This window comes from Pseudoalteromonas sp. ECSMB14103 (genome assembly GCF_000813065.1).
GTDB classification, from domain to species: Bacteria; Pseudomonadota; Gammaproteobacteria; order Enterobacterales; family Alteromonadaceae; genus Pseudoalteromonas; species Pseudoalteromonas marina.
This window is the reverse complement of the sequence record NZ_JWGY01000012.1, coordinates 1-57,671: the sequence shown is the minus strand read 5'-3', so window position 1 is coordinate 57,671 and position 57,671 is coordinate 1. Positions and strand designations below refer to the sequence as shown.

The 57,671-nt window shown below is 40.7% G+C and carries 60 protein-coding genes and 1 riboswitch (1 of these 61 running past the window's edge); of the genes, 26 read left to right on the top strand and 34 right to left on the bottom strand.

Annotated elements, in window-relative coordinates:
* From RF53_RS16485 to RF53_RS16475, 3 genes are all read right to left on the bottom strand, one after another.
* Positions 1–68: the start of an OmpA family protein gene (locus tag RF53_RS16485; RefSeq protein ID WP_006791316.1), read on the bottom strand. It extends 988 nt beyond the left edge of the window; 68 of the gene's 1,056 nt are visible here — the first part of the coding sequence; the start codon lies at positions 66–68; the stop codon falls past the left edge of the window.
* Positions 69–457: 389 nt separating this feature from the next.
* Positions 458–1,867: a protein adenylyltransferase SelO gene (locus tag RF53_RS16480; protein ID WP_039038311.1), complete on the bottom strand. Its 1,410-nt coding sequence runs from the start codon at positions 1,865–1,867 to the stop codon at positions 458–460.
* Between the two features lie 2 nt (positions 1,868–1,869).
* Positions 1,870–2,574 carry a DNA-3-methyladenine glycosylase I gene (locus tag RF53_RS16475; RefSeq protein ID WP_006791318.1) on the bottom strand — a complete coding sequence of 235 codons (705 nt, stop codon included), beginning with the start codon at positions 2,572–2,574 and terminating at the stop codon, positions 1,870–1,872.
* A gap of 191 nt (positions 2,575–2,765) precedes the next feature.
* A riboswitch (Lysine riboswitch) is annotated at positions 2,766–2,962 on the top strand.
* 128 nt (positions 2,963–3,090) lie between these two features.
* Here RF53_RS16475 and dapA point away from each other — a divergent pair.
* The 5 genes from dapA (at position 3,091) to RF53_RS16450 (ending at position 8,301) form a co-directional block, all read left to right on the top strand.
* Positions 3,091–3,975, top strand: coding sequence for a 4-hydroxy-tetrahydrodipicolinate synthase (gene dapA / locus RF53_RS16470; protein WP_039038310.1), 885 nt, complete (start codon positions 3,091–3,093; stop codon positions 3,973–3,975).
* A gap of 15 nt (positions 3,976–3,990) precedes the next feature.
* On the top strand, positions 3,991–4,731 hold the full coding sequence (locus tag RF53_RS16465) for a 2,3,4,5-tetrahydropyridine-2,6-dicarboxylate N-succinyltransferase (RefSeq protein ID WP_006791320.1): 741 nt from the start codon (positions 3,991–3,993) through the stop codon (positions 4,729–4,731).
* Positions 4,731–5,936 (top strand): PLP-dependent decarboxylase, encoded by a 1,206-nt coding sequence (locus RF53_RS16460; RefSeq protein ID WP_039038309.1) that lies wholly within the window; start codon positions 4,731–4,733, stop codon positions 5,934–5,936. The genes RF53_RS16465 and RF53_RS16460 overlap by 1 nt, the downstream gene beginning before the upstream one ends.
* Positions 5,937–5,941: 5 nt before the next feature.
* Positions 5,942–7,063, top strand: coding sequence for a succinylglutamate desuccinylase/aspartoacylase family protein (locus RF53_RS16455; RefSeq protein ID WP_039038308.1), 1,122 nt, complete (start codon positions 5,942–5,944; stop codon positions 7,061–7,063).
* Positions 7,064–7,266: 203 nt separating this feature from the next.
* A complete protein-coding gene (locus RF53_RS16450; protein WP_006791323.1) occupies positions 7,267–8,301 on the top strand; it encodes a phospholipase A in 1,035 nt (344 codons plus the stop codon).
* Positions 8,302–8,368: 67 nt separating this feature from the next.
* Here the strand turns inward: RF53_RS16450 and RF53_RS16445 are convergent, their stop codons facing one another.
* On the bottom strand, positions 8,369–9,262 hold the full coding sequence (locus tag RF53_RS16445) for a bifunctional GNAT family N-acetyltransferase/hotdog fold thioesterase (protein WP_039038307.1): 894 nt from the start codon (positions 9,260–9,262) through the stop codon (positions 8,369–8,371).
* 172 nt (positions 9,263–9,434) lie between these two features.
* Here RF53_RS16445 and RF53_RS16440 point away from each other — a divergent pair, with 172 nt between their 5' ends.
* Positions 9,435–10,160, top strand: coding sequence for a spermidine synthase (locus RF53_RS16440; protein ID WP_039038306.1), 726 nt, complete (start codon positions 9,435–9,437; stop codon positions 10,158–10,160).
* Here the strand turns inward: RF53_RS16440 and dtd are convergent.
* Together dtd and RF53_RS16430 are read right to left on the bottom strand one after the other, a co-directional pair.
* Complete coding sequence (dtd, locus tag RF53_RS16435) at positions 10,144–10,581, bottom strand: D-aminoacyl-tRNA deacylase (RefSeq protein WP_039038305.1); 438 nt, start codon at positions 10,579–10,581, stop codon at positions 10,144–10,146. The genes RF53_RS16440 and dtd overlap by 17 nt on opposite strands.
* Positions 10,582–11,484, bottom strand: coding sequence for a virulence factor BrkB family protein (locus RF53_RS16430; protein WP_039038304.1), 903 nt, complete (start codon positions 11,482–11,484; stop codon positions 10,582–10,584).
* A gap of 85 nt (positions 11,485–11,569) precedes the next feature.
* Here RF53_RS16430 and RF53_RS16425 point away from each other — a divergent pair, with 85 nt between their 5' ends.
* From RF53_RS16425 to RF53_RS16410, 4 genes are all read left to right on the top strand, one after another.
* Positions 11,570–12,223: a DUF2959 domain-containing protein gene (locus RF53_RS16425; protein WP_039038303.1), complete on the top strand. Its 654-nt coding sequence runs from the start codon at positions 11,570–11,572 to the stop codon at positions 12,221–12,223.
* Positions 12,224–12,366: 143 nt separating this feature from the next.
* Positions 12,367–13,455, top strand: a complete 1,089-nt coding sequence (locus RF53_RS16420) for an MBL fold metallo-hydrolase (RefSeq protein WP_039038302.1) — start codon at positions 12,367–12,369, stop codon at positions 13,453–13,455.
* Between the two features lie 88 nt (positions 13,456–13,543).
* Positions 13,544–13,969 (top strand): BLUF domain-containing protein, encoded by a 426-nt coding sequence (locus RF53_RS16415; RefSeq protein ID WP_039038301.1) that lies wholly within the window; start codon positions 13,544–13,546, stop codon positions 13,967–13,969.
* Positions 13,970–14,041: 72 nt separating this feature from the next.
* Positions 14,042–14,770 carry a CBM9 family sugar-binding protein gene (locus RF53_RS16410; protein ID WP_039038300.1) on the top strand — a complete coding sequence of 243 codons (729 nt, stop codon included), beginning with the start codon at positions 14,042–14,044 and terminating at the stop codon, positions 14,768–14,770.
* 164 nt (positions 14,771–14,934) lie between these two features.
* Here RF53_RS16410 and RF53_RS16405 read toward each other — a convergent pair whose 3' ends face one another.
* The gene (locus RF53_RS16405; RefSeq protein ID WP_039038299.1) at positions 14,935–15,252 is read right to left on the bottom strand and encodes a hypothetical protein; all 318 of its coding nucleotides are present in this window, start codon (positions 15,250–15,252) and stop codon (positions 14,935–14,937) included.
* A 216-nt stretch (positions 15,253–15,468) separates the two neighbouring features.
* A complete protein-coding gene (gene typA, locus RF53_RS16400) occupies positions 15,469–17,289 on the bottom strand; it encodes a translational GTPase TypA (RefSeq protein WP_006791334.1) in 1,821 nt (606 codons plus the stop codon).
* 506 nt (positions 17,290–17,795) lie between these two features.
* On the opposite strand from typA, the gene glnA reads away from it, so the two are divergent.
* The 5 genes from glnA to RF53_RS16375 all read left to right on the top strand — a co-directional run bounded on the left by glnA (position 17,796) and on the right by RF53_RS16375 (position 22,877).
* Positions 17,796–19,202 (top strand): glutamate--ammonia ligase, encoded by a 1,407-nt coding sequence (gene glnA / locus RF53_RS16395; protein WP_006791335.1) that lies wholly within the window; start codon positions 17,796–17,798, stop codon positions 19,200–19,202.
* Positions 19,203–19,316: 114 nt separating this feature from the next.
* The gene (locus RF53_RS16390) at positions 19,317–19,838 is read left to right on the top strand and encodes a DUF4124 domain-containing protein (protein WP_277053767.1); all 522 of its coding nucleotides are present in this window, start codon (positions 19,317–19,319) and stop codon (positions 19,836–19,838) included.
* 83 nt (positions 19,839–19,921) lie between these two features.
* Positions 19,922–20,992 (top strand): nitrogen regulation protein NR(II), encoded by a 1,071-nt coding sequence (gene glnL, locus RF53_RS16385; protein WP_006791337.1) that lies wholly within the window; start codon positions 19,922–19,924, stop codon positions 20,990–20,992.
* Positions 20,993–21,006: 14 nt separating this feature from the next.
* Positions 21,007–22,392, top strand: a complete 1,386-nt coding sequence (gene ntrC, locus RF53_RS16380) for a nitrogen regulation protein NR(I) (RefSeq protein WP_008126997.1) — start codon at positions 21,007–21,009, stop codon at positions 22,390–22,392.
* Positions 22,393–22,418: 26 nt separating this feature from the next.
* The gene (locus RF53_RS16375; RefSeq protein ID WP_039038298.1) at positions 22,419–22,877 is read left to right on the top strand and encodes a cyclic nucleotide-binding domain-containing protein; all 459 of its coding nucleotides are present in this window, start codon (positions 22,419–22,421) and stop codon (positions 22,875–22,877) included.
* Between the two features lies 1 nt (position 22,878).
* Here RF53_RS16375 and RF53_RS16370 read toward each other — a convergent pair whose 3' ends face one another.
* Together RF53_RS16370 and RF53_RS16365 are read right to left on the bottom strand one after the other, a co-directional pair.
* Positions 22,879–23,544, bottom strand: a complete 666-nt coding sequence (locus RF53_RS16370; protein WP_006791340.1) for a hypothetical protein — start codon at positions 23,542–23,544, stop codon at positions 22,879–22,881.
* Between the two features lie 55 nt (positions 23,545–23,599).
* Positions 23,600–23,887, bottom strand: a complete 288-nt coding sequence (locus RF53_RS16365) for a hypothetical protein (RefSeq protein WP_006791341.1) — start codon at positions 23,885–23,887, stop codon at positions 23,600–23,602.
* Positions 23,888–24,115: 228 nt separating this feature from the next.
* Here RF53_RS16365 and RF53_RS16360 point away from each other — a divergent pair, with 228 nt between their 5' ends.
* The 4 genes from RF53_RS16360 (at position 24,116) to RF53_RS16345 (ending at position 28,346) form a co-directional block, all read left to right on the top strand.
* On the top strand, positions 24,116–24,499 hold the full coding sequence (locus RF53_RS16360; protein ID WP_039038297.1) for an RNA-binding S4 domain-containing protein: 384 nt from the start codon (positions 24,116–24,118) through the stop codon (positions 24,497–24,499).
* Between the two features lie 94 nt (positions 24,500–24,593).
* Positions 24,594–25,022 (top strand): hypothetical protein, encoded by a 429-nt coding sequence (locus tag RF53_RS16355; RefSeq protein ID WP_039038296.1) that lies wholly within the window; start codon positions 24,594–24,596, stop codon positions 25,020–25,022.
* A 199-nt stretch (positions 25,023–25,221) separates the two neighbouring features.
* Positions 25,222–27,966, top strand: coding sequence for an aconitate hydratase AcnA (acnA, locus tag RF53_RS16350; protein WP_039038295.1), 2,745 nt, complete (start codon positions 25,222–25,224; stop codon positions 27,964–27,966).
* Between the two features lie 134 nt (positions 27,967–28,100).
* A complete protein-coding gene (locus RF53_RS16345; protein ID WP_039038294.1) occupies positions 28,101–28,346 on the top strand; it encodes a hypothetical protein in 246 nt (81 codons plus the stop codon).
* Between the two features lie 3 nt (positions 28,347–28,349).
* Here RF53_RS16345 and RF53_RS16340 read toward each other — a convergent pair whose 3' ends face one another.
* From RF53_RS16340 to RF53_RS16320, 4 genes are all read right to left on the bottom strand, one after another.
* Positions 28,350–28,892: a DUF4124 domain-containing protein gene (locus tag RF53_RS16340; protein ID WP_039038293.1), complete on the bottom strand. Its 543-nt coding sequence runs from the start codon at positions 28,890–28,892 to the stop codon at positions 28,350–28,352.
* 138 nt (positions 28,893–29,030) lie between these two features.
* Positions 29,031–29,771 carry a phosphoadenylyl-sulfate reductase gene (locus RF53_RS16330; RefSeq protein WP_006791348.1) on the bottom strand — a complete coding sequence of 247 codons (741 nt, stop codon included), beginning with the start codon at positions 29,769–29,771 and terminating at the stop codon, positions 29,031–29,033.
* A 42-nt stretch (positions 29,772–29,813) separates the two neighbouring features.
* Positions 29,814–31,511 carry an assimilatory sulfite reductase (NADPH) hemoprotein subunit gene (cysI, locus tag RF53_RS16325; protein WP_010557646.1) on the bottom strand — a complete coding sequence of 566 codons (1,698 nt, stop codon included), beginning with the start codon at positions 31,509–31,511 and terminating at the stop codon, positions 29,814–29,816.
* A gap of 60 nt (positions 31,512–31,571) precedes the next feature.
* Positions 31,572–33,386, bottom strand: a complete 1,815-nt coding sequence (locus RF53_RS16320) for an assimilatory sulfite reductase (NADPH) flavoprotein subunit (RefSeq protein ID WP_039038292.1) — start codon at positions 33,384–33,386, stop codon at positions 31,572–31,574.
* Positions 33,387–33,689: 303 nt separating this feature from the next.
* On the opposite strand from RF53_RS16320, the gene RF53_RS16315 reads away from it, so the two are divergent.
* Positions 33,690–35,306 carry an endonuclease gene (locus tag RF53_RS16315; protein WP_039038291.1) on the top strand — a complete coding sequence of 539 codons (1,617 nt, stop codon included), beginning with the start codon at positions 33,690–33,692 and terminating at the stop codon, positions 35,304–35,306.
* Positions 35,307–35,333: 27 nt separating this feature from the next.
* Here RF53_RS16315 and RF53_RS16310 read toward each other — a convergent pair whose 3' ends face one another.
* A complete protein-coding gene (locus RF53_RS16310) occupies positions 35,334–35,798 on the bottom strand; it encodes a hypothetical protein (RefSeq protein ID WP_006791352.1) in 465 nt (154 codons plus the stop codon).
* A gap of 185 nt (positions 35,799–35,983) precedes the next feature.
* Here RF53_RS16310 and RF53_RS16305 point away from each other — a divergent pair, with 185 nt between their 5' ends.
* Positions 35,984–36,529 carry a helix-turn-helix domain-containing protein gene (locus RF53_RS16305; RefSeq protein WP_039038290.1) on the top strand — a complete coding sequence of 182 codons (546 nt, stop codon included), beginning with the start codon at positions 35,984–35,986 and terminating at the stop codon, positions 36,527–36,529.
* Positions 36,530–36,534: 5 nt separating this feature from the next.
* Here RF53_RS16305 and RF53_RS16300 read toward each other — a convergent pair whose 3' ends face one another.
* From RF53_RS16300 to rpsJ, 12 genes are all read right to left on the bottom strand, one after another.
* The gene (locus tag RF53_RS16300) at positions 36,535–37,296 is read right to left on the bottom strand and encodes a hypothetical protein (RefSeq protein WP_235420636.1); all 762 of its coding nucleotides are present in this window, start codon (positions 37,294–37,296) and stop codon (positions 36,535–36,537) included.
* A gap of 172 nt (positions 37,297–37,468) precedes the next feature.
* Positions 37,469–37,726 carry a 30S ribosomal protein S17 gene (gene rpsQ, locus RF53_RS16295; protein ID WP_006791355.1) on the bottom strand — a complete coding sequence of 86 codons (258 nt, stop codon included), beginning with the start codon at positions 37,724–37,726 and terminating at the stop codon, positions 37,469–37,471.
* Positions 37,726–37,917 carry a 50S ribosomal protein L29 gene (gene rpmC / locus RF53_RS16290; RefSeq protein WP_004588692.1) on the bottom strand — a complete coding sequence of 64 codons (192 nt, stop codon included), beginning with the start codon at positions 37,915–37,917 and terminating at the stop codon, positions 37,726–37,728. The genes rpsQ and rpmC overlap by 1 nt, the downstream gene beginning before the upstream one ends.
* Entirely contained in the window at positions 37,917–38,330 is a 414-nt protein-coding gene (gene rplP, locus RF53_RS16285; RefSeq protein WP_002957890.1) for a 50S ribosomal protein L16, read from the bottom strand. The genes rpmC and rplP overlap by 1 nt, the downstream gene beginning before the upstream one ends.
* A 12-nt stretch (positions 38,331–38,342) precedes the next feature.
* The gene (rpsC, locus tag RF53_RS16280; RefSeq protein ID WP_006791356.1) at positions 38,343–39,044 is read right to left on the bottom strand and encodes a 30S ribosomal protein S3; all 702 of its coding nucleotides are present in this window, start codon (positions 39,042–39,044) and stop codon (positions 38,343–38,345) included.
* Positions 39,045–39,055: 11 nt separating this feature from the next.
* On the bottom strand, positions 39,056–39,388 hold the full coding sequence (gene rplV / locus RF53_RS16275; protein ID WP_006791357.1) for a 50S ribosomal protein L22: 333 nt from the start codon (positions 39,386–39,388) through the stop codon (positions 39,056–39,058).
* Positions 39,389–39,401: 13 nt separating this feature from the next.
* Positions 39,402–39,680, bottom strand: coding sequence for a 30S ribosomal protein S19 (gene rpsS, locus RF53_RS16270; RefSeq protein WP_004588689.1), 279 nt, complete (start codon positions 39,678–39,680; stop codon positions 39,402–39,404).
* Positions 39,681–39,695: 15 nt separating this feature from the next.
* Positions 39,696–40,520: a 50S ribosomal protein L2 gene (gene rplB, locus RF53_RS16265; RefSeq protein ID WP_006791358.1), complete on the bottom strand. Its 825-nt coding sequence runs from the start codon at positions 40,518–40,520 to the stop codon at positions 39,696–39,698.
* Between the two features lie 15 nt (positions 40,521–40,535).
* Positions 40,536–40,838: a 50S ribosomal protein L23 gene (gene rplW / locus RF53_RS16260; RefSeq protein WP_006791359.1), complete on the bottom strand. Its 303-nt coding sequence runs from the start codon at positions 40,836–40,838 to the stop codon at positions 40,536–40,538.
* Positions 40,835–41,440: a 50S ribosomal protein L4 gene (gene rplD / locus RF53_RS16255; RefSeq protein WP_006791360.1), complete on the bottom strand. Its 606-nt coding sequence runs from the start codon at positions 41,438–41,440 to the stop codon at positions 40,835–40,837. Before rplD ends, rplW begins: the two co-directional genes overlap by 4 nt.
* 17 nt (positions 41,441–41,457) lie before the next feature.
* Positions 41,458–42,093, bottom strand: coding sequence for a 50S ribosomal protein L3 (gene rplC, locus RF53_RS16250; RefSeq protein WP_006791361.1), 636 nt, complete (start codon positions 42,091–42,093; stop codon positions 41,458–41,460).
* Between the two features lie 27 nt (positions 42,094–42,120).
* Positions 42,121–42,432: a 30S ribosomal protein S10 gene (rpsJ, locus tag RF53_RS16245; protein ID WP_002957900.1), complete on the bottom strand. Its 312-nt coding sequence runs from the start codon at positions 42,430–42,432 to the stop codon at positions 42,121–42,123.
* Positions 42,433–42,851: 419 nt separating this feature from the next.
* On the opposite strand from rpsJ, the gene plsB reads away from it, so the two are divergent.
* Complete coding sequence (plsB, locus tag RF53_RS16240) at positions 42,852–45,290, top strand: glycerol-3-phosphate 1-O-acyltransferase PlsB (RefSeq protein ID WP_039038289.1); 2,439 nt, start codon at positions 42,852–42,854, stop codon at positions 45,288–45,290.
* A 19-nt stretch (positions 45,291–45,309) separates the two neighbouring features.
* On the opposite strand, the gene tesB is transcribed toward plsB, so the two are convergent.
* On the bottom strand, positions 45,310–46,167 hold the full coding sequence (gene tesB / locus RF53_RS16235; protein ID WP_006791363.1) for an acyl-CoA thioesterase II: 858 nt from the start codon (positions 46,165–46,167) through the stop codon (positions 45,310–45,312).
* Positions 46,168–46,244: 77 nt separating this feature from the next.
* Between tesB and RF53_RS16230 the strand changes: the two genes are divergently transcribed.
* A complete protein-coding gene (locus RF53_RS16230; RefSeq protein ID WP_008129557.1) occupies positions 46,245–46,706 on the top strand; it encodes an EVE domain-containing protein in 462 nt (153 codons plus the stop codon).
* A 16-nt stretch (positions 46,707–46,722) separates the two neighbouring features.
* Here RF53_RS16230 and RF53_RS16225 read toward each other — a convergent pair whose 3' ends face one another.
* Positions 46,723–46,926 (bottom strand): PLDc N-terminal domain-containing protein, encoded by a 204-nt coding sequence (locus RF53_RS16225; RefSeq protein WP_006791365.1) that lies wholly within the window; start codon positions 46,924–46,926, stop codon positions 46,723–46,725.
* Complete coding sequence (locus tag RF53_RS16220; RefSeq protein ID WP_039038288.1) at positions 46,926–47,993, bottom strand: potassium channel family protein; 1,068 nt, start codon at positions 47,991–47,993, stop codon at positions 46,926–46,928. The genes RF53_RS16225 and RF53_RS16220 overlap by 1 nt, the downstream gene beginning before the upstream one ends.
* A gap of 178 nt (positions 47,994–48,171) precedes the next feature.
* On the opposite strand from RF53_RS16220, the gene RF53_RS16215 reads away from it, so the two are divergent.
* Positions 48,172–49,482, top strand: a complete 1,311-nt coding sequence (locus RF53_RS16215; protein WP_039038287.1) for a short-chain fatty acid transporter — start codon at positions 48,172–48,174, stop codon at positions 49,480–49,482.
* Positions 49,483–49,525: 43 nt separating this feature from the next.
* Here the strand turns inward: RF53_RS16215 and RF53_RS16210 are convergent, their stop codons facing one another.
* Together RF53_RS16210 and RF53_RS16205 are read right to left on the bottom strand one after the other, a co-directional pair.
* A complete protein-coding gene (locus RF53_RS16210; protein WP_039038286.1) occupies positions 49,526–50,542 on the bottom strand; it encodes a metalloprotease in 1,017 nt (338 codons plus the stop codon).
* 121 nt (positions 50,543–50,663) lie between these two features.
* Complete coding sequence (locus RF53_RS16205; protein WP_008129553.1) at positions 50,664–51,740, bottom strand: hemolysin family protein; 1,077 nt, start codon at positions 51,738–51,740, stop codon at positions 50,664–50,666.
* 84 nt (positions 51,741–51,824) lie between these two features.
* Here RF53_RS16205 and RF53_RS16200 point away from each other — a divergent pair, with 84 nt between their 5' ends.
* Together RF53_RS16200 and RF53_RS16195 are read left to right on the top strand one after the other, a co-directional pair.
* The gene (locus RF53_RS16200; RefSeq protein ID WP_039038285.1) at positions 51,825–54,320 is read left to right on the top strand and encodes an alpha/beta hydrolase family protein; all 2,496 of its coding nucleotides are present in this window, start codon (positions 51,825–51,827) and stop codon (positions 54,318–54,320) included.
* Between the two features lie 183 nt (positions 54,321–54,503).
* A complete protein-coding gene (locus RF53_RS16195) occupies positions 54,504–55,208 on the top strand; it encodes a response regulator transcription factor (protein WP_006791373.1) in 705 nt (234 codons plus the stop codon).
* 33 nt (positions 55,209–55,241) lie between these two features.
* Here the strand turns inward: RF53_RS16195 and RF53_RS16190 are convergent, their stop codons facing one another.
* A complete protein-coding gene (locus RF53_RS16190; protein WP_006791374.1) occupies positions 55,242–56,750 on the bottom strand; it encodes a YifB family Mg chelatase-like AAA ATPase in 1,509 nt (502 codons plus the stop codon).
* Positions 56,751–56,784: 34 nt separating this feature from the next.
* A complete protein-coding gene (locus tag RF53_RS16185; protein ID WP_006791375.1) occupies positions 56,785–57,399 on the bottom strand; it encodes a trimeric intracellular cation channel family protein in 615 nt (204 codons plus the stop codon).
* Between the last annotated feature and the right edge of the window lie 272 nt (positions 57,400–57,671).

Here is a 57,671-nt window from a genome sequence, read left to right as displayed (position 1 = left end):
TCAGCAGCAAAAGTAGATACGCTAGTTGCAGCTAACGCAATTGCAATAGTTAGTGATTTTAATTTCATTGTTTTCTTCCCATTTTAACAACTAATAAATTGTGGCTAATTAAGTACTAGCTCACTAAGTTTTATACAGACTAACTCAACTTTTGTTAATCAATACTTAACGAAAAATAAAGTTTATAATTTTTTTCAATGCGATATAACGATATCCAACAAATCAGTTTAGGTGAAATTTAAAACTTTACCTAGCTAGAAACCAACTAGTTGATCATATAAATCGATAATCTGCAGAAGACACAAAGACAACTCAATCAATTGTTCTTGCTCACAATGAAACTAACTTATCTTTATGTTTAGATAGTAACACCGGAATTTGCTTTGCTCAATCAATGAACATCTCTGTGCTAAAATATCGTTATTTATAATCATTAACTTATCTATTTTTACAACACTTAAGTACCACAAAAAGTTTTATAGTCGGTATCATTTGCCGGTACCTCTTGAAATTCGGCCATATCATCGCTGAACAGGTACGGTTTATTAGCTACTTTTACAAAACGGCTCATCAGTTTACTTGAACCAAGCTCATTATATTCAGCTAATATTGTTTCAATTATATGATTTCGCGGAATTATACGTGGATTGGCTGCTCGCATGGTTTTGTAGCTATCGTTACTTGTTCGGCTTTGCCACTTATTCGCCCACTCAATTAATTCTTTTGGAATAGTTGCATTGCCATTCACAAACTCCGTCAGTGCATCAAAAGTATTGGTGTAATCAAGATGATGTGCTTGCAATAATGTTAGTAGCTCAGAAACAAGATCTTTGTCGCCCTCTTTTGCACCAGCCAGGCCTAATTTTTTGCTCCACATTACTGTAAATTGAGTATTAAATTGCTCTGAAAAATGATGTATAACTGGAGTAAGTAATGACACAGCTTTTTCTTCATCATCGCTAATTAATGGGATAAGGCTTTCAGCTAAGCGAGCACAATTCCAACTCGCCATATTTGGCTGATTACCAAAAGCGTAGCGGCCTTGCTTGTCTATAGAGCTAAATACGGTGTCAAAATCAAAGCTATCCATCATTGCACACGGGCCATAATCTATAGTTTCGCCACTTACGAGCGTGTTATCGGTGTTCATAACGCCATGAACAAACCCAACGCGCATCCAATTAATAATCAAGTTCACTTGATTGCTAATGACTGCTGTCAAAAAAGCGATATACCGCTCAGGGCCTTCACTCGTTATTTCAGGGTAATGGCGTTTAATTGCTAAATCAGCTAATTTTTTTAATCCCTCAGTATCGCCTTGGGTTGCTAAGTATTGAAACGAGCCAACACGAATATGGCTGCTTGCTAGGCGAGTAACAACGGCCCCTGGTTGAGGCGGATTACGGTAAACCGCTTCGCCGGTACCAACCACAGCCAAACAACGAGTAGTGGGAATACCTAATGCGTGCATAGCTTCACTCATTACGTATTCACGAATAGCAGGGCCCAGTGCACATCGCCCATCGCCACCTCTAGAATACGGGGTAGCGCCTGAGCCCTTTAATTGAATATCCCACAGCTGGTTTTTATCGTCATTTATAGCACCAAGCAAATGCGCTCGCCCATCACCCAAGCGCGGCGAAAAGTGACCAAACTGGTGCCCAGAATAACCAAGCGCTACCGACTTTATTTGCTGTGATTCATTGCCTGCAAAGGTACTAGCACGCAGCTGCGGCTCAACACCTATATTAAACTGCTTTGCTAACGCTTCGTTCCACAAAAGCAATTGCGGAGCTGCAACGCTTGATGGTTGATCTTCTATTGCGAAATTATCTGCTATGTCTGTGTATCTCGGCACTAGTTTCATGGTTAATTTCCTGACTGTTGACGTATACCTACGCGATTGTCACCCACACCATAGGCCACAATTAAACTTAGCTCTTGCATACTTAAACCACTTTGCTTTTGCATTTCGTTAAAAAATGCCTGCGCAGCAGTGAGTGATTTTTTAGTTTGCAGCCCACCATCAATAATTTTATGTGCCCTTAGGTAACTCTCTACATCTCGCGAAAGTAAAAAAGTGTCTTTGCCAAGTGCTCTTAAGGCATAAGGGCCTGTATTACCGCCTAATCGGGCACCGTGTTTTTTTAAATGCGCCCATAAACCAATAATATTATCTGTTGGCCACTGGGCAATAAACTTGCTAAAACTGCCATATTCCTGTGCTATTTCGTGGATCATGTAGGCATTTTCAGGAATTGTTTTCACTTTTTTATAATTACGAATAATACGCTCATCACTCGCTTTTTGCTCGAGCATATCGGGCGGCATCATTAATAGCTTATCAACGCTGAATTCCCAAAAAACCTCTCTAAAGCCCGGCCATTTGCTGTTTATTACCGACCAGTAAAAACCACTTTGAAAAACTTTTCGGGTAAATTCTTCAAGCCAATCGTCGTCACTTAACGTGCTTAATGCTTTTTTAGATAAGGGTTTTGCGAGTAATAACTTAAGCATTTTTTCAGAGCCTTTTCGCTCTACTGCTCGCTTATAAATATCGCTAAATTTTTCCATACTTATTAAATACCTCGCTGCTCATAGGGTTAGTTTACGAGAAAAGCAGCCAATACGTAACCACCCACATTTTCGATGAACTAATCTGTATCCTGCAACTTGACACCTAGACGGCTAAAATGTTTTAATCGCCGCAATTACCCTATTTAAATTGTATTTTGTTAAACCTTTTGCGGTTAAACAAAATACAAAGGGCTAGAAGAGGTGCGTTATTCAGGTAGCGTATGTTAGGAGCGCAAACTCCAGTGAGCATACGTCAGGGGAATACCGCCGAGAGGTAAACGCTTTTGCGAAGCAATTACTTCGGGCGACTAGGTTGAATCCTAGCGACTGTCACCAATAGCTGTTTTAAAACAGCTTATTAGTTTGGTGGAGAGCTTCTGGTCTTAAATAATAAGGCCGTGCGCCCTATTATTTTAAGCCCATTCGCTCTTCGAATACTGTTCGAACGACGTTAATGCGGCTCACATCATACAGCCCCTTTAATATCTCGAACACCTTATAGGTTCGTAAGAGATGATCAATAATTTCAATTTAGACGACTACGCACTGTGGACAGCGCTTGTTACGCCGTTTGATCAACAAGGTAATGTTGACTACGACACGCTCACAACACTTGTTAGCGAACAAGAAGCAGCACACAACGGTATTTTACTGCTCGGTAGCACAGGTGAAGGCTTAGCCCTTACGCTTAATGAGCAGCAAGGCATTGTTGAGCATGTGTGCCAATTAAAACCCAGTGTACCGCTTATGGTTGCTGTTGGTGGTAGTAACTTGGCCCAACAAAAAGAATGGGTTAGCTACTGTAACCAATTACCTATTCACAGCTACTTATTAGGCTCGCCTCTTTATGCAAAACCAGGGGCTGTAGGTCAAACACATTGGTACGAAAACTTATTAAACGAAAGCGCGCATCCGTGTATGTTATACAACGTACCTGGGCGCAGCGGTGTAAGCATTCCTATCGTAACCATTGAAAACTTAAAAGCGCACCCAAAACTGTGGGCTTTGAAAGAAGCCAGTGGCAACATCACCCAATTTGAAGCATACCGACAAGCCGCGCCTAATTTAGCGCTATACAGTGGCGACGATGCACTTATGCCCTACTTTGCCCAAGCAGGTGCAAAAGGCTTAGTATCGGTTGCGGCAAACGCGTGGCCTTTGCAAACACACGAATTTGTAAAACGCAGCTTAAGTGGCCAACACCCCAATTTATTTGCTCAGTGGACTCGCGCTATTGATAGCCTATTTGCTGTAGCAAACCCTATTCCCGTTAAAGTGCTAATGCACCAACAAGGCCGCTTAAGTAGCCCGTTGCTGCGCCCGCCTTTAACGCATCTTGAGTTAACGCAAACCGATTGCATTACCACTGCAAACGACACCATTTTATCTTGGCATTAAATACAGGTTTTTATAATGAGCTGGTTAGAACTACTTAATAATTTAGAATCGGGCGCAGTACGCGCAGCATCACAAAACGAAAGCGGTCAATGGGAAGCTAACGTAGAAGTAAAACAAGGCATTTTAGAAGCCTTTAAAAATGGCACTAACACCGAGTTTGCAGGCGGGTTTGTTGACAAGCACAACCTTGCACCGCAAGAGTTTAGCACTGACGACGGCGTGCGTATGGTACCAGGTGGTTCAAGCGTTCGTCGTGGTGCCTACGTAGCTAAAGGCACTATTATTATGCCACCAGCGTACGTAAATATTGGTGCATACATCGACGAAGGCACTATGGTTGATAGCCACGCGTTAGTGGGCTCGTGTGCACAAGTAGGTAAAAACGTACATTTGAGCGCAGCCGTTCAACTTGGCGGTGTACTTGAGCCAATCGGGGCAAGCCCAGTTGTGGTTGAGGACGATGCGTTTATTGGCGCAGGTTGTGTCATTGTTGAAGGCGTAGTGGTTAAAAAAGGCGCGGTACTTGCACCAGGCGTGCGCTTATCTGCAACCATTCCGGTATACGACTGCGTTAACGAGCGTCAGCTAGATAAAGGCGAGCCAATTCCAGAATACGCAATTGTAATACCTGGCTCTCGCCCGGCATCTAACGAATGGGCACGAGAGCAAGGCTTAAGCATGTCGTGTGCGTTAATTGTTAAATACCGCGACGAGCAAAGCGATGCATCATTATTGCTAGAAGAGGTTTTACGATAATGAGCTTTTTGAGCACGCCAATCAAAACCGCTGTTAATAAGCTTACTCAGCAACTTGATACCCCTTTTTTTGTTTACGACTTAGATAAACTAAACGCACACCTTACCCGTTTAGTTGCGCAAACCGATGTAAAACTTTGGTATGCAGTAAAAGCGAACCCTCTGTCTAAGGTTATTCAAAGCTTAGATAGCGCAGGCTTTAACTTTGACGTAGCAAGTAAAGGTGAACTTGAACAAGTCCTTGCACAAGGTATTAGTTCGCAGCGCGTGCTCAACACAGGACCTGCAAAGAGCCCTAAACAAATTAAACACTTTATCGAGCGCGGCGTACGTATTTTTGTTGCCGAAAGCCTCAATCAAGTGCGTTGGTTAAACCAACAAGCGCAGCTGCAAAATACGCAGCTGCAAGTTTTATTGCGTGTGCAACTACGCTGGCCTGAAGGTGAAAAAAACCCACTAGGCGGCGACAGCCTAACTCCGTTTGGGCTTGGCTGCGATGAATGGCAAGCGCTCAATACTGGCGATTACCCAGCACTTAATTTTGATGGCCTGCATATTTTTCAGTGGGGCAACATGCTTAGCACGCAAAAGCTAAGCGAGCTGTGGTCGCAAATGATTGCACCGCTTACCACCTTGGCTAATAACTTAAATATAAACCTTAAAATTCTCGATTTAGGGGGCGGTTTAGGTATTCCTTATACACAAAACGAGACAATACTTGAATGGGATGGCCTTATAGCCGCGCTTGCTAAAATTAAAAAAGAGGCGGGTGTAGACGAGCTTTGGATGGAGCTTGGTCGTTACGCTGTAGGCGAATGCGGTCATTATGCTAACCCCGTAGTAGAGTGCAAACAAAACTACGGCCAACAGCAAGTTATTTTAACCGGTGGTATTAACCACTTATTGCGTCCTGCTGTTACAAGCCAAGATTTTCCTGCGGCGTTATTGCGCGAATCAACGGCGCCAGAACAAGCAATGAGCCTATATGGCCCATTATGTACTGCCCTTGATTGCTTAGGCGAGCATACCCTACCAAGCGATTTAAACGAGCAAGACTGGCTGGTGTTTAGCCAATGTGGCGCCTATGGTTTTACCGAAAGCATGCCCTATTTTTTATGCCATGAACTAGCTGCAGAATACGTGTTACAAAATGGCGAGCTCACCTGTGTACGCCAAGCAGAAGATGCCAGTCACTACTTAAGGTAATAAACATGAGCATAACAACACCCATTAGCCAAGAAAACATTGTAGTAGGGGAAGTAGCAAATGGCTTGCCTCTCACTATTCCGGTGTATCGCTTAAAAGGCGACGGCACAGGTCCAAGCGTGTATATTCAAGCCAACATGCATGGCGCCGAGGTACAAGGTAACGCGGTTATTTTTCAGCTGCTAGAGCAGTTAAAACAGCTCAATTTAAAAGGCGACATTACCTTAGTACCATATGCTAACCCTATTGGTTGCAATCAAAAATCAGGGGAGTTTACCCTTGGCCGATTCGACCCTATTACTGGCACTAACTGGAACCGTATGTATCACTACAATAGTGATTTAGTCACCCAGTTTGCCAAAGATCATAGCCAGTACGACGATGCAGCTTTAAAAGATAACTTTAAACAAGCCTTGCTTGATGAAATAGACACCAAACTTAACGGCTCTGCATATTTACTCAATACCGGTAAACGCATTGCGCTTAACCTGCAAAAGCTTGCGCACCAAGCCGACATAGTGCTCGATTTACACACAGGCCCTATTTCAAGTAAGCATTTATATTGCCCAACCTATGCAACAGACAGTGCTCGTTATTTTAATATTGAACATGTACTGCTGATCCCAAGCGACTTTGATGGCGCTATGGATGAAGCTAGCTTTTGCCCATGGTGGCACTTAAGCAATGCACTTAGCGCGCAAGGGCGTTCGTTCAACGTGCAGGTAGAAGCCTTTACAGTTGAGCTAGGTAGCCAAGAAAAAATAGATTTAAAAGAAGCACTCAACGATGCAAAGAGCATATTATGCTACCTAAATCAAAAGAACGTATTAGTAGATGCACCGCATAAACCAGCTAATATAACTCGCTATGCGTGTAACCTAGATGACTACTTTGCCTATTACGCCCCTATTGGCGGCATGGTTGAATATATAGCACCACTTGGTAGTCATATTAAAGCAGGCGAGCCCATCGCACATATTTTACGTATGGAACGCTATCTAAGTGAACAACCATTACAAACGCTGACTCTTGATTGCGATGCTATCGCTATTTTGCACTTTGCCTCAGCAAGCGTTAATCAAGGCACTGAGTTGTATAAATTTTTTACAAACGTATTTGAGCTATAGCTCACCCTTCTCATTGCGTGAGAGTACATTAATCTCCTAAGTTAATGTACATTAGATAAAGCGGCTTTGGCCGCTTTTCTTTTGATCTGTTAGTACCGCCTTTAACGTAATGTAAACAGTTCAGTAAAAGTTCACTGTACCTAATGTAAAAAGCGTTATAATAAAATAAATCACAACCTACCCAATACTCACAAGGAATTACAATGAGCTGGCGCCACTGGATCACCCTTTCAGCTTTACTAAGTACCGCAGCATTTGCGCAAGACGAAGTACAAACAAACGAGCAAGACAGCAGTATAGAACTCGTCAAGCAATGTATTTTGAATGAAGTAATTGGGGGCGATGGCAAGCAAACACTCGATGAGCTTCGTAAAAAATGCTCTGCACTGGAAGAAAACAAACAACTGACCGCACTCGATAAACGCCAAGCACGTGAAGAGGTTGGTAAAAAAAATCGTAATGTAATCACCCCCCACAAACGTAATTACATATTGCCATTATCATACGTATCGCATCCTAACGATCGTCCTTTCGACCGTTTTGATGAGCTCACCGATGAACAAGATGGTGATACACTCGATAACTTAGAAGCAAAATATCAACTTTCAATCAAGGTTCCCTTGTTTGACGAATTTTCTGACGAAGACCAAGCCTTGTATTTTGGTTTTACGCTGCAGTCCTATTGGCAAATTTATAACTCAGAGATTTCATCGCCATTTCGTGAAACCAACTATGAGCCTGAAATTTTTTGGATAAATTACCTGGATCCAGAAAACGTACTTTGGGGCGATGAAATGGCTATTGTGTTAGGTATTTCACACCAGTCAAATGGTCGAAGCCAACCAAACTCGCGCTCGTGGAACCGTATTTACGCCGACTTCATATGGGAAAACCGAGGCTTTGTTTTTAGCTTTAAACCTTGGTATCGCATAGCTGAAGACGAAAAAGAAAACCTGCTAGATGCAAAAGGTGATGATAACCCTGATATTTACAAATACATGGGGTACTTTGAATTTAGCGGTGCATATCGTTATCACGACCATGAATTTAGCTTTATGACTCGCAATAATTTAAATTCAGACAATCGTGGTGCACTTCAGCTTGATTGGTCATTTCCTTTGTGGGGCCGCGTTCGTGGCTACGCGCAATACTTTAACGGCTACGGTGAAAGCCTAATAGATTATAACGCTGACGTTGAGCGTATTGGTGTGGGTATATTATTAACTGATTTGTTGTAAAATCAGCTTATGAAAAAGCCAAGCATTAATTATTAAGTGCTTGGCTTTTTTAATTAAAAATTACTCGTTATTTTTTTACGGCAAACACACCTTCAAACTCAGCAACTACGTTGTCACCATCATAAATGATTACCGGTACCACATAACTTGTTTTACCATCGGCTTCTAAATCGCTTAATTTGCCTTTACACGCTTGTAAATCTACACAACCGCGCGGATCTGTATTGAGTGGTTTCAGGTACTTAATACTCGCATCGGCTAAAACTATGCTACCTTCAAGTCCCGCTTCTTTGAGCGCCAAATACGTTGCACCCCAGCCAGTTAATGTGGCTAAACTATAAATAGAACCCGCAAACATGGTGTTATGTAAATTTAAATTAGCGTCTAAATCAGCGCTGGTTGTAAATTGCCAATCGGTGTAACTTTCTACTTTAATGCCCATTGCATCACTAATAGGAATTGATTCTCGCCAGATATTTTGCAATACCTGAGTCCAATTTGGATGGCGGAACCAACCCGGCTCACTCGGTTTTTGCTTAACCATTTTATAATGTTGTACATCACCATACGCCAAGTGCGCTTTTTCTTTTAATTCGTACCCATGACGCTTATAAAACTCAAGCGCCCGCTCACGTGCAAATAACACCAGTTCACCGGCATTTTGTGTCCACGCTATTTTTTCTAAATCGTGTAACAGGCGACTACCAATATGCTGATTTCGGTTACCTTCAGCCACAGCCATATAACGAACCTGAGCTTGCTCGTGGTTATTAAAATGTAATCGAGCCACACCTAATACGTCACCCTCTTTATTTTTTATAAAGCGGTGTTCAGCGTCTTGTTCTAAATCATCTTGTTCAGAACCTCTTGGTTCCCCCCAAGGAGCGCGTAAAACCTGCCAGCGTAATTGATAATAAGCTTGCCAATCTTCGCTACTTTGTGGGGTACTTACCTGAAACATACTTACTCCTGTTGCTGTAAAAGCCGCATGTAAAAATTTAAAAAAGCCTCAACCTGTTGATGGCAAATACCATACTCCATCTTAACAAAACTGCAAATACGACTTTGGTGAAGCTTTTAAAATACGTAAAAAATTAATGACAGATCCCATTGCGCTTTACTAAAGCTGGTTTATGCTAAATACCATGACCACATACATTGATACCTCAACAGGCCTAATTAACAGTCATTTTATTGAAAACAGCCAAAATGAAGGAACGCTACTTTATTGGCAAAACGTAAATGGCGATCGCATTCAAGTTCGCGAGCATGGTAATTTACGCTGGCTGTTAATAAACAACACATTGCAATCCATTATCGACGTCAATAATCCACGAACTCTGTTGTTTCCTCATTTGCAATATTTAGCAGCGCAATGGCAAACACTGCCACCACCTAATAACGTGCTTGAACTTGGATTGGGCGGTGGGGCTATTCGTAACTATTTACTTAAGCAACACCCTCAAGTAAATATAACGTCAGTTGAAAAAAATGCAGGCATATTGGCATGTTATTCGCAGTTTTTTGCATCAAGCAGTAACGAAAATTTACTATGCGATGATGCACAGGTGGTACTTACTTCAGCGCGAAATATAGATTGGGTTATATTAGATTTATTCTGCCAGATAGATGCGCCACGATTTTTATTTGAGCACGCATTTTATGAAAAAATTCACGCAGCACTTAACACTACCGGCAAACTATTTATTAACTTTTTATCGCAACACAACTCACAGTTAAAACAGCTCCAAAAGCTATTATTCGATGTATTTGGTTATACTGTATACCCTCAAAAAATTTCAGGTTACGTTAACCATATAGTGGTCATTAGTAAACAACACCCTAAACAGATAAGTTAAACGTAACCGGTCCATCGTTACATAAACTCACTTGCATGTCGGCACCAAACTCACCGGTGGCGACTCTAATTCCCAGCGCTTTGGCTTGGTCTACAAAATACACATACAACTCATTAGCCTGGCTTGGGGTCGCTGCTGATGAAAAGCTCGGCCGCATGCCTTTTTTGGTGTTAGCCGCTAATGTAAATTGCGAAACCACTAATAACTCTCCACCTATATCTTTTAGGCTTAAGTTCATTTTGTCGTTTTCATCGGTAAAAATACGGTAATTACTTACTTTATGCAGTAGCTTATCGGCTGCTTGTTCATCATCTGGTTTTTCTACACCTAAAAGCAGTAATATACCTTTTTCTATTTGGCCAATTACTTGGTTATTAACTTCTACTTTTGCGTGTTTTACGCGCTGTATTAACCCTTGCATTTAATGCGTATCCTTTAAGTTTAGCTCTTCTTCAAGTTCAATTTCTGGGGTATCTTCAATATCATTTGGGCTAATACATGCTGTAAATTCAGCGCCTAGTAACACCACCACCCAAGATAAATACACCCACACAAATAAAATAGGTATGGTCGCAACAGCACCGTAAATTACTTCGTACGATGGAAAGTGACTAATGTAAAGTGCAAAGCCTTTTTTAGTCAGTTCAAATAAAACTGCCGCAAAAAGCGCGCCTGGTAGTGCAGCCCTAATAGAGACAGGTGTATTAGGCACTAAGGTATATAACATTAAAAAGCCAATCATCGAAAAACCATAGGGTACCAGCTTTAATAAAAAGCCACTAAACCCAGGAATGCCCTGATCGGCAAACGAAACCAACGACACAATATACGAAGTAACACCAATACTTGCACCCAGTAGCACCGGACCTAGGCTTAATACCATCCAATAAACAGCAAAAGAGATCATCATAGGGCGTTTTTTCTTAATTCGCCAAATGCGATTAAGCGTGGCATCAACATTACGTATCAGCAGCAGCGCAATCGCTGCTAAAAAACCAATACCGACTGCTGTCATTTGGTTTGCATTGCCCGCAAAGGAGCTTATGTGCTCTTTAATGACATCTGACGAGGTAGGTACAAAGTTAGTGAATAAAAAGCTTTCTATGGCTATGCGGGTCGACTCAAACCCCGGAAAAGCCGAAAATATTGCCACACCTACCGCAATTAAAGGCACTAACGAAAGTAAAGTAACATAGGCAAGGTAGCCTGCATTCACTGTAATTTGATCGTCGATACAGCGATTAATATATTGCATCCACCAACCGGGTTGCTGGCGCATAAAGGACTTAACTTGCTGTTTGTAATGGGAGAGCTTATCATTCATACAATTGACTTGTGCTTATCGAGTTTTGATTATCATAACAATCAGCACCGGAATTTACAGCACTTACACGTAAATAGGGAATCAAATGAAAAAACAAACACTGTTAAGCGCATCAATACTTGCCCTAACGTTAGCATTATCTGGGTGTCAATCAGCTTACTATTCTGCAATGGAAAAAGTAGGTGTGCACAAACGTGACATTCTTATTGACCGCGTAGAAGAAACCAAAGAGTCACAAGAAGAATCTCAAGAAGAGTTTCAGTCAGCGCTTGAGCGTTTAACTACACTAATTAATTTTGATGGCGGTGAGCTCCAAGATGCTTACAATCAACTAAATGACGATTACGAATCAAGCCTTAAAGCCGCAGACGACGTTACTACCAATATCAATAAAGTAGAGGATGTTGCTGAAGCCTTGTTTGACGAGTGGAGCGATGAATTAGAACAGTACAAAAGCGCTTCGTTAAAACGCGAAAGCAGTAAAAAACTTAATGCCACTAAGCGCCAATTTAATCAGCTTCTTCGTTCTATGCGCAGTGCTGAAAGTAAAATGGAACCAGTACTATCATCACTAAAAGATAACGTTTTGTACTTAAAGCATAATTTAAATGCACAGGCAGTTGCTGCTATAAAAGGTGAATTTACTAACCTTAAACGCGACATTCAGATACTGATGAACGACATGAACAAGTCAATTGCCGATTCAAATAAATTTATTGAGCAAATGAACAAAGCCTAATAATGCTATTTTTATAACAACTCTAAAAAGCCTGTTAATTTTAACGGGCTTTTTTGTGATTATTTTTTGTTACGATTAACACATTGTTTAATAAATAGCTTTTGATAAGCTTTAATTTCTTTTAAACAATAACAACAGTCGAAATGAAATTACATACTCTGTGCTTACTTATTACCTCAAGCTTTTTAGCCGCCTGCAGCGCAAACACTGTAAATGTAATTGCTGGGCAAGACAGCATAACGCCAATTCATAAATCAGGTGAGCGTGAAGGGCGTTATCACAACCTTTATGCGGGCGATAAAACCTATCCGGTTACCTGTGAAGCTGACTGCTACCCACAACACCCGAATGTAATATGCGAAACCACTGCTGAAAATTGCACATTTAACGCTGAGCAATTAAAGCCACAGCTAAACCTTGGCTTTAATATACGCTGGTTAGGCCATGCTGGCTTTATGATCCAAACACCAAATGGACAGCATGTAGTGTTCGACCCCGTAAAAGAGCAGTTTGACTCACCCGTTGATTTAGCATTTAAGCTTGCCTCTGGGTTTTATAGACAACCTGGTGATTGGCTTACTCAAAGCGAACTTAAAAACCTAGATGCCGTTATATATTCGCACATTCATTACGATCATTTTAATAAATCAGACATAGAAGAAATAGGTAATCAACCTCGCTACTTAGCACCATTAGGCATGGCAGATAACTTTCCAAACGCAGGACTTAATATTAGCGAAATGGCGTGGTATGCAAAAACTAAAATTGATGATTTAACCATTCATGCACTACCAGCGCATCACTTTAGCAGCCGTGTATTAGTACCCTTTATTTACGAAGACAACGATAAAGACTTATGGAATGGCTGGCTACTTGAACAAAATGGCAGTACCTTATTTTTTGCAGGCGACACTGGCTACTCCAAACACTTTAGCGATATTCAGCAAAAGTATGGCGATATTGATGTGTGCTTAATGCCGATAGCCTCTTACTACAGCAAAGATAACCCCAAGTGGTATCGTTATGTTCATACAACCCCAGAAGATGCTCTTAAGGCCGCACACGAGCTTAACTGTAAAGTAATGATACCGTGGGGATACGGTAACTCATCATGGAAAATGGGCGATCGAAGTAGTCATTCGGCTTTACTACGTTTATTACACATGCATGAAACAATGAAATCACCCGTGCCGCTTTATATTTTAAATGAAGGTGAAAGTATTAAATTTTAAATTGCCCACCAGCTGAAATACATCAACATAATTCGTAATAACCCTCTAGCTGAACTATCTTTAATTAACTAAGCAATGTGGGGTTATTATGTTTCTAGTACGACTCATTTACGCAAGCAAAATTTCAGACGGCTTTGGCCCAAAAGATATAGAAAGTATTTTACAAAGTGCTCGTACCTATAATGTAAAAACACATGTTACCGGCATGCTTTGCTTTAGTAACGAATACTTTTTACAGTGCCTTGAAGGCTCCAGAACCGCAGTAAATAATACCTATCAACAAATATTAAACGACAAACGTCACCACAATGTAATTATGCTTAACTATACCCAAATTCCAGAAAGAGAATTTGAAAAGTGGTCTATGGGTTATGTTCCACAATCTAGAGTAACCCAATCACTGAATCTGAAATTTTCAGGCTCTGTTGATTTTAATCCATTTAAAATGTCTGGCGAAAGTGCTCACTTATTAATGCTAGCGTTAAAAGGCAGCATTACAGGTGCTATTAGTTAAAATACGCATATATTATTGTTTTTATTGTTAACTTAAGCCAAGCTAAGCCAACTTTAATTAATGGAACAATTAATGAAAAAAGTACTGTTAGCCACGAGCTTAGTGATCAGCAGCCAAATAATGGCTGCTGACGTTAAATATACGTCAACCCCTATTAATATTGACGGCGTATCTGAAAGCGCATGGGATAAGGCTGCTTGGCACGATATGCCACATTTAATGGATGGTACATTGCCTTCAAACGATGCCGATTTTAAAGGCCGCTATCGCTTGTTGTGGGATGAAAAATTCTTATACCTACAAGCCGATATTGTAGATGATGTTTTAATAGATACACACCCAGACCCTACCTATAAATATTGGGATGACGATGCCCTTGAAATATTTATAGATAGCGATGCATCGGGCGGGATTCACCAATTTAATCACACCGCTTTAGCGTACCATATTGGCCTTGATAACCAAGCTGCCGATTACGGCCCTGATAAAAAAGCACACTTGTATACCGACCACTTAGTTAGCAACTGGAAACGCAATACCACTGCACCCTATAACATTACTTGGGAAGTTGCGATAAAACTCTACCCGAATGATTATCAACAAGGCGCAAAAAATACACCGCTTAAATTAACAGAAAAACAAGTTATTGGCTTTATGCTCGCGTATTGCGATAACGATGGCAGTGAAACACGCGAGCACTTTATGGGGTCACACGAAGTACAGCCAGTGAACGGTGACAGAAACCGAGGATTTATAGACGCAGATGTATTTGGCAAAATCACCTTACTACCAAAAAAGTAAGTAATACCAATAAAATAATTGATAACGTAGGTTGGGTTGAGCCTAGCGAGACCCAACGAAAATACCCAACTAACAACAACAGGGACTTTGCAATATCGATTATTTAATTCTCAAGCACGTTTTTGCTTAGACAAAGAGCGCTGCGCCCTAATATAAAGCTAATTTCAGCCACCCTTTTGCTCATGTTTAATAATTTTAAGAAGCAAATCAATTCTGCGATTTGTTTTCTTAGTTTGCTCCCTAATCATGCTCTGCACCACAGCTGAAGTAAAAAATATAACACATATTATTTGTATTAACTCAGTGTCAATATCATAGAAGCTATTAGCGATTGACAACAAAGCAAATGGTAAAAAAATTGATATGAGATATTTCAAGCCCCAATCATTTTTGCCTAACGTTTCAAATTCATCTTTATATTTTTGCAGTTCAGCAATATGTTCTATATCTAGGTTTGCCTTAATTTCATTTTCGGTATTCACAATAGCTCACGCACTTAAATTGAATATAGCTTCCATAATAGCTCAATACCTTTTTTCGGTTCAACGCTTAAAGCTGTTTAACAATATCGAACCAACCGCGCTGTATTAATCTGGCAGCTTAAAGCTCTTCTCTTGCTAACTAAAAAGTCCACAAAAAAGCCGCTGTATTTTTCAATACAGCGGCTTTTGAAATCATTTTTCTAAATTAATAGATTATTACTTAGGAGCACGACCCGCACGTTTACGCTCATTTTCAGTTAAATGACGCTTACGAATACGAATGTTCTCAGGTGTAACTTCTACTAACTCATCGTCAGCAATAAACTCAAGCGCTTGCTCAAGTGAATAGTTCAGATGTGGTGTCAATGTTTGTGCTTCATCTGTACCAGATGCACGAACGTTAGTAAGTTGCTTACCTTTAAGTGCGTTAACTGTAAGGTCGTTATCACGGCTATGAATACCGATAACCATACCTTCATAAACTTCAACACCGTGACCGATGAATAAACGGCCGCGCTCTTGTAAGTTAAATAATGCGTTAGTAAGTGCTTTACCTGTTGCGTTTGCAATCATTACGCCGTTCTTACGAACACCTAGCTCGCCACCTTTGTGCGGACCGTAGTGATCGAACGTATGGTAAAGTAAGCCAGAACCAGACGTTAATGTCATGAACTCAGTTTGGAAACCGATTAAGCCACGGCTTGGGATCATAAAGTCCATACGCATACGGCCTTTACCATCTGGTGCCATGTCAGTAAGTTCACCCTTACGAAGACCAATTTGCTCCATGATAGAACCTTGGTGCTCTTCTTCACAGTCAATCGTTAGTGTTTCATACGGTTCTTCTAACACGCCATCAACAGTGCGCAGGATTACTTCTGGACGAGATACAGCAAGCTCATAACCTTCACGACGCATGTTCTCGATTAAGATACCAAGGTGTAATTCACCACGACCTGATACGCGGAAGCTATCTGGGTTATCAGTATCTGCAACACGAAGTGCAACGTTGTGTACTAATTCTTTGTCTAAACGCTCACGAATATTACGTGATGTTACAAACTTACCTTCTTTACCACAGAACGGAGAGTTATTTACAGAGAACGTCATTGTAACTGTAGGCTCATCAACACTTAATGGTGGTAATGCTTCAACATTGTTAGGACAACAAAGCGTATCTGAAATCTTAAGCTCGCCTAAACCTGTTACAGTAACGATGTTACCAGCATAAGCTTTATCAGTGTCGATACGCTCAAGGCCTAAGTAGCTTTGTACTGAACCAATTTTACCGTTACGAGTCGTGCCGTCAGCGCCAATAACTGTAACTTGTTGGTTAGTCGCAACAGAACCACGTTTGATACGACCAATACCAATTACACCTTTATACGAGTTGTAATCAAGCTGAGAGATTTGCATTTGGAAATCACCTTCAGGATCTGCATCCGGTGGTGATACTTCGTCAACGATCATCTTGAACATAGGTTCCATGTTGTCTGATGGCTCGTCTAAATCTAATGTTGCCCAGCCGTTGATAGCTGATGCGTAGATTACTTTAAAGTCTAACTGTTCATCAGTTGCACCAAGGTTATCGAATAAATCAAAGATTTGATCCATAACCCAATCTGGGCGTGCACCTGGCTTATCAATTTTATTGATAACGACGATTGGCTTTAAGCCTTGCGCGAATGCCTTTTGCGTTACGAAACGCGTTTGTGGCATTGGACCTTCTTGAGCATCAACAAGTAATAATACTGAGTCAGCCATCGAAAGTACGCGTTCAACTTCACCACCGAAATCGGCGTGTCCCGGGGTATCTACGATATTGATATGGTAATCATTCCAAGAGATAGCTGTGTTTTTAGCTAAAATGGTAATACCACGTTCTTTCTCAATGTCGTTTGAGTCCATCACGCGCTCTTCGTTACCGCCGCGTGTTTCTAATGTACCTGATTGCTCAAGTAGTTTGTCAACCAGAGTTGTTTTACCGTGGTCAACGTGCGCGATAATCGCTATATTTCTTAACTGTTCGATGCTCATATATTTACTCAGAGAAATTAAATTCTCAATGATCCTGCAAGATCTACGCACTCATCTGCGTTTTCACGAGATGTCCAAGCATAGGATTTAAAAGGGCGCATATTATCCCTCATTAATGACATGGATGAAAGTTTATCCAATACAAATTTCAAAACTTTCTCAATACTTTTACTAAGTATCTGTTTTATATATGACAATTATATGAAATAAATTGTCATTATTTTTTCAAAAATGCAGTTTACACTATTTATACGATATTTTTGGCACTCTTTTGCATTTAGGTTATGCTGATTTCGAGCGATTAAATTAACAACAAATTGTAGTGCACATAACCTGCACCAAAGTGGACTTTAACCGCACCATATTGGTGCTATTTTATGCCCCACATTGTAGCAACTAAGTTTTTTTAACCTATAAACATAGAGTTATAAAAATGGCACAAAATCAGCTTAATAAATCCCAAAGCAATTATGCAGCAATAATAAAACCCAATAGTTGGAGGACACATGTCACAATCGGTTTTAGATTTTATTAAAGAAAATGACGTTAAGTTCATTGATTTACGCTTTACTGATACAAAGGGTAAAGAGCAACATGTATCTATTCCTCATCACCAAGTTGATGAAGATTTTTTCGAAGACGGTAAAATGTTCGACGGTTCTTCAATTGCTGGTTGGAAAGGCATAAACGAATCAGACATGGTATTAATGCCTGTTGCTGAATCAGTAAAACTTGACCCTTTCACTGAAGAAACAACATTAATCGTACGTTGTGACGTTGTAGAGCCTTCTACACTTCAAGGCTACGAGCGCGACCCGCGTTCAGTTGCTAAACGTGCTGAAGATTACATGCGCTCTACAGGTATTGCTGATACCGTATTATTTGGCCCAGAGCCAGAGTTCTTCCTTTTTGACGATGTTAAATACAAATCAGACATGTCTGGTTCAATGTACAAAGTTGACGCTGTAGAAGCGGCATGGAACTCAGATAAAGATTATGAAGGCGGTAACACTGGTCACCGTCCAGGTGTTAAAGGCGGTTACTTCCCTTGTTCACCTGTTGATTCTTCACAAGATTGGCGTTCAGCTACCTGTTTAGTACTTGAAGAACTAGGTCAAGTAGTAGAAGCACATCACCACGAAGTAGCAACAGCAGGCCAAAACGAAATTGCTACGCGTTTTAACAGCATGGTTTTAAAAGCAGATGAAATCCAAGAAATGAAATATGTTATTCATAACATGGCTCATTTATACGGAAAAACAGCTACATTCATGCCTAAGCCAATTGTTGGTGATAACGGTTCTGGTATGCACTGTCACCAGTCTTTAGCTAAAGATGGTGTTAACTTGTTTGCTGGCGATAAATACGGCGGTCTTTCTGAAGAAGCGCTTTATTACATTGGCGGTATTATCAAGCATGCAAAAGCTATTAACGCATTTGCTAACGCATCAACTAACTCGTACAAACGTTTAGTACCAGGCTTTGAAGCGCCAGTAATGCTTGCATACTCTGCACGTAACCGTTCTGCTTCAATCCGTATCCCAGTGGTACCATCTGCGAAAGGTCGTCGTATCGAAGTACGCTTCCCAGATCCAACAGCTAACCCATACCTTGCTTTCTCAGCAATGCTTATGGCTGGCCTTGACGGTATCAAAAACAAGATCCACCCTGGCGATGCAATGGATAAAGATTTATACGACTTACCAGCAGAAGAAGCGGCAGAAATTCCACAAGTTGCATCTTCACTTGGTGAAGCACTAGATGCATTAAGTGCTGACCGCGAGTTCTTAACTCAAGGTGGTGTTTTCACTGACGACCTAATCGATGCTTACATTGCACTTAAAGGTCAAGAAGTTGAAAAACTTAACATGACAACTCACCCAGTTGAGTTCGAAATGTACTACAGCTGTTAATGTGACACTGTAAAAGAATGTGTGTTCTCAAGCCCGCTTAGCGGGCTTTTTTAATGGTAAATTAAATCAAACTCCACTAAAGTTAAGCAATCATAAAAATTGCAGGGTAGCAGTGTGAATAGTAAGATTTTATTGCTAATGATTACTTTAGGATTAAGTAATTATGGTTATGCGGGTGAAAAAAGAATTTACGCTTGGAAAGATCAAAACGGCGTTTTAGTGTTTTCAGATACACCGCGTAAAGGTGCTACAGAGGTAAAACTCTCTAGCCAAAGCTTAACTATGCCCGCTAAAGATATAGCGACTCTCAGCAGCCAATCCCATACTAAAAAAACAGGGTTTGGTATTGCCATTACGTCACCTGAGCACAATCAAACCATTCATGAAAATACCGGCACAATATACGTCACCAGCCGCGTAATGCCGAGCTTTAAAGCAGGCTATACCATTCAATTGCTTGTTAATGGAGAAGCAAACGGCCCTGCAATAAATAACTCAGTATTTGCAATTGCTGATGTTGAAGCCGGTGAACATATGCTTCAACTAAGACTGTTTAACGAGAAAAACCAAATTATCGCTGTGAGCGAGCCACGTATATTTAATATGCGCAGAAAAGGCAAAATCCATAGCAATTAAAGCGAAACTTAATACTTAGGCGCAGCAGCTCATTTAAGATAAAACCTGGCCTGCAAACACCTGCGCACTAAAATGGTGCAAACATGATTAATAACGAAAATTTTAGCCCCGAATTGCTTGATGCCATATGGCAAAATCAAACAACGGCAGTTATGCTTCTCGATAAAAATTTTACCGTTTTTTATGCCAATACCAGTACCAGTGAGTTACTTGGGCTTGCCACTAAACGCTTACTCGAACAGCCCTTTGATACCCTTTTTAATTACCATTCAATTGACTTAAAACGTATCGCGCAGTTTTCATTAATTGATGGCGTTGATTGCCAACAACACAGAGCTGACGTAGTCTTTAGCGATTCTCGCCATGCCAAAGTAAGTGTTAATTCAAGGCGAATTAACTTTAAAGGTACTGCGTATATTTTATTAGAATGTCGTCAAACAGACGATGAAATAAAGCACGATCAAGCTTCAAATCAAATGCATCAATACCAAGCAGCACGTAACTTAATAAGAGGCTTGGCACACGAAATTAAAAATCCTTTAGGTGGAATTCGCGGAGCGGCGCAATTATTGCAATATGAGGTTGATCAGCAAGAAAGAAATCAATGCGCTGAGCTCATCATTGAGCAAGCAGACAGATTACGTGAACTAGTAGATAGACTTTTAGGGCCTAATCAACTGCCACAAAAATCTTACGTTAATATACACCAAGCGTTAGAGTCGGTAGTGAAGTTAAGCACACTCGATAATTGTTCAAATATCGAATTAAAAAAAGATTACGATCCTAGTATCCCTAATGTGTTTATTGATCAGAGTAAAATACAACAAGTGGTTTTAAATATTGTTCGTAATGCTCAGCAGGCGCTTACTGAGGGTGGTGAGATAAAAATAAAAACGCGTATTAATCATCAACACCGTCGTCCAGGTAAGGCACCTAAAAAAGCCTTGTTGATCCAAATATCTGATAACGGACCAGGCATAGATCACAGCATACGTGAAACCTTGTTCTACCCTATGATCACCAACAAAGAAGGTGGCTCAGGGCTTGGACTCTCAATTGCACAGACGCTCATTGATCAGCACGATGGCTATATTGAATGTGATAGCTGGCCTGGACATACTGAATTTAATATCTATCTGCCCTTTGCAGATTAATGTTTGGAGTTGCCATGAAAACAGTTTGGCTTGTAGATGATGATGCATCAATTCGTTTTGTACTTGAAAAAGCACTTGAACGATCTGGTTTTAATGTAGAAAGCTTTGCCAACGCGCAAGATGTACTTAATGCATTGAAGTTTAGTCAACCTACTGTTTTAGTATCGGATGTGAAAATGCCCGGTATGGATGGCATGGCCCTACTTGAACTCATCGCAGAACAAAACCCTGGCTTGCCAGTAATAATAATGACTGCGCACTCAGACCTAGATTCGGCAGTGAACGCCTTTCAAAAAGGGGCATTTGAGTACTTAGCTAAACCATTCGATTTAAATGAAGCCGTTGCACTTGTTGAAAGCGCATTTAGAGCAAATTCCACAAAAAAAACCAAACGTAAGCAAACACCCCCTAAAAGTGCTCACATCATTGGTGAAGCACCCGCTATGCAAGAGGTCTTTAGAGCAATAGGTAAACTTTCAGCATCTAGCATGAGTGTTTTGATTAATGGTGAGTCGGGCACAGGTAAAGAGCTCGTTGCAAGTGCACTTCACAATCACAGCCCGCGCAAAGAAAACCAATTTATTGCCCTTAATATGGCTGCAATACCTAAAGAATTAGTTGAGTCTGAGCTGTTTGGCCATGAAAAAGGCGCGTTCACCGGTGCCGATACCGTGCGAAAAGGTCGATTTGAACAAGCCAATGGCGGCACTTTATTTTTAGATGAAATTGGCGATATGCCTTTAGATGTGCAAACACGCTTACTTCGTGTACTTGCCGACGGAGAGTTTTACCGTGTTGGTGGTCATCAAAGTATAAAAGTTGATGTACGCATTATTGCCGCAACACATCAAAACTTAGAAGACTTAGTTAAACAAGGTAAGTTTAGGGACGATTTATTCCATCGCTTAAATGTAGTACGCCTTCGTTTACCTGCTTTACGTGAACGCACCGAAGATATTGAGCGCTTAGCGCAACACTTTTTACATAAGAGCGCTAAAGATCTGCAAGTAGAAAGCAAAGTATTGAGCCCTAAAGCCACAGAGCAACTTCGTTTATTTAACTGGCCAGGCAATGTTCGCCAACTTGAAAACACCTGTCGTTGGTTAACGGTTATGGCACCAGGCGAGCTTGTTACAGAGCAAGATTTGCCCCCTGAAATTATTGAAGTAACACCAATACAAGAGGAAGGTGATTGGCTGGATGCTTTTCAGCAATGGCTTAATAATGAACTAAAACAAGGTAAAGAAAATATTTGGCCAGACATACAGGCACAATTAGAAACACGCTTAATTAAAACAGCACTTGCTAATTGTTCGGGCCACAAACAAGATGCCGCCATAAAAATAGGCTGGGGTCGCAATACATTGACCCGAAAATTAAAAGAGCGCAATATTAGCTAACAATGTGCATTAAATTTTGATATCGAATGAAATTAATCGAACACATTCCATTGTTCAAACAAATGGAAATAATTAACAGGCTACATTTTTTTAAGGAATTTACGCTCAACGAGCGTCAAATTTTATTAGAATCATATGGCCTATTGTATTTAGTTGGCCAGCACCAATTTTTGTTTAAACAGTTCGATAACGATAAACGATTGTATATTGTACTTAGCGGCGCACTTTTAGTATTTAAGCATAATCACTTACTTGAACTGGGCGCAATAGAGCCTGGCGAATTTATAGGTGAAGGCGCATTTATAAATAACAGAGAGCGCAGTACAAGTGCTCGCGCTAAAACCGACACCATTGTCCTTGCCATCACTCCCGAAGCACTCACTCAGTTACCCAATGTCATTCGAGAAAAAATTAAAGACCGTATTATTGAAGGTATGAGTGAACGAATAACCAAGCTCAGTGACTATATAGAAAATCACGGTTAGCTCAGTCCATATAAACAACCTGCAATGAGCAATCGAGCCAGCTAGGATTATTAACATGGGCTGTAAACGTGTAAGTATCTGATGGTTTATCGCCAAAGGGCGTATTTATAAGTGGCTGCGAGTGACGATAAGTTTGCGAATAGTTTTTGTAATAAATGACAACGTAACCATATAAAAACTCCCAACCCAACCTCACAACTGCACCACTGGGTAAAGTAAAATCAGCGTACTCTTTGGTAAAGGTAACGATTAAATCATTGTACTTATCTTCACTGCATTGAGTTGTTCGTAACTGTTTAGGCATTACAAAAGCAGCATTTTCAGCTGTATTTTTTAAATAAAAACCTATATTGCCATCACCATAAAAATGGTTTGAGCGACTTGTATAATTAACTTGTGGCTCATACCCGAGCCCTTGCATTATGGACGCAAGTTGTTCTGTCTCTTTGGAATAAATTTTATCGCTTGATAAAAGCAACGTTGCTTCACCAAAATCTGATGGGATTTCTAACGTCACATATTCATAGGGAAGAATTTGTGCTTTTAACGCCGCATCGAGCTGATTACGTTGTTCATCTTGCAAGTTTTCACTAAAAACATAAACGGTGGGTTGCTGGCATGCAACTAACATACATGCCAATACACAAATTAAAAATCCTTTTTTCATAGTCACCTCATTTGATTACACTTGTAGTCTATTAGAGGTATTGCTTTATCGCAACTTAATTTGTTTGGTTATCTAACCAAGCATCTACACTTTTACGCGTATATAGCACCTCTTTAAATAAGCGGTGACGTTCAAATTCCAAAACGCTTTTTTTGTTAGTGTTGCCACTGAGTAACTGGCTGTGTGTATCGTTAAATTTTGAAATAACCGAAAACCCGCGTTCAGGTTTTTGGTCGTGCTTTTTTATTGATTTACTAAGGTGTTCCCTAACGTCATCGGCAGTTAACATGTCTGAATGATTTAAGCCCATTAGCTCTTTTCTCATTGCTAATCTTACGCCCATTTTTTACTCCATGATTCTATGTATTCTAAATTCGACACAGCTATAGCAATTAGTAAGCCACTTACAAACATGGCTCGCCGGAGCTTAACTAATAAATACTTCAGTTTTTTTAAAGTGAGTCATTTTTTAAAAAATAACTAATACGTAAATTTGAGTGATTTGGTTTGGTGCATAATTGGCCCTATGCCTTTATACTACAGCCTATGCAAGCCTCCACCGAGAGTAACAATGAACGAAGAATACATAGAAATCGAACTAGAAGAAGAGCCGATAGAGCTCTGTAAATTATTAAAAGTACTTAATTTAGTTGAAGGTGGCGGCCAAGCTAAAAACCTAATCGCCGAAGGCTATGTGGGTGTTAACCATGAAATTTGTACAATAAAGCGGAAAAAATTATACAGTGGTGATGTACTGGAATTTGATGGCGAGCTCTTTCAACTCTCCCTGAGTGAAGATGCAACACCAGCACAAAGACCAAGTGAACAAACGCCGGTTGAACCCAAACAAAACATTTCACCGCCTGAAAGCCAACCAGCAAAAAGTAAACGTAAGCGCACTAAAAAGCCAAAGGTAGATGAAAAAACAGGGCGTCGTCCTATTTCATTTGGGTAAGCTTACAAATCGCATTATAAAAAAGCCAACTTGTATAGTTGGCTTTTTTACTCTTTAATAACCTTGTTAATAATAATAAAAAACAAGGTTACACATGTCATCTCACACACCTAAAAACTGGTTTAAACCCGTCGCTTGGGCTGCTCTTATATGGAATTTATTGGGCGTTATAGCATTCATTATGCACATAATGACAAGCCCAGATATGATCAGCAAACTACCATTAGATCAACAAGCTGCATATTCAAACACCCCAATATGGGCCACCATTGCTTTCGCCGTTGCCGTTTTTGGTGGTGCTTTAGGCTGCATTTTTTTACTTGCTAAGAAATCGCTGGCAACACCTACTTTTGCTTTATCGCTCGGCGCGATAATTATACAGCAATACTACAACTTTTTTATAATTGATAGCATTGCCTTGCTAGGAATAAGCTCGGTTGTAATGCCACTTATGGTAGTTTTTATTGCCTTAGCGCTTATTTATTTAAGTATAAAAAGGAAACAACAAGGCTGGCTAAACTAACTGAATAGGCCAGCTGAACAACGTGCTTTTTAGTTGGTATAGATGGTTTATTATAATCATAATTTAATACCTTACTTCCTATTACAGCTGCTCATAAGAGCAGCTATTTAATACTCGTTTATCATGGTATGCACTTTGCAAATGTTTAATTACAGAGGTTACTTTAAAAAAATTTAATTAGTTAAGAAGGGGCAAAATAATGAAAAATAGTTTCGATACCCAACATGAGCTCACAATTAATGGTGAGCAATATAATATTCATTCTCTGAAAGGGCTTGGCGACAAAGCAAAACGACTCCCCTTCTCCTTAAAAGTCTTGCTAGAAAATTTGCTGCGCAACGAAGACGGCGAAAACATCAAAGAACAAGACATTAATGCGCTATTAAATTGGGACCCAAAAGCAAAACCATCATCTGAAGTTGCATTTACCCCTGCACGAGTAGTAATGCAAGACTTTACTGGCGTACCTGCCATTGTCGATTTAGCTGCAATGCGAGATGCAATGGAAAAGCTCGGCGGAGATCCTGCAAAAATAAACCCACTGTCACCGGCCGAACTCGTAATAGACCATTCAGTACAAGTTGACGGCTATGGAAATGATGGTGCCTTTGATTTAAATGCGAAACTTGAATACGACCGCAACAAAGAACGATACGAATTTTTACGTTGGGGCCAAACGGCATTTGATAATTTAAAAGTGGTACCACCCGCAACCGGCATTGTTCACCAAGTTAATTTAGAATACCTGGCTCGCGTTATTTTTAACGAAGATAGCAATGGTAAAAAGTTTGCCTACCCCGATACTCTGGTTGGCACTGACTCGCACACAACCATGATTAATGGCTTAGGCGTACTTGGCTGGGGTGTAGGCGGCATTGAGGCTGAAGCTGCAATGCTTGGCCAGCCAATTAGCTTACTGATTCCACAGGTAGTTGGCATGAAACTTAATGGCCGATTACCAGAAGGCACAACAGCAACTGATTTAGTGCTCACGGTAACTGAAATTTTGCGTAACCACGGCGTGGTGGGTAAATTTGTAGAATTTTATGGCGATGGCCTTGCAGATCTCCCCCTTGCCGATAGAGCAACCATTGCTAACATGGCACCTGAATATGGTGCTACGTGTGGTATTTTTCCAATTGATGACGAAACGATTAATTATTTACGTCTTACCAACCGTGATGAAGACCAACTAAAGCTTATTGAAGATTATGCAAAACACCAAGGCTTGTGGCGTAACGATGGCGACGAAGCTCGCTATACCGACACACTAGAACTAAAGCTCGATGATGTTGTACCAAGCCTTGCAGGCCCAAAACGCCCACAAGATAGAATAGCGCTTAACAAAGCCGGCGAGGAAATCTCTCAGCACCTAAAAGGTTTTCAAGAAGAGCGTATAGCACATCGCGATAAAAGTGATGACGAGCAATCGCGTATCGAAAGCGAAGGCCCCACAACCAACCCTGATGAACCTGTAAACGAAGCACAATTTATGGGGGCGGCAAAAGTTAACTATAAAGACCAAGAGTTTGAACTTAACGACGGTGCATGCGTTATTGCAGCTATAACAAGCTGTACCAACACGTCTAATCCAAGTGTTATTTTAGCAGCAGGCCTTGTGGCTAAAAAAGCAAAACAACTAGGTATTAACGTTAAACCTTGGGTTAAAACATCACTCGCACCTGGCTCAAAAGTAGTTACCGACTACTTAGAAAAAGCGGGGTTAATGGACGACTTAGAAAGCCTAGGTTTTAATTTAGTCGGTTACGGTTGTACTACGTGTATAGGCAACTCAGGACCGCTGGCTGATGAAATCTCACAAGCTATTCAAAAACACAAGTTGGTAGTCAGCTCTATCTTATCGGGCAATCGTAATTTTGAAGGGCGTATACACCAAGATGTTAAAATGAACTTTTTAGCTTCTCCTCCTTTGGTTGTTGCCTACGCAATTGCAGGTAGAACAGACATAGATGTTTATAACGAGCCCCTTGCACAAGATGAAAACGGTAACGATATTTACCTTAAAAACATTTGGCCAAGTGTGAAAGAGGTTAGCGACTTAGTAAAAGAAACGGTTACCAAAGAGATGTTTGCAACAAGCTACGCCAATGTTTATGAAGGTGATAGCCGCTGGCAACAAATTCAAATACCTGATGGTAAGTTGTATGATTGGAACGACGCATCTACCTACATTAAAAAAGCACCATTTTTTGATGGCATGACCGTAGAGCCACCGGGTATTCCTACCATTGAAGGGGCTCGCTGTTTAGCCAAGCTAGGAGACTCGGTAACAACCGATCACATCTCTCCTGCAGGCGCAATTAAAGCGGATGCTCCTGCTGGTCTTTACCTACAAGAGCACAATGTAGAAAAAGCACAGTTTAATTCTTACGGCTCTCGTCGAGGTAACCATGAAGTAATGATGCGTGGCACCTTTGCTAACGTACGACTTAAAAACTTGTTAGCACCGGGCACAGAAGGCGGTGTAACACGCACGCAACCAAACAATAGCTTAGAAAGTATTTACGATGCGGCTATGGCGTATCAAAAAAATGATACACCGCTTATTATTTTAGCCGGAAAAGAATATGGTACTGGCTCGTCACGCGATTGGGCTGCAAAAGGTTCGTTGTTGCTAGGCGTGAAAGCTGTTTTTGCACAAAGCTATGAACGTATTCACCGCTCTAACTTAATTGGGATGGGTGTACTGCCATTACAATTTAAAGAGGGTGAAAGCTATGAGTCGCATGGTTTAACTGGCCAAGAAGAGTTTGATATTCAAGGTCTGTACGATAAAACTGACGAGGTTACACTGATAGCAACCGATGCCGGTGGCAAACAAACAAGCGTAAAAGCCGATGTACGTATTGATACACCTAAAGAGTGGGATTACTACAAACATGGCGGTATTTTACAGTATGTACTGCGTAACATGCTTAACTAAGCTGCGTAGTGAATGACTCATAGGCCTTATGGTTACAACCATGAGGCCTTTTTTATAACTGCCTTATTATTGCGCTGCATCAATATACAAAACACATCGCCTATTACACTGGCACAATAACCAGTGGAGGCATTATGTCGCATGTAACGATTATTAGAGTACTTAAAACATCTATTGTACTTGGCTTATGCCTTATAGTTACAGGCCATACACTTATCATATCTAATGGATTTAATGAGCAATTTGGTATTAACGGCATTATTGCATCTGCAGCTTGCATCGCTGTAGGTATACTCTTGTCACTACCCACCAAAATATATTTAACCATTTTACTAATGGAAGCTGAAAAACGTTATATCCGCTCTCATACTAATGAATAGCGTTTAAAGTACACTTAAATTATTAATTTCTTTGTTACGTTTTTCTAATTTTTTTTCGATGTTTTCTGCATCTTCAAACAGCTTTTTAATCGATTCAGGATTTAATATTGAAGGGGTTTGCGTATTAGCTGACATCTCATTAGCACTAGACTCTAAGTTTAAAATAGAGGTATCTTCTGCACCAATCACAGTTATATCCTCAGGGTTGAGGGTTAACTCTATGCTTTTACCATGAGGGTTAGGGCTATCTGAATAATGCCATTGGCCTGTTTCATCTTGCCACTTATAAATAGTACTTGAAGACGTAATCGTTGAGCTGTTGCTTGAAATGCTACTCGTCACTTTATCGCCAGCCTCGTGAATGCCTTTTACAGCTTGATTTAGCGTATTGGTTGATAACGCAACCATTTGCTCTTTAATTTGCTGGGTTTCTTTGCTGATAGTTGAACCTGAAAGCCAAGGTTGGCCGTCTGGCTTTTTTAAATAAAATAATGATATGACAGCAATTACCATCACTGATATTGCTAAATAGGTAAAGTATTTCATAGCGTTCCTGCTTTGTTTGTTCCTTTAATATAATATTAGTGAATAAAGCACTCACTGGCAATTTTATTATCTAAATTTAGATAATAAAAAACGCAGCCTAAGCTGCGTTTAATTGCGGTTAAATAAAGCGTTAAGGTACTAAATACCATCACCATCCATATGAAGACCGCATTCACGGTTTAAACCAAAAAAGCGGGTTTCTTCTTCAGTCATGCCCGGCTCTAGTTTGCGTGTAGTGTGTACATCGCCCATTGATACATACCCTTGCTCCCATAATGGGTGGTAAGGTAAGTCATGCTTAGTTAGGTATTGATATACATCGCGGTTTGACCATTCAATAATCGGGTACACTTTTACCGTACCACGGCTTATTTCTACAAACTGCTTATCTGCACGAGTAGAAGATTGATCGCGACGTAAACCACTAAACCAGGTACCCGCTTCAATTTCTTTTAAAGCGCGAGTCATAGGCTCAACTTTATTAAGCTGATTATATTGCTTAATACCATCCTCACCTTGCTCCCATAACTTTCCAAACTTAGCTTCTTGCCATGCTGGGCTCAGCTGCGCCTTGTACACTTTTAAATTAAGTGACAAACGCTCGCTCATTTGCTCAATAAACTGGTACGTCTCAGGGAACAAATAACCAGTGTCTGTTAATACAACAGGAATGTCTGGGCGTTGGGTTGTCATTAAATGCAACATCACCGCAGCTTGAATCCCAAAGCTTGACGATAGAAACGCGGTATCGGGTAAATTTTCAAGCGCCCACGCAACACGTTGCTCTGCGCTCATATTTGCTAATACACCATTAGCATCAGCTAACATAGCCGCTTGGCTTTGTTTATCTAGCTGTAATATATTTTTAAATTCACTCATGGAAAATTCCAAGCCTCACCAGCGCCAAGCGCTGGTATCTAATTATGCGTGAAAATCGGTTACTGATACTTTTACTTCAGCAACAATGCCTTTGCGAATTACAAAGTCACCAAAACATTCACCGTCGTTTCGCTCACTTGCCCACTGGCCAATTAGCTTATCAAACGCCTCCAGGTAAACATCTTCACCTACGTTTTCAAGGTACAGTTTAGGAATGCGTGTACCTTCAAGGTTACCGCCTAAGTAAACGTTGTATTTACCAGGCCCTTTACCTACAAGCCCTGCTTCTGCAAGCATTGCGCGGCCACAACCATTAGGACACCCTACAACGCGCATAATAATGCTATCGTCTGGTATTCCGTGTTTAGCGAGTAAAGCTTCAGTTTTTTCGATTAAGCTTGGTAAGTAACGCTCAGCTTCGGCCATTGCAAGCGGGCATGTAGGTAATGCCACACACGCCATTGAGTTTTTACGTTGCTCTGTGTCACCGTCGTCAATCAAACCATGGTTACGGGCAATTTCTTCAATCACTGCTTTTTGATCTGCAGGTACACCGGCAATAATTAAGTTTTGGTTTGCCGTCATACGCATGTCACCTTGGTGAACTTCTGCAATTTTACGACACCCTGTTTTAAGTGGCTTATCTGGGTAATCTAAAATACGGCCGCTTTGAATAAATAGCGTAAGGTGGTGCTTACCATCAATGCCTTCTACCCAACCAATACGGTCGCCTCGATGAGTAAATTCATATGGGCGGCTAGGTGCAAAGTTTACACCCGCGCGTTTTTCTACTTCTGCTTTAAATACGTCTGACCCAACACGATCTAGCGTGTATTTAGTTTTTGCATTTTTACGGTTAGAGCGGTTACCCCAATCGCGCTGCACTGATACAACGTGCTCAGCAATTTTTAAGGTGTCTTCTAGCGCGATAAAACCAAAGTCGTCAGCTTTACGCGGATACGTAGCCGTATCACCGTGGGTCATAGCAAGGCCACCACCTACAAGTACGTTAAAGCCAACAAGCTTGCCATCTTCAGCAATAGCAACAAAGTTCAAGTCATTCGCATGAACGTCTACTTCGTTGTTAGGCGGAATAGTAACCGTGGTTTTAAACTTACGCGGTAAGTAGTTAGAACCTAAAATTGGCTCTTCTGTCGTTTCTGCTTTTTCGCCATTTAACCAAATTTCAGCGTATGCTTTCGTTTTTGGAAGTAAATGCTCAGAAATTTTTGCAGCCCACTCATACGCTTCTTGATGTAACTCTGACTCAACAGGGTTAGTCGTACATAGTACGTTACGGTTTACATCGCCTGCGGTAGCAATAGAGTCAATGCCCACGCTATTAAGCATTTGGTGCATGCCTTTAATATTTGGCTTTAATACACCATGGAACTGAAACGTTTGACGTGTTGTTAAACGAATGCTGCCGTAGCTGGTTTTATCATCAGCAAACTTATCGATTGCTAACCACTGCTCTGGCTTAATAATACCGCCAGGCATACGCGCACGTAGCATTACGTTATGCAGCGGTTCTAACTTTTGCTTTGCGCGCTCAGGACGTATATCGCGATCATCTTGCTGGTACATACCGTGAAAACGTATAAGTTGGAAGTTATCGGCTGTAAAACCACCGGTAATTTCATCTTTTAAGTCTTGCTCTATAGTGCCTCGTAAAAAGTTACTTTCTCTTTTCAAACGCTCGTTATCAGAAAGCTTTACGTTTTTATCTTGTTCGCTCATTTTAAATCCTAAATTTGTTACAGTGACGGCTGTTAGCTGTTAATAAAATAAGAAACGTGATTAATACACGTCTTTCTGATAGCGGTTTGCGCTACGCAGGTCTTTTAAATATTGCTCTGCGTCTTCATCATTTTTACCCGTATTTTCTTTAATGATATCAACCAATGCTTGATGTACATCTTTTGCCATGCGGTTTGCGTCTCCACATACATAAAAGTGAGCGCCAGCTTCTAACCACTCAAAAATATCTTTTGAGTTTTTGCGAAGCTTATCTTGTACATAGATTTTTTCGGCTTGGTCACGGCTAAATGCCACATCGACTTTGCTCAATAAGCCCGATTTTAAATACCCCTGAATTTCTACTTGGTATAAAAAGTCTTGAGTAAAGTGTGGGTTACCAAAAAACAACCAGTTTTTACCTTGTGCTTCTCGCGAGTCACGCTCTTGTAAAAATGCACGGAATGGCGCAATACCAGTACCCGGACCCACCATGATAATAGGTGTTTCATCGTTAGCCGGTAAACGGAAGTTGTCATTATGTTCGCTAAATACTTTTACTTTGCAGCCTTCTTCAGCACGACGCGCTAAATAACCAGAACAACCACCTAAGTGCTCGCTGTCAAAAGTATCAAACTCAACAAGTCCAACCGTTAAATGCACTTCCTCTTCAACTTCGCTTTGGCTAGACGCTATAGAATATAAACGAGCCTGAAGCTTACGTAAGCAATCAACTAATGTTTGTGCATCTAGTTTTGCTGGATTTTGACGAATAACATCAAATATTTGGCGTGGCTCAATGTAAGCACGCATTGCAGCTTTATCTTCTAAAAGCTTTAAGAGCTCAGGTGTGCCTGTTGCTGTTGCGTATTTTTCAACAAAACCCGGATATGACTGCGTTAGCTCTAATTTTTCGATAAGCGCATCACGCACGCTCAATTCTTCATTCGCAACTTTAACGCGACTAGAACCATCAATTTGGGTAAGTTCTAGCACTTCATCAACTAACGCCTCATCATTTAAAAAATATACACCCAGTGAGTCACCCGGTGTGTAAGTGATATCAGAGCCTTCAAGCGAAATTTCTACATGGCGTACATCTTTTGTTGAATCACGCCCGGTAATTTTTTGAACGGCTAATAATTCGGCTTCAAATGGATTTTGCTTTGTGTACTGGCTGGCTGCAGGTGTTGGTGCACCAAATGGCATAACCGCGGCTTGTCCACCTGCGTTACCCTGTTGCGCTTTTAAATCTGGTTCAAATGCATCCAGTGCGCCTTGTATCCATGTTGCAGCTTCTTCTTCGTAATCAACATCTAAATCAGCGCGTTGGTAAACTGACTCAGCGCCTAACTTATTTAAACGCTCTTCAAAGTCTTTTGCTGTTTGACAGAAAAACTCATAGCTAGAATCGCCTAGACCAATGACAGCTATTTTAACACCGTCGAGTTTAGGGGCCTTTTTAGTGGCTAAAAATGCGTGCAACGTTTCGCCATCTTCAGGCGGTTCACCTTCACCGTAAGTCGATACAACAACGGTTAAAAACTTTTCTTTTTTCAGGGCCGTTGGTTTGTAATCAGACATACTCACTAATTTGGCTGATAAACCACGCGATTCAGCTTGCTCTTTCATTTGGGTTGCAACACCTTTTGCATTACCCGTTTGTGAGCCATATAAAATAGTTAATACTGCTGCATCGCCCGTTACTGATGTGCCAGCCGTAGGCATACCAAGTGATGAAGCATTTGCATTAGCTGCTAAGTAACCACTTACCCACGCCTGTTGAATTGGATTAAGCTCAGCCACTAAACCTTGCAGCTTTTGAACTTGCTCTTGCGATAGCGGGCTTGCCGCAGCATTTAGTTGACCTAACAACATGAATCGATTCCCCATAACCCTGAAAATTAAGCACAACACACACCGTGCATTGTTAAAAATGAGTTTTTCCTCAGCCGATATAAGTTTGCTGAGGTTTTCTTACTGTGCAGGATAACGGGCTATCCACTTATCAAAAAAGAATAGAATCTGCTTTGATATTCCATTTAGTTATTAATTTTAAAAAACACCTAAAAAAACAGATTAAAGAGCGATTATTGCTTTTTATTAAATTTTAAATTAACAATTTTGTAACCTAAACAAAGTAATGTATATTATTCACTCATTATAAAAATAGGAACAATCATGTCACACGGGACATATAAAAATAAACTATTCGGAACAGCCTTATTACTTGGCGCACTTCCGGTAATGGCAAATGTAGAAAATGGCAGTTTTGAGCAATGGTCAGGCAATACACCTGACGCGTGGAGCACAATAGATAGCGGTATTAGCCTATCGCGCTCAACAAATATTGTTAAAACAGGTAATAGTGCAGCAGCAGTTAATGTAACCACAGGCTCTCAGGCTAACACCGATTTATTACAACAAATAACGGTAGAAGCAGGAAAAACCTATGTGTTTTCAACTGATGTTTACCACACAGAAGGAAAAGTTAAAGCCCGTTTATTCGTAGATGGTTACCAAGGCTACTCCAATAATACGCAAACTAATCAATGGCAAACAATTAGCCATAGCTATACAGCAAGTAGCAATAAAACCATTAATGTTGGCCTACGCTTTTATGATGTCAGTGGCTTTGATGGCAATGAACTTGTCTATGTAGATAACTTTTTACCTACAAGTAACGACAGTAGCTCTGGGAGTTGCTCGGGCAATAGCCTCTCTTTTAGTTTGACGACAGATAATTATGGTAGCGAAACAAGCTGGGCTATTAATAATAACCAAGGTAATACAGTTGCAAGCGGTAGTGGCTATGCGTCTAATACACAATATAACGAAGCACTGTGTTTAGCTGATGGCGCCTATACCTTTACTATTAACGACAGCTACGGTGATGGTATCTGTTGTAGTTTTGGTAGTGGTAATTATGCACTCACTAGTGGTGGTTCAACCCTAGCAAGTGGCGCAAGCTTCAGCAACGCTGAAAGTACTTCATTTTCGCTTGGCGGTGGCTCTGGTGGTACCCCCACAACACCAACAGGTTATTATGTTACAACACAAGGCCTAACCGGTTACGCATTAAAAACTGAGCTTTATAACATCATTAATAATCATAGTTCGCAGGGGTACTCTGCAATATGGAACTTTTATGATTCATCGGCTCGCGATACATACTTTGAAAACGATAATAGTATTTTAGATATGTACAGTGAAAAGCCAAATGGCAACGATAGCTACACATACACAGCCGTTAGCGATCAATGTGGCAATTACAGTGGCGAAGGTGGTTGTTACAACCGCGAGCATTCGTTCCCTAAAAGTTGGTTTGGCGGTACTAATGAGCCTATGAACTCAGATGTTCATCATATTTATGCAACCGATGGCTATGTAAACTCTAAACGCAGCAACTTTCCGTTTGGTGAAGTGGCAAGCGCCACGTTTACATCAACTAATGGCAGTAAGTTAGGCTCTGCAAGTAGTGCCATTAATTACACGGGCACAGTGTTTGAACCCATTGATGAGTTTAAAGGTGATTTTGCCCGTGCCTATTTTTACATGGCTACACGCTATGAAAATGTGATTGGGACGTGGCAAAATAATACCACTGCAAGTAATGCGGTTCTTAACGGCACCAGTTCGCAGGTATTTGAAAGCTGGGTTGTTGCTATGTTAATCAACTGGCATAACGCAGACCCTGTTAGCCAAATGGAAATAGATCGAAACCAAGCAGCATTTGAATTTCAAGGTAACCGTAATCCGTTTATCGACTACCCTGAATTTGTAGAAATGATTTGGTAGAAAATATAGCCTCAGCCAAGGCTGAGGCTATTTAAAACTCGCCTGACCAAGTGCAATAGACTCATAGCGCTTTCCCGTTAATTTAATCACCCATACGCTGTCTGTAAATGTGCGGCTAAAATATACAGTTTGCCCATTGGGAATATTAGGCATGAAAGACGTAATAGACTGCCAATCGCTATCTACTTTTTCTTTGAGCTTCATGCTCGCATTATAAAAACTTCCTTGTTCATTTGTTTTTACCTCAAGTGCTGTTAGCTGTTCACCGTCGCCTATTTCTATTAATGCGCTTTTATTTAAGTTAGCTAATAACTGAGGTTGGTGAATCGGTTGTAAATTTTTTAATGTTTCATCTATTTTGCTATCTATTGTTATTTTACTCTCTAGCTTGTAAATAGTGGCTTTAATCGCAAATACTGGCTCTGCAATACACGCTGAGGATAAAAACCCAAAAGTAATCCCCATTACCGCTTTATAAAAGTACATTTTCATTCGTTATACTCCTTTATTATTTAGTCTGCCTAGCATAACCAATTTATCACCTATTAAAACTTAACTTATTAATATTCATAATATTCTTTTAATTCATAGTAATGAATATTGCTTATTGGGCTATTTAAACACACCATTTTTAGCGATAATAAATAGATGAGCATTAAACAAGGTAAGGAAGAAACTTGTCGCTAGGAATTGAACTAAAGCAATTAAGAGCAAATAAAAAATGGACGCAAGCATTTGCTGCACGCGAGATTGGTATTCAACAATCTTACTTATCTAAGCTTGAAAATGGACAATTTATTCCGTCCGCTGAGGTAATTGAAAAGCTCGAACTTTGCTATGGCAAAACGTGTTTAGATAAGTATTTACCATCAAAAACATTACAAAGCACACAGATTAAAAAAAGGCTGTTTGTAAGTTTAATTATGCTTATTACTGGTCTCGTAATGTGGTTATGCGCAACCTATGAAATTTTCTACCCAGAGACTTACTTTACTTATCAGGCCAAATTAGGCGACTTTGTAGCGTTCAACGTCAGTCAGCACTACCAAGGCGAGCGATATATTGAAGGTGATGTTATTTACCAAATTTTAGGTGAGAGGCAAATTAGCCGGATTGAAAACCGCTTTTTAATTGTAGGCTCCACGCTTTGTATTTTGCTATCTGTTGTCGTTGCCGCTTTTTCTAAAAAGCATTTATTAATTAAGCTTCTTAATAAAGTTTAAACACACTACTTAATGGGCTTTTTAGTATTCCACTTATCCATTATTTTATTATATAGAATACGATCGTTATCTTTGCATGGCCTTGGCGATCCCGTTGGTAAGCCTACTTTACCCATAACACCATTAAAATCAATCTTGTAGCACATACCTTTGTACATTTCCACCCGCTGACTACCATCTGCGCTTTGCCACAATACCGCTGATTTGAAATCACTAGAATGCTCAATTGGAACCGTTATGTGTTGGTGATTTTTGCTCTTCGGCAAAGTTGCTATCTGCGGGAAATCAAAGGATACAATAGGATTACTGGAAATTGAAAACGGAGTTATTGGTGCGTACGGATCAATTTTTTTAAATGGCTGCTGCTGAGCTTTTGAATTAACCTTATTTTTTATAGGCTCAATCGCGGCTTTATTTACATTATGCTTTTTTCTATCAGTACTTATGGCAATGCTTTTACTTGTCTCAGTGGCATTCTCTGGTAAATTTAATTTTAATTGCTGATCGCTCTGAAAGTCACGCCCTTTAATCGGCTTAGGTGTTAACTCACCTGCATCAAGCGCGGTATCATTTTCAGGGAATGAAGCATTCGGCTGTTTACTTTTTGTATTACTGGGTAATGTTGTAAGGTCCACCATTACATACGCTTTTATCACTTTGCCTGCGTATGGCTGTGCTATCTCAATCGTTTGCCTCGAAACCAAATAAATAACAACAATATGAAAACCAATTGATATACCCCACGCTTTATAGTTACCTTTCAACACATCAACTCCCTGTGAACAGTTTACTTTATGAGTATAACTGGGCAGGTTTAGTTCATTTACAAAGGTGCATTGTCGGTCTAAAAATTATCAATAAGTTACTTTACTACGGTACTAAATACAAAAAGCCCCAGCTAATGCCGGGGCTTTTTTACAAAACTAACTTAATTAAAAATTAAGCTTGTTTTGGACTAGAAACAACGTCTACTAAAGTCCAAGATTTATTCTTAGAAATTGGTGCACATTCACGGATAGTAACTACGTCACCCGCTTTTGCTGTGTTGTTTTCGTCATGTACGTGTAGCTTAGTTGTACGTTTAATGAATTTCCCATAGATTGGGTGCTTCACGTAACGTGCGATTGCGATAGTGAAAGATTTTTCCATCTTGTCGCTAACTACACGGCCTTGAAGAGTACGAATTTTATCGCTCATTATTGACCTGCCTTCTGGTTAATAATTGTTTTTACACGCGCGATATCGCGACGTACTGTTCTTAGCGTGTGTGTCTGAGCTAACTGACCAGTGCTTGCTTGCATGCGCAGGTTAAACTGCTCACGAAGAAGTCCTAGAAGTTCAGCATTAAGCTCTTCTACGCTTTTGTCTTTTAGTTCGCTTGCTTTCATCACATTACCGTCCGAGTTACGAAAGTTGTTTTGAATGGCAGTTTACGAGCTGCAAGGTCGAATGCTTCACGAGCAAGCTCTTCAGAAACACCTTCCATTTCGTAAAGTACTTTACCAGGCTGAATTTCAGCAACCCAATATTCAACAGAACCTTTACCTTTACCCATACGAACTTCAAGAGGTTTTTCTGTAATCGGTTTGTCAGGGAAGACACGAATCCAGATTTTACCTTGACGTTTCACGTGACGCGTCATAGCACGACGAGCTGCTTCGATTTGACGAGCAGTCATGCGGCCACGGCCAGTAGCTTTCAATCCGAAAGTACCGAAGCTTACTTTGTTACCGTTTTGCGCTAAACCGCGGTTGCGGCCTTTGTGCATTTTACGGAATTTTGTACGTTTTGGCTGTAACATTACTCGCTACCTCTACTTAGCACTTTTCTTGGCTTTCTTTGGTGCGCGTTTAGCTGGCTTCTCTTGCTCTTGTACTAGTGGTAAACCACCAATAACTTCGCCTTTGAAGATCCAAACTTTAACACCAATGATACCATAAGTGGTTAAGGCTTCAGAAGTTGCGTAGTCGATATCAGCACGAAGAGTATGTAGAGGTACACGACCTTCACGATACCATTCTGAACGTGCGATTTCTGCGCCGCCAAGACGACCGCTAACTTCAACTTTAATCCCTTTTGAACCGATGCGCATTGCATTTTGTACCGAACGCTTCATAGCGCGACGGAACATAACACGACGCTCTAGTTGAGAGGCAATGCCGTCTGCTACTAGTTGTGCATCAAGTTCTGGCTTACGTACTTCAGAGATATTAATCTGAGCAGGTACACCAGCGATTTTAGTTACTGCTTGACGTAATTTTTCTACGTCTTCGCCTTTTTTACCGATAACAACACCCGGACGAGCCGTGTGGATTGTTACGCGGATTGATTTTGCTGGACGCTCAATAACGATTTTAGACACAGAAGCTGTTTTTAATTCCTTTGTAAGGAATGCACGAACTTTGTGATCGCCAAAAAGCTGATCAGAGAAATCTTTAGAACTCGCGTACCAGGTAGAAACCCAAGGTTTAGATATACCTAGGCGAATACCAGTAGGATGAACTTTTTGTCCCATTACTTATACTCCTAGCTATCTGAAACCATAACAGTGATATGGCTTGTACGCTTAAGGATGCGGTCTGCGCGTCCTTTAGCACGAGGCATAATACGTTTCATTGTAGGACCATCGTCCACAAAGATCGTAGTTACACGAAGCTCATCAATGTCAGCACCTTCGTTATGCTCTGCGTTAGCAATAGCAGACTCAAGTACTTTCTTAACTAATACAGCCGCTTTTTTCGGGCTGTACGCCAGGATTTCTAGTGCGCGATCGACAGGTAACCCGCGGATCTGATCTGCAACTAGACGTGCTTTTTGCGCCGAACCAGAGGCGAATTTATGTTTAGCTAATGCTTGCATTTATCTTCCCCTCTTAACGTTTCTTCGCTTTCTTATCCGCAGCATGGCCACGGTAAGTGCGAGTTGGTGCAAATTCACCTAGTTTGTGACCGATCATTTCGTCAGAAACGAAAACTGGTACGTGCTGGCGACCATTATGGACAGCAATGGTCAATCCGATCATGTTAGGTATGATCATTGAACGACGGCTCCAAGTTTTAATTGGCTTTTTCTCACCGCTTTCCAAAGCTTTCTCTACCTTCTTCAGCAAGTGTAGGTCTATAAAAGGACCCTTCTTGAGAGAGCGTGGCATGGCTATTCCTCAATATTACTTAGTACGACGACGTACTATAAATTTATCCGTACGCTTGTTCTTACGCGTCTTCGCACCCTTAGTCGGCTTACCCCATGGAGACACAGGATGACGACCACCAGAAGTACGACCTTCACCACCACCGTGTGGGTGATCAACCGGGTTCATGGCAACACCACGAACTGTCGGACGAATACCACGCCAGCGGTTTGCACCTGCTTTACCAAGTGAACGAAGCATATGCTCAGCATTGCCAACTTCACCAAGTGTAGCACGACAATCAGCTTCAACTTTACGTACTTCGCCTGAACGAAGACGTAATGTTACATACTGACCATCACGTGCAAGAATTTGAACGTAAGCACCAGCAGAACGTGCGATTTGTGCACCTTTACCTGGTTTTAATTCTACGTTGTGAACAGTCGAACCTACAGGCATATTACGCATTGGTAGTGCATTACCAGCTTTGATTGGTGCATCAACACCAGACTGGATTGCATCACCAGCTTTTAAGCCTTTAGGTGCGATAATGTAACGACGCTCACCGTCTGCATATAATACAAGAGCGATGTTTGCGCTACGATTTGGATCGTATTCTAAACGTTCAACAGTAGCTGGAATGCCATCTTTAGTACGTTTAAAATCGATTAAACGGTAATGATGTTTATGACCACCACCGATATGACGAACCGTAATACGACCATTGTTATTACGACCACCTGATTTAGAGTTTTTCTCTAAAAGTGGTGCGTATGGCTTACCCTTATGTAAATCAGAGTTAACCACTTTAACTAGGTGACGACGACCCGCAGAAGTAGGCTTACACTTTTGAAGTGCCATAATTCTATCCCCTTATTACTCGGCGCCGCCGACAAAGTCTAGCTCGCTGCCTTCTTTAAGAGTAACGTAAGCTTTCTTCCAGTCGCTACGACGACCGAAACGCATGCCAGTACGTTTTGTTTTACCCTTAACGTTAAGTGTGCGAACACCCGTTACTTCTACTTCAAAAAGCTTCTCAACTGCTGCTTTAATTTCAGCTTTAGTTGCGTCATTTACTACTTTGAAAACAATCGTGTTGTTTTCTTCAGCAGCAATTGTGCTTTTTTCAGAGATGTGTGGAGCAAGGATCACTTTTAAAAGACGTTCTTCACGGATCATGCTAGCGCCTCCTCAAGTTGCTTAACAGCAGCGGCTGTAATAAGTACCTTGTCGAAAGCAATTAAGCTTACAGGATCGATACCAGCTACATCACGCGTGTCAACCTTATAAAGGTTACGTGCTGATAAGAAAAGATTTTCATCTACTTCTTCAGTCACGATAAGTACATCTTTAAGCTCAAGCTCTTTTAGCTTAGCTACTAGATCTTTAGTTTTTGGTGCTTCAAGACCAAAACTTTCAACAACGATTAAACGCTCTTGACGAACTAGTTCAGATAGGATGCTTTTGATCGCACCACGGTACATTTTACGGTTTACTTTTTGGCTGTGGTCTTGTGGTTTAGCTGCGAAGCTAACGCCACCTGAACGCCAAATTGGACTACGGATTGTACCAGCACGTGCACGGCCAGTACCTTTTTGAGCCCATGGTTTTTTACCACCACCGCTTACTTCAGAACGTGTCTTCTGAGCACGAGTACCTTGACGAGCACCTGCTGCGTAAGCAACAACTACTTGGTGTACTAATGCTTCGTTAAACTCACGTCCAAAAGTAGCTTCAGAAACTTCAAGAGCGCCAGAAGCGTCTTTGATTGCTAATTCCATCACTAAATCTCCAGGACTTATGCTTTAACAGCTGGTTTAACGATAACGTCACCGCCGATAGATCCAGGTACTGCACCTTTCACTAAAAGCAAGTTACGCTCAGCGTCAACGCGAACTAGTTCTAAGTTTTGAGTCGTTACACGCTCAGCACCCATATGACCGGCCATTTTCTTACCTTTAAACACCTTACCAGGTGATTGGTTTTGACCGATTGAACCAGGAGCACGGTGAGATAGAGAGTTACCATGTGTAGCGTCTTGCATGCTGAAATTCCAGCGCTTAACACCACCTTGGAAACCTTTACCTTTAGAAGTACCGGTTACGTCAACCTTGTTGATTTCGTTGAATAACTCAACAGTAAGCTCTGCGCCTACTTCAAAATCGCCTTCACCACCGTTAAGGCGGAATTCCCACAGACCGCGACCCGCTTCAACGCCAGCTTTAGCGAAGTGACCCGCTGAAGCTTTGTTTACACGACTTGCTTTTTTAGTGCCTGCGGTTACTTGAAGCGCGTTATAACCGTCTGTTGCGTCAGATTTGATCTGAGCAATGCGGTTAGGTGTCGCTTCAATAACTGTCACAGGGATAGATACACCATCTTCAGTGAAGATTCGTGTCATACCCACTTTACGACCGACTAGACCTAATGCCATTTTCCTAAAACCTCTCTAATCTTCCGATTAACCCAGGCTGATTTGAACATCAACACCAGCAGCAAGATCTAAACGCATAAGCGCGTCAACAGTCTTGTCAGTTGGTTCTACGATGTCTATCAGACGTTTATGGGTGCGGATTTCGTACTGATCACGCGCATCTTTGTTTACGTGCGGTGAAGTAAGTACAGTAAAACGTTCAAAGCGTGTAGGTAGTGGGATTGGACCACGTACTTGTGCGCCAGTGCGTTTCGCAGTTTCCACGATTTCTGCCGTTGATTGGTCAATCAAACGGTGGTCAAAAGCTTTTAGGCGAATACGAATGCGTTGATTTGACATTCTTAACCTCAATATAAAGAGCATTTAAAAGAGCATAAAAAAACGACCGAAACAATCTTAATTATTAAGATGTCGGCTGTTTGATTATATCTACGTTGAGTTCCAAATCGGAACTCCTGTTTATTAGCTTGAAATCCAAGCTTAATTTATCCTTCCAAGTTCCCGGGGGAATTTTGAAAGCCTGCGTATTATAGAGGTATTGGTGATAAATGCAACAACTAATTCAAAACAAAGTATCAATGATTAATTCGTCTAAATAAGTGCCAGCTTATATTATGTGACTATACTGGAACTAAACTTTTCAATGCGGGTCAATAGCTGCATTAACTAATCTCATTTCGTAAAGAAGCGATTTTTTAGATAATATGGTATCCTATCACGCTAATTTTGCTTTTTAACACCCTCAATATGGTGAGTCGATGCGTATTTTTAATTATTGTTTAAACGTTTTATCTGCTGGATTTAGTCGCTTATTTGTTAAAAGCAAAGTCCTTCCAGAAAACCCTATTAAACAGTACGATTTAAATCCTGATTACCCTACATTTTATATAGTGCGTTTAAATTCTCGTTTTGATCTTGCGGCGCTGGCTCATGCTTGTAAAAAATACGGCTTACCTAGTCCTACTGAAGAGCAAATATTAGGTGATGAACATTTAGAGCGATTTATTGGTATTAAAAATCCACCACCTTTATTTGGCGATACAGCAAAACCAACCAATGCACTGGCACAAGGCAAACACATAATTGATCACCTTATAAATAGTGGCCAAAAAAATGTACAAGTGATACCTGCAACTATTTTATGGGGACGCGATCCAGGTAAAGAAAAACCAGGATTACGTACTTTAATAACGCATTCGGTTACACCAAGCTGGTTTAGAAAGTTTTTTGTTGTGTTGTTTTCTGGTCGCGATAACTTTATTCGCTTTAGCCAACCACTCGACTTATCACTTATTGTAAATGAAAAAGCTGATGTAAATGAGCTACCACAAAAATTACTACGTGTTGCCCGGGTTCACTTTAAGCGTCAAAAACTTGCGGCAACAGGTCCTAAAATGCCATCGCGCGAGCAGCTCTTTAATTCACTATTGGCCTCTCCTACCATTAAAAAAGCCATTCAAGATGAAGCAAAAGCTAAAAATATTAGCCAAACCGAGGCGCGTCAAAATGCGCTTAAGCTACTTGATGAAATAGCCGCAAACTATTCTGAAGCAATGATACGCGTTGCTGATCGCTTTTTAACATGGCTTTGGAATAAGCTATACAACGGCATACACATAAAACACACAGAGCAATTGCATGAACTAACTAATAAAGGCCATGAAATTATTTACATGCCTTGTCATCGTAGCCATATGGACTACTTGCTTCTTACTTACTCTATTTACCATTTAGGTTTGGTGCCACCGCATATAGCCGCAGGTGTTAACCTTAACTTTTTTCCTGCCGGTGGCATATTTCGCCGCTCGGGTGCGTTTTTTATTCGCCGCTCGTTTGCAGGCAATAAACTGTACTCAGCTATTTTTAAAGAATATTTGAGTCAGTTATTTATTAAAGGTTACTCAGTTAAGTTTTACACAGAAGGCGGGCGTAGCCGTACAGGGCGTTTGTTACCGCCCAAAACAGGTATGCTTGCAATGACCTTTCAAGCCATGCTACGCGGTATCGATCGACCAGTATCAATAGTCCCTGTGTATATTGGCTACGAACATGTCATGGAAATAAATACGTACCTTAAAGAGCTTGCTGGAAAAGATAAGAAAGGCGAGTCGGTATTTGGTATTTTTAAAGCGATAAAAAACCTTAAAAACTATGGACGTGGTTACCTAAATTTTGGCGATCCTATTTCGGTTAACCAATATTTAAATGATAACCAACCCGACTGGCGCGACGCGGTTCACCCAACTGACGTACAAAAACCTCAGTGGTTAGGCCCACAAGTTGCAGCCTTAGCAGACCAAGTTATGGTTAAAATTAATAATGCAGCTGCTTTAAATGCTGTTAACTTACTAGCAATGGTATTGCTAGTAAACGACAAGCACGCTTTAAGTAAACCAAAGCTATTAGCTCAGCTCGATTTTTACTTACGCCTGCAGCGTGATGCAAGTTATAGCGATAAAGTAACCGCGCCTGACGAAACACCGGAGCAACTCCTTACACATGCCTTAAAACTTAACAAATTTGATGTGATAAGTGATGAGTTTGGCGAAATTATTGCCATTAGCGATAAAGAAAAAACACTCTTTAATTATTACCGTAACAATATTTTGCATCTATTTGCGGTACCTAGCTTGTTGGCATTGCACTTATTTAAGCAGCACACAACAACAATTAAGCAATGTGAACAATTAGTACATTCGTTTTATCCGCTATTTGCCAAAGAGTGGTATTTACAGCCCCTTGATGAAAACTACATTACGCGTATCTTGGCCAATTTTGCTGATCAAAACTTAATTGAATTTGATGGCGACAATATACACATTACTAATACCAACGACTGCTTAGCAAAATTAGAAATGCTAGGGCGAGCATTGAGCTTCACTCTGCAACGCTACGCTATTGTGATTGGTTTTATACAAACGAGTAATGGCATTGAAAAGGCTGAGCTTGAGCGAGAAAGCCAAGTATTAGCAGATCGCTTAGGCACATTACACGGCATTAAAACACCAGAGTTTTTTGATAAAAAAGTACTGGTTGGTTTTATCGATAACTTACGTGGTGAAGGGCTTGTGACAGAAGGCGATAATGGCTTGGTGGGCAGTACGCAATTGTGCGAAACCTATTCACAACTTAAAACATTGCTACCTGCCCGTATATGGCAATCGATTAGCGACATTGTTCAAGACCAGTGTAACTAGCCGCTATACATAGATAGGGTTAGCGCTGACGCATAACCCCTTCTTGAATTGTTGAGGCAACCAAGTTGCCTTGGCGATCAAAAAATTGCCCTCTTACCAGTCCTCTGCCTGAGCTCGCACTCGGGCTGTCTATGGTGTATAAAATCCAGTCGTCTAATCTAAACGAGCGATGAAACCACATTGCATGGTCAATTGTTGCGACCTGCATATTTGGCTGCATAAACGACACGCCATGCGGCTGTAATGCAGTTGGTAAAAACTCAAAGTCTGATGCATAAGCCAATAGGTAATTATGAATACGCTGATCATCGGGCATGTCACCATTCGCTCTAAACCAAATATGTTTAACTGGCTCAATCGCTTCTGGTTTAAAGGGGTTATGAAATGTCACAGGGCGCATTTCAATAGGCATTTCGCGAATAAATTTATTACGAATCACCTCGGGTATATGCTCAGCATTTTCTTGATAAAACTCAAGCGACGAACGTAGCTCTTCCGGTTGCGGTACATCTGGCATCGTTGCCTGATGCGAAAGTCCGTCTTCAACCGCCTGAAAAGATGCAGTCATATAAAAAATAGGCTTACCGTATTGAATTGCACTTACACGACGGGTACTAAAGCTTTTGCCATCGCGAATAGTTTCAACATCGTAAACGATAGGTTTAGCAGCATCCCCTGGGCGTAAAAAGTAAGAATGTAAAGAGTGAACAATACGTCCAGCCGGTAGGGTTTCCTTTGCTGCTGATAGCGCTTGCCCCATAACCTGACCACCAAAAACAGCTCTAAAACCCAAATCTTGGCTTTGCCCTCGGTATAACCCTTGCTCTATTTCTTCAAGTGTTAATAACGATAATAAATCATCTAAAACTTGGCTCATTATATGTTCCTCAATTCCCTAATAACTTAATGATACTATAGACTACAACTATGTAAATCTTTGTTAGGAATACAACTATGGCTTACTGGCTGTTTAAAACCGAACCCGATGCTTTTTCAATTGACGACCTAAAACACGCACCTAATCAAACAACATTATGGGAAGGTGTACGAAATTACCAAGCCCGAAACTTTTTGCGTGATGATGTTAAAGAAGGCGATTTAGTGATGATTTATCACTCAAGCTGCAAAAACGTAGGTGTAGCGGGTATAGCAAAGATAACAAGCGCAGCCTATCCAGACCCTACTCAATTTGACCTAAATAGCGATTATTATGACCCTAAAGCCACCAGCGATTCACCGCGTTGGGTAGTCGTTGACGTAACCTACCACCAACATTTGAATAAAATGGTTAGCTTAAAATCTATAAAAGCAAACGACAGTATTACAGAGTTGGCACTAAAAAAAGCAGGAAGATTATCGGTTATGCCCGTAACAGAGCACGATTGGAATGAAATTATGAATATGGCTAAAGAGTAAAGTTGTAACGCCGTACTTATTTTTTTACTGCTTTTTTCTTTTTGTGCCCGTGCTTGGGCACAATGGCAAAATACATAATGAGCCCTAACCACGAAAAAAAGATGATACCGATGAGCCAACCGTTTTTTTCGTGGCCTTGCGTACGCTTACTGTTTAGTACAATGACTACAGGTAAAATGTACGCACTTAAAATAACAATTAAAAATATAACTTCATTCATTATTTTTCCAAGCTTGACCAATCAACTTCGGCGCTCAATACACGCTCAACAGAAATATAGTGGAGAATATCACCTTCACTCACTTTATAATCCAAAGGTGGATTTAAGTCCATATTTTGAGCACTCAAGTTATGTGCAACACCCAACAAAATAGCGTCGTGCTGCCTTTTAAAATGATGAAACAAGGTGCCAAATTCCATTTCCTTACAGCCACTGGGTACTTTTAAGCTAAATTGTGTATCACCATGTAATGTAGAAAGCAGCTCTTCTTGTACTCGACTAGAGCCGGGGTCTTGCATTGAACGAACTAATATTTCAGCCGACTTAGCACTGCTACATTCTATATTTTGACAATGCTCCAGTAGCATATCGACCTTGGTTTCATCTAAAAAGTGAGCACTAATATGACACTCATCTTTTACTAAGCGGCTAATACGCAGCGCAGTAGTAAATGTTTGGTCGTCGTCTTGCCCATCAATAATTACTTTATCGGCGTGACTTATTGCTACACGCTCTAACTCTGCTAAATCAGTAAAGCTAGAAAGACGCGCAAAATCAACCTGCTCATTTGCTAAAAACGGATGATCCATCTGCTCTGTTACCGCGAGTAAAATACGACGTTCAGCGCGCTTTGTATCCGCCAAAATGTAATCAATCATTTTTTTAGTTCTGGTATCGTGCCAACCAAAAATAATGATGTGGTTATTACTGTGAGCAAAATCTTTATCACCAGTCATAGCGTGCCTAATTAAATAAGTAACAGTTTGCCCTGCTTTTCCAAGCAAAACACCAAATAAAGCTAAACCAAACGGAATTTGTATTAAAGCAACCACCCATCGACCAAGCTCTGTTGTCGGGCTAAAATCACCATATCCTACTGTTGACGTTGTCACTGTGTAATAGTAAAAAAAAGTGGTTATAGAGGTTAACGCCTGTTCGTTGGCAGCATACAGTAGCAACCAGGTTACGAGCATATGAGTTAAAATTGCAAAGGTCACTGCTTGCCAGCTCAATTGATCAATATGAGCGCGAACAAGTAACGCTAACCTTTTAAATATCACCGGCATAATACAAAATCTTTGTTATTAAATTATCTATAAACAGTACGTTACTGTATGCCTTAGTTTTAATCAACGTTTAAGGTATAGACAGTATAAAACTGTCCCCTGTAATACTAATTGTGATTTGCACATAACCACATTTCGTGATTAATTAATCTACAAACAAACACTAAACTGTATTTTTATGCTTAATAGAATAGCCACCCCATTTACAAAACTGGTTGAGCGTTACCTACCCGACCCATTTATATTTGTAATTTTGCTTACACTTATTACATTTGTCGCTGCCAGTATATTTACCCCTTCCAGCAGTATTAATGTACTGCACGCGTGGGGCAATGGGTTTTGGAACCTATTGAGCTTTGCTATGCAAATGCTGCTTGTACTTATTACAGGCTACATGCTGGCAAGTACACCTCTCATTAGCAAAGTATTAGAGAAACTAGCAACCTTAGCCAACACCGCGCCTAAAGCAATTATATTAGTTACTTTCATCTCACTTTTAGCGAGCTGGCTAAACTGGGGATTTGGCCTTGTTATTGGTGCATTGTTTGCCAAAGCTATTGCAAAACATACCCGTGTAGATTATCGATTATTAGTAGCTAGTGCCTATACTGGCTTTGTTGTATGGCATGGCGGCCTTGCAGGTTCAATTCCGCTAACTATTGCAACACCAGGACACTTTTCACAGGCAAGTATTGGTATTGTGAGTACAGATCAAACCTTATTTGCAGGTTTTAATATTGCCATTTTGATTGGTTTATTTATTATCGTCCCATTAGTAAATCGCTACATGTTACCCAATGACAACGACAGCGTTTATATCGATCCAACCCTATTAAACACCCGCACACCTGCAGCAAGTAAAATAACGCGTCCTTCGCAACATTTAGAACAAAGCAAACTGCTAGGTATGGGCATTGGCTTAATGGGGCTTGCCTACTTAAGCTATTACTTTTTTATCTCTGGTGGCGGCTTAAACCTCAATAGTGTAATTGCCCTGTTTTTATTTTTAGCTATTACGCTACATCAAACTCCTCACAATGTGCTTAATAGCTTACAACAAGCAATTCCGAGTGGTGCGGGAATTGTAATTCAGTTCCCTTTTTATGCCGGTATTATGGCGGTCATGGTCGATACAGGATTAGCACAACAAATATCACAAGGCTTTATTGCCATTGCGGATGCCGATAGCTTGCCATTTTATAGTTTTATTAGTGCAGGACTCGTTAATATGTTTGTGCCCTCCGGTGGCGGACAATGGGCTGTACAGGCACCTATTGTAATACCCGCAGCGCAAGAGCTGGGCGCCGATATATCCCGTGTTGCTATGGCTGTGGCATGGGGCGATGCGTGGACCAATTTAATTCAACCTTTTTGGGCACTGCCCGTATTGGCTATAGCGGGCCTAAAGGCAAGAGATATTATGGGCTTTTGCGTGGTACAACTGATTATTACTGGGGTATTTATATCGCTGGTATTGAGCTTTTATTAATAAAGCTTTGCGCGTAGTTAAAAATTAACTACGCGCACAATTATCAGTTCGATAAAATTGTCATCGGCAAACTGAGTATTGGATTGTCAGAATCAGCAAAATGCATCATCACTGCTACATGCCCTGTAACTACCAGTGCGTACATAGCGGCTGAAAAACCTTGTCCGTATTTATCTAGTGGTATTAAATGCGAATAATGTCGACCGCGCCATTCAAACACAATTTCTAGCGCCCCAACAAACAAAAAGAACACCAGTAACATTAAACCAAATGTATAACTAACCCATAAGCCAAATAACACACCCAGCAAGCATACACTTAGTCCAATCCATGAGCGCATAGAAAAGCTGATACTCTTTAATACATGCCCACCATCTAGCGGTAAAATAGGCAGTAAGTTAAATAAGTTAAGTAGTGCGCTTAATACCGCAACACCGGCAAATATATCCATCTCCGTAGCGTAATATAAAACAACACCCAACACAGAGGTTATTAAGCCAAAAGCAGGCCCCATAAGCGATATGACCACATCTTGCCAGCGGGTTGTTATTTTATCGTCACTGACAGCTAAGCCACCCACAAATGGGATTAAGTAAATACCTTTGGTTTTTATGCCAAAGTACTTCATAGCTCTTACGTGCCCATACTCATGCACCACTAAACACGCAATAAGCATAAGCGCAAATTCAATGCTAAATAGCCAAGCATACCCAGCAACAGATGCACCTGCCAACGCAGCCTTTACTACTTTTGCGCTTTTAAATAGTTTAAAACCTAACGCAGCAAAACCTAAAAAACCCCTTTTAGGTTCACCATTAACTGGGGCTGGTAAAGCGAGCTGGGTAGCAAATTGCTCATCTACAAATAACGAAATACTTTGCTCGGCAGTTGTGCTGGTATCTATGCCTATTAATTTATCTTGAAAGTTAAATTGATAGTAATGTTCTCGAGGAGTATCAAACGCAATAGCTTGCTGGTTATGAAATACTTGTACTATTTGCTGCCCAGAAACCATTAATGAAAATGGCTGGTCAGCCAAGGTTAGGTCTATTCTTATCATAATTAAAGCCATTTAAAATAATCGCGCTAGTATACCGTTTGGCTAAAAAAACACGAGGGCAGGCGTTAACTATTGTATTAAATTTAAGTACCTAACAATAGCTAACGTTGCGAGCGAAAAGCTACTTTTCTTCTTCAGGATGTTCGTCTTCTTCACTTACAATATGCGCACTGCTGGCCAAACGCTTACGCCAGCGTTGCTTTGCCACTGCACGCATATTGGTTGACTGATCGCGTTCGTCGACTATTTCTAAGCCCATTAGTGATTCAATCATATCCTCAAGCGTTACTATGCCGCGCACTTCTCCGTATTCATCCACAACTAAACATATGTGCGTACGTTGAGTTAGTAGCGTTTGCAATAATGACGATACATTTTGAGATGTGGGTACTGTATAAATTGGTTTGATCAGCTTGCTGATTTTATAATCGGTGCCTAAGCGATGATACGCCAACATAATATCGTTTTTATGCACGAAACCGACAATGTCGTCGGCATCTTTATCAAATATTAATACGCGGGAAAACGATGACGAACCGTGCTCATTTAAATATTGGTTTACTGTTAAGTCTTTATGTACTTTAAAAATAACTGTGCGCGGCGTCATTAAATCAGACAATTTTGCATGCCTAAAATGTAAAAGATTACGAATAATTTCAGACTCATCTTCGTGCAAAGCGCCCGATTCAGTGCCAATATCGGCCATGGCTTCTATTTCTTGGCGAATATAGTAAGCTTCGTCGTGCTTTGGCCCCATTAGGTTTGTTAACTTTTGCGCACACCATACAAAGGGTTTTAGCGAAATCACCAAAAACCGTAAAGAGTAGGTAACACTTGGCGTTAAGGCACGCCAGTAATTAGCACCCAGAGTTTTTGGAATAATTTCAGAAAGAACCAATACCAATAAGGTCATAATTGCTGAGGCAATCCCCACTGCAGCATCAGAAAAAACCACGGCCGCTTGCGCTCCTACACCCGCCGCACCCGCTGTATGCGCGATGGTGTTTAAAGTCAAAATGGCTGCCAGTGGCTGATCTATATTATTTTTTAGTTTTTCAAGTTGCTTAGCAAGCACAGGTTGCTCTTTTCTAAGTGATGCAACATAGCTTGGCGAAATGCTTAACAGCACCGCTTCCATCACAGAGCACAAAAACGAAATAACAATGGCCACAACCATATAAACAATCAGTAAAGTCACTTTTTCTCCTTTATATTGGGTATGTGAGCATGGTAACAATACATGCTATATTTGACCAAATACCCAATAATAACAGGCACAATAATGAAATTTAATGCACCTTGGTTTTACCGCAACAAGCAATTTAAACGAGCCTTAGGTTTATTAGCCTTTAGCAGTTTAAGCTTTGCAGCAATTGCTGAACCATTGGACAAATCAAAAATTCAATTTATCGGCCCCTTGGCCGAAGATATGCAATTAAAACCTTTTCAAACGCCGCATGGCTCAGCCATTATCAACAACCTTTTGCCACAATTACAAGCAAACTCAGACAGTTTTTCTATTTTCGGTAAAAAACAAAGCTGGCAGCCATTCAATAAAGTAAGCGCACTTACCCTTGGCGGACTGCAAGCACTAAAATTTAATATTGAAACAGAGCGTTTTACACAAGGCACCTTAACATTAAAAGGGATTGAAAAGGGGCAATTATTTATTAATGGCGAACCCCAAAAAGGGGATAAAAACAGTTATAAGCTTGCATTAACTAACTCCACCCACAGCGTTATTATTTTGGCGCAACAAGTCGCAAACTGGAGTGATGTGATTATTGATTTCATCCCTAAGAGTGACATTGATAAAATTACGCTAAATACATCATACACAAAGCGCTTATCAGCAAAGCAACTGTTTGATGCGCCAACCATGAGTAATATATCTTTAGCGCCTAACGCAGAGCAATACATAACCACTAAGCGCACTTACGACGATAAAACTCAAAATAAAGCCAACTTGGTTACCGAGTTAAAAAATACAGATAACTCAACTGTATATCGATTTGAAGATGGGCAACCAAGTAACATTATTTGGAGCCCAGATAATAAGTACTTAGTGTATTTATTAAAGGGTGAGCTTAAACAGCTTAATCGTAAAAGCTTAGCCATTAAAACACTGGCAAGCGACTTAGCTGGCGCCAGTGGCTTCACCTTTTTTAACGACACCAGCCTAGTATTTAGCTGGTCAAAATCACCAGAAAGCAGCAACAACTTAACCAAGCATTATAAAGGCCTTCAAGATCGTTGGTCATACGCGCGCACCACCAGCCAACTTTATATGCTTGATACTAAAAGTGGCTTAACAAAAGCACTTAGCCAAGGCCCGCTTTCTCATAGCTTTGAAGATTTAAATAGTACGCGTGGAAAAGTATTAATGAGCCGTTCGGTTATGGCTATGCAAGCGTCTACTCACCCTGAGACAGAGCTCGTTGAGCTGGATATAAAATCAAACAAGCTCTTGTCACTTGGTAAATTTAAAACATTTAACCAAGCAAAATACGCAAACAAAGACGTGTATGTTGTTGCAGGTCCCGACTTTAAAAATGGCGCTGGCAGAGCGTTGCCAAAGTCAATGCTTGCTAATAACTACGACGGACAGCTTTACCTGTTAACTAACAACGGTAAAAATGTTACTGCGCTCAGTAAACAATTCGACCCATCGATTGGTCAGCTAAGCGTGTTAGAAAACGGCGATGCGGTACTTAAAGTGACCGAAAAAGACACTCAGCCATTGTATCTATTCGACCTCAGTAAGCAGCGCTTTAAAAAGTTAAATACCAATGTGGATATTGTAGAAAAATTTAGCGTTTCACATGGGCGCAATTCACAAGTGTTAATCACCGGCACAAGTGCTTTAGCACCGCAACAGCTCAAACGCCTTAATATCAGTAAAAACAAAACCGATCTTATTTGGGATTCAAAACCAATTGCTTATGCCAATACAACAATACCCACCCTTGAAGAATTTAACTTTACTAATAAAAGTGGCGTTGAAATAACCGGGCGTGTTTATGTGCCAAGTAACCTAGATAAAACTAAAAAGTACCCTGCTCTTGTATATTATTACGGTGGTACATCACCCGTTACCCGTGGTTTTACTGGCCGTTACCCATTTAACTTATGGGCCGAAAACGGCTATGTGGTTTATGTAGTACAACCTACTGGCGCGACAGGTTTTGGACAAAAGTTCTCAGCACAACACGTCAATGCATGGGGTGATTACACCGCCGACGATATTATCGAAGGAACACAGGCTTTTTTAAAACAATACGACTACGTAGATAACACTAAGGTCGGTAATTTAGGTGCCTCTTATGGTGGCTTTATGACCATGCTATTGGCAACAAAAACCGATTTATTTAGCGCCTCTATTTCCCACGCGGGTATTTCAAACTTAACCTCTTATTGGGGCGAAGGGTGGTGGGGCTACTTATACTCTGGTGAGGCATCTAAAAACAGCTTCCCATGGAATAACGCCAATCTGTATAGCCAACATAGTCCGGTATTTCATGCAGACAAAGTAACCACACCATTACTGCTTATTCATGGTGACAGTGATACTAACGTACCAGTAGGCGAGAGCTTAACAATGTACACCGCACTTAAACTACTAAATAAAGACGTGGAGCTTATTGAGTACAAAGGTGCTGATCATCAAATTTTTGCGCGCGATAAGCGCTTTAACTGGTGGAATACTATGTTGGCATATTTTGATAAAAAACTAAAAGACGAACCACAATGGTGGGATTCAATGTACGAAAATAAGTAATTTAAACCGGAATTTTATATCTTTATGAAAAGCGCCCTTGAATATGGGGCGCTTTTTTGATGTTTTATAATTATTTTAATATTTTTGAAATATTAAGTTACTTAAAACTAGCATGTAACCCCTTCTCAGTATTTACCTAATGGTGCTACCATACAAAGCTACAAGCATTTAAAATAAAGTACTATGGCTATTAATGTTTTATTGGTTGAAGACGATGAAATACTCGTTAAACGCATTCAAAATCATTTTGCAGAGACCGAATTTACAATAGAAGTAGACTCAACTGGCGCTGATGCATTGAGCATCGTTAGGCAGCGAGTAAACCTGCGTGATGCATTTACCCTCGCTATTATTGATATTGTACTGCCTAAAATAGACGGCCTTCAGCTCGCCAAAGAACTTAACACACTAACAGATATTGGTGTTATTGTGCTTTCTAGTCGTGATTCACAAGCAGATCGAATAGCAGGCCTTGCCCAAGGTGCTGACGACTATATTTGTAAGCCTGTTGATTTACTTGAGCTTGAACTGCGCATGCGCGCTTTGTATAAACGCGTTGCCGTTAATATGGATAGCGACGAAAGTGAAGAGTTTATTGAATACGCCGACTTTAAATTACACCCCGATAATCGCACCCTTATTACCTCCTCGGGTGTTGAATCACGTTTGACTGAAGCAGAGCACAAAGTACTTATTTGCTTAATAAGTAATGCAGGTAAAGCCACTTCACGTGAAAAAATATCTGAAGAAATAGGCCAACCAGATTGGAGCCCTAACGACCGTACAGTCGATGTTCTTATTGGTCGATTACGTAAAAAACTAAACGATGAAAAAGATCAAAAGCGTATTGTCACTGTGCGCGGTAAAGGTTACATGCTCTCTTTATAGCCGCTAGTAAAAACAGTTTAGCCTCAATTTTAGCTACTTAGTAAGTTGAGCAATTAAGCGTTCAAAGGCTCTGTAATTTAATGCCTCTTTTAAATCGTCTAAACTAATTTTTTCATTCCCTTTTAAATCGCTAATCGTACGCGCTACTTTAATAACTCTATGGTAAGAGCGCGGCGATAAAGACAGCTTTTCACTGGCCTTAGCCAAAAACTGCAGCTCTGCTGGGGCAAGCTCACAGTGAATACTCATTTCTTTATTATTTAGCCGCGCATTTACTTTGCCTTGGCGTTTTAACTGTATGTAATAAGCTGCTTCTACCCGTGCACGCACTTGTGCGCTGGTTTCTTCTTGTTTAGTGCTTTGCAGTTCTACGCTAGTTAACCGTGGTAGCTCTATTTGCAAATCAATACGGTCAACAAATGGGCCTGATACACGAGATAAATAACGTATAACTTGATCGGGTGTTGCTCTTTTATCGGTATGGCTTCCAGTAGGACTTGGGTTTAACGCTGTAATGAGCTGAAACTGTGCAGGGAACTCCATTTGCCGCGCCGCACGCGAAATAGTTACCGTACCGGTTTCCATTGGCTCACGAAGGGAGTCGAGCACTTTACGCTCAAACTCTGGTAGTTCATCTAAAAATAATACCCCATTGTGTGCTAGCGAAATTTCACCCGGCTTAGGGTTTGATGACCCCCCTACTAATGCAACTGCCGAACAGGTATGATGAGGATTACGAAAAGGGCGCTGCCGCCAGTTTGTTAAATCGATTGAATGACCAATAATTGAATAAAGTGCGGCAGTTGAAAGTGCCTCATCATCAGACATAGCCGGCATTATTGTGGCCATTCGTTGAGCAAGCATTGATTTACCGGTTCCCGGTGGACCTAAAAATAGCAGGTTGTGACCGCCTGCAGCAGCTATTTCTAATACACGTTTAGCCCCGGGTTGACCTTTTACATCGCTCAAATCGAGTAAAAAGTCAGGTGCCTGCGTACAGTCTGGATACTCTATATTTAACGGCAACGGCTGCTGGTTTAGTAAATCACCCCATACTTCTTGAATCGAACTTACCGCTTTGCGCTTTACGCCATTTACAAGGCTTGCCAGGCTATCATTAGCTATGGGTAAAAAACAGCAGCGGTTTTGTTCCTTAGCTGCAAGCACAGAGGGCAAAATAGCATTTACTCCACGTACCTCACCGTTGAGTGCAAGCTCACCGTAAAACTCATATTTATGAATATCAGGGCACACTATTTGCCCTGATGCCACCAAAATGCCTACGGCAATCGCCAAATCAAACCGGCCACCGTCTTTGGGTAAATCAGCTGGGGCTAAATTAACAGTAATGCGTTGATCAGGGAAACCAAATTGAGAGTTTTCAAGCGCGCTGCGCACTCTGTCTTTTGACTCTTTCACAGAGGCTTCGGGAAGGCCTACAATGTGGAATGCGGGTAAACCAGTTCCTAAGTGAACCTCTACAATAACCTCAGGGGCATTAATACCTACCTGAGCACGAGAATATATACGAGCTAATGACATTCCTTATCCTAATCAATCCTATGATTAAGTAAGTTTAGTCAGGATATTTAAAAACGTGTAATGTGATTTTCCATTTTATTGCTGAAAAACGTAAGAATAATGTCATCAACATTGCCAATACCATCGCCAACTCAGTCACAAATGAAAAATACACACTGAGTGTATAAACAATACCACCCGCAATACAGGTAATGGCATAGAGCTCTCCTTTTAACAGCATAGGGATTTCGCGGGCGAGTACATCACGTATTAAGCCTCCAAAACAAGCCGTTATGACTCCCATTATGATTGCTGTCATTTCTGGCATGCCTGCAAGTAGTGCTTTTTGAGTGCCCATTACAGCAAAAAAAGCCAAGCCGAATGCGTCTGCTATTTGAAGTGTGTAATACGGAATAGATTTTTGCTTATTAATAAGCCGAGATGTAATAAGTACAGCAGCTAAAATAGCAAAAAAATAGCTTTGATCATGTAGCCAAAATACAGGAACGTCTAGAATCACATCGCGAACAGTTCCCCCACCAATAGCGGTCACTGTTGCTAATACTACCACCCCAAAACCATCCATTTTTTTCTCGTAGGCCACTAATGTGCCTGAAATAGCAAACACAGCAATGCCGATTAAATCAAACCAGTGATACAGCTCTGTCATGTAAAAGTACACTTAAAAATATTTCAGCCGTTTTAACATACCCAGCACGAGGTGTTAAGTAATAACGAATTTAAAATGATTGGTATAGTATATATGGTAAGTGTAATAACCACTTTGTTATTAAAAATCACTGAATTTCAGGCAAAAAAACACGCTTTTAGCGTGTTACTTTAATAGTGCTTTTATTTCAGTGTTTGCGGGAGCCGGATTTAAATAAGTGACCTTTGCTGGCTAATGGAGAGCTGAGACCGACGAGCTACCCATTTCACTGA

Bases quoted from the DNA above. Each gene is read 5' to 3' on its own strand.
- RF53_RS16480 (WP_039038311.1), bottom strand. From the start codon at position 1,867: ATGAAACTAGTGCCGAGATACACAGACATAGCAGATAATTTCGCAATA.
- RF53_RS16475 (WP_006791318.1), bottom strand. From the start codon at position 2,574: ATGGAAAAATTTAGCGATATTTATAAGCGAGCAGTAGAGCGAAAAGGC.
- dapA (WP_039038310.1), top strand. From the start codon at position 3,091: ATGATCAATAATTTCAATTTAGACGACTACGCACTGTGGACAGCGCTT.
- RF53_RS16465 (WP_006791320.1), top strand. From the start codon at position 3,991: ATGAGCTGGTTAGAACTACTTAATAATTTAGAATCGGGCGCAGTACGC.
- RF53_RS16460 (WP_039038309.1), top strand. From the start codon at position 4,731: ATGAGCTTTTTGAGCACGCCAATCAAAACCGCTGTTAATAAGCTTACT.
- RF53_RS16455 (WP_039038308.1), top strand. From the start codon at position 5,942: ATGAGCATAACAACACCCATTAGCCAAGAAAACATTGTAGTAGGGGAA.
- RF53_RS16450 (WP_006791323.1), top strand. From the start codon at position 7,267: ATGAGCTGGCGCCACTGGATCACCCTTTCAGCTTTACTAAGTACCGCA.
- RF53_RS16445 (WP_039038307.1), bottom strand. From the start codon at position 9,262: ATGTTTCAGGTAAGTACCCCACAAAGTAGCGAAGATTGGCAAGCTTAT.
- RF53_RS16440 (WP_039038306.1), top strand. From the start codon at position 9,435: ATGCTAAATACCATGACCACATACATTGATACCTCAACAGGCCTAATT.
- dtd (WP_039038305.1), bottom strand. From the start codon at position 10,581: ATGCAAGGGTTAATACAGCGCGTAAAACACGCAAAAGTAGAAGTTAAT.
- RF53_RS16430 (WP_039038304.1), bottom strand. From the start codon at position 11,484: ATGAATGATAAGCTCTCCCATTACAAACAGCAAGTTAAGTCCTTTATG.
- RF53_RS16425 (WP_039038303.1), top strand. From the start codon at position 11,570: ATGAAAAAACAAACACTGTTAAGCGCATCAATACTTGCCCTAACGTTA.
- RF53_RS16420 (WP_039038302.1), top strand. From the start codon at position 12,367: ATGAAATTACATACTCTGTGCTTACTTATTACCTCAAGCTTTTTAGCC.
- RF53_RS16415 (WP_039038301.1), top strand. From the start codon at position 13,544: ATGTTTCTAGTACGACTCATTTACGCAAGCAAAATTTCAGACGGCTTT.
- RF53_RS16410 (WP_039038300.1), top strand. From the start codon at position 14,042: ATGAAAAAAGTACTGTTAGCCACGAGCTTAGTGATCAGCAGCCAAATA.
- typA (WP_006791334.1), bottom strand. From the start codon at position 17,289: ATGAGCATCGAACAGTTAAGAAATATAGCGATTATCGCGCACGTTGAC.
- glnA (WP_006791335.1), top strand. From the start codon at position 17,796: ATGTCACAATCGGTTTTAGATTTTATTAAAGAAAATGACGTTAAGTTC.
- glnL (WP_006791337.1), top strand. From the start codon at position 19,922: ATGATTAATAACGAAAATTTTAGCCCCGAATTGCTTGATGCCATATGG.
- ntrC (WP_008126997.1), top strand. From the start codon at position 21,007: ATGAAAACAGTTTGGCTTGTAGATGATGATGCATCAATTCGTTTTGTA.
- RF53_RS16375 (WP_039038298.1), top strand. From the start codon at position 22,419: ATGAAATTAATCGAACACATTCCATTGTTCAAACAAATGGAAATAATT.
- RF53_RS16370 (WP_006791340.1), bottom strand. From the start codon at position 23,544: ATGAAAAAAGGATTTTTAATTTGTGTATTGGCATGTATGTTAGTTGCA.
- RF53_RS16365 (WP_006791341.1), bottom strand. From the start codon at position 23,887: ATGGGCGTAAGATTAGCAATGAGAAAAGAGCTAATGGGCTTAAATCAT.
- RF53_RS16360 (WP_039038297.1), top strand. From the start codon at position 24,116: ATGAACGAAGAATACATAGAAATCGAACTAGAAGAAGAGCCGATAGAG.
- RF53_RS16355 (WP_039038296.1), top strand. From the start codon at position 24,594: ATGTCATCTCACACACCTAAAAACTGGTTTAAACCCGTCGCTTGGGCT.
- acnA (WP_039038295.1), top strand. From the start codon at position 25,222: ATGAAAAATAGTTTCGATACCCAACATGAGCTCACAATTAATGGTGAG.
- RF53_RS16345 (WP_039038294.1), top strand. From the start codon at position 28,101: ATGTCGCATGTAACGATTATTAGAGTACTTAAAACATCTATTGTACTT.
- RF53_RS16340 (WP_039038293.1), bottom strand. From the start codon at position 28,892: ATGAAATACTTTACCTATTTAGCAATATCAGTGATGGTAATTGCTGTC.
- RF53_RS16330 (WP_006791348.1), bottom strand. From the start codon at position 29,771: ATGAGTGAATTTAAAAATATATTACAGCTAGATAAACAAAGCCAAGCG.
- cysI (WP_010557646.1), bottom strand. From the start codon at position 31,511: ATGAGCGAACAAGATAAAAACGTAAAGCTTTCTGATAACGAGCGTTTG.
- RF53_RS16320 (WP_039038292.1), bottom strand. From the start codon at position 33,386: ATGTTGTTAGGTCAACTAAATGCTGCGGCAAGCCCGCTATCGCAAGAG.
- RF53_RS16315 (WP_039038291.1), top strand. From the start codon at position 33,690: ATGTCACACGGGACATATAAAAATAAACTATTCGGAACAGCCTTATTA.
- RF53_RS16310 (WP_006791352.1), bottom strand. From the start codon at position 35,798: ATGAAAATGTACTTTTATAAAGCGGTAATGGGGATTACTTTTGGGTTT.
- rpsQ (WP_006791355.1), bottom strand. From the start codon at position 37,726: ATGAGCGATAAAATTCGTACTCTTCAAGGCCGTGTAGTTAGCGACAAG.
- rpmC (WP_004588692.1), bottom strand. From the start codon at position 37,917: ATGAAAGCAAGCGAACTAAAAGACAAAAGCGTAGAAGAGCTTAATGCT.
- rplP (WP_002957890.1), bottom strand. From the start codon at position 38,330: ATGTTACAGCCAAAACGTACAAAATTCCGTAAAATGCACAAAGGCCGC.
- rpsC (WP_006791356.1), bottom strand. From the start codon at position 39,044: ATGGGACAAAAAGTTCATCCTACTGGTATTCGCCTAGGTATATCTAAA.
- rplV (WP_006791357.1), bottom strand. From the start codon at position 39,388: ATGCAAGCATTAGCTAAACATAAATTCGCCTCTGGTTCGGCGCAAAAA.
- rpsS (WP_004588689.1), bottom strand. From the start codon at position 39,680: ATGCCACGCTCTCTCAAGAAGGGTCCTTTTATAGACCTACACTTGCTG.
- rplB (WP_006791358.1), bottom strand. From the start codon at position 40,520: ATGGCACTTCAAAAGTGTAAGCCTACTTCTGCGGGTCGTCGTCACCTA.
- rplW (WP_006791359.1), bottom strand. From the start codon at position 40,838: ATGATCCGTGAAGAACGTCTTTTAAAAGTGATCCTTGCTCCACACATC.
- rplD (WP_006791360.1), bottom strand. From the start codon at position 41,440: ATGGAATTAGCAATCAAAGACGCTTCTGGCGCTCTTGAAGTTTCTGAA.
- rplC (WP_006791361.1), bottom strand. From the start codon at position 42,093: ATGGCATTAGGTCTAGTCGGTCGTAAAGTGGGTATGACACGAATCTTC.
- rpsJ (WP_002957900.1), bottom strand. From the start codon at position 42,432: ATGTCAAATCAACGCATTCGTATTCGCCTAAAAGCTTTTGACCACCGT.
- plsB (WP_039038289.1), top strand. From the start codon at position 42,852: ATGCGTATTTTTAATTATTGTTTAAACGTTTTATCTGCTGGATTTAGT.
- tesB (WP_006791363.1), bottom strand. From the start codon at position 46,167: ATGAGCCAAGTTTTAGATGATTTATTATCGTTATTAACACTTGAAGAA.
- RF53_RS16230 (WP_008129557.1), top strand. From the start codon at position 46,245: ATGGCTTACTGGCTGTTTAAAACCGAACCCGATGCTTTTTCAATTGAC.
- RF53_RS16225 (WP_006791365.1), bottom strand. From the start codon at position 46,926: ATGAATGAAGTTATATTTTTAATTGTTATTTTAAGTGCGTACATTTTA.
- RF53_RS16220 (WP_039038288.1), bottom strand. From the start codon at position 47,993: ATGCCGGTGATATTTAAAAGGTTAGCGTTACTTGTTCGCGCTCATATT.
- RF53_RS16215 (WP_039038287.1), top strand. From the start codon at position 48,172: ATGCTTAATAGAATAGCCACCCCATTTACAAAACTGGTTGAGCGTTAC.
- RF53_RS16210 (WP_039038286.1), bottom strand. From the start codon at position 50,542: ATGATAAGAATAGACCTAACCTTGGCTGACCAGCCATTTTCATTAATG.
- RF53_RS16200 (WP_039038285.1), top strand. From the start codon at position 51,825: ATGAAATTTAATGCACCTTGGTTTTACCGCAACAAGCAATTTAAACGA.
- RF53_RS16195 (WP_006791373.1), top strand. From the start codon at position 54,504: ATGGCTATTAATGTTTTATTGGTTGAAGACGATGAAATACTCGTTAAA.
- RF53_RS16190 (WP_006791374.1), bottom strand. From the start codon at position 56,750: ATGTCATTAGCTCGTATATATTCTCGTGCTCAGGTAGGTATTAATGCC.
- RF53_RS16185 (WP_006791375.1), bottom strand. From the start codon at position 57,399: ATGACAGAGCTGTATCACTGGTTTGATTTAATCGGCATTGCTGTGTTT.